Raw genomic sequence first — 44,491 nt, 5'->3', positions numbered from 1 at the left:
AAGGCGCCCGCCACCGCAAGGCCCCCTCGCGCCCGGGCTGCCCGGCGCCGTGCCCGGGACGCCGCCGCCGCGGGCCGGCCCGTGCCCCCGCCGCGGCCCCGCGTGGCGCCGACTGGCGTGCCCGAGTCTCTTAGGATCCTGCTCACGGACGTCCGGGACGGGGCCTGCCGCTACATCGCCGACGACCCCCGTGCCGGGCCGGCCACGTGCTGCGGGCACCCCACGATGCCCGGGTCGTCATGGTGCCCGGGGCACCGGGCCATCTGTAGCGCGCCGGCTCAGAGGCCGGTGTCGGTGTGGGTGTCGGGCCGGAGGAGGGTCGCATGATCCACCAAGAGGACTACGGCGACCCGGTCGAGCATGAGCCGACCTTCGCCGACGGCGGCGTCCTGCGCCGCCACATCGCCCGCCGGGCGGGCCGCTGCGACGAGTGCCCGATCGGCCGCGGCGTGCAGAAGGGCGAGCGCTACACGGTCTTCGTCGGCCTCGACGATGACCGCCAGTTCTTCAGTCATCGCAGCTGCGCCAGCCGGCCGGCCGAGTGCCAGGTCGCCGATCCCCCCATCGAGCGGCGCCGGGACCCCCAGGGCCCCTGCCTTCCGCACGATCCCGACAACTTGCCGTTCTGAGGAGCGCACGATGGGTGATTACAACGTCATCGAGCGGACGATCGACGACGACTGGCACGACCACTGTGGGTACGAGCAGGTTGATCGGGAGCTCACCTCCGCGATCGCGAATGTCGCCGCCCATGGCCTCGACCTAAGCGGCGTCAGGGACACCCCTCTCGGTGTGCAGGCGTTCGACCTCGCCAACGGCACGCCGTGGACCCAGTGCGAAATCGCTGGCTTGCAGTTCTATGACTACGCCATTTGGGACGAGGATCTCGGCCGGAAGGTAATCCCCCAGTCCGGCGATTATCTCAACCTCGTCCGAGCCCCGGACAACTATCACGACGAGAATGCCGTCGAGGTGTGGTGGAGGAACGGTGTCCGCATTGGACACCTCCCTCGTGCCGTCGCCAGCGTCGTCGCCGGCCCTATGGATCTGGGGCAGCACCTCAGCGCCTACGTCGCGGACGGCGGGACCGGCGAGGCCTGGAGTGCCAAGGCTGTCCTGATCGGCGAGCCCGTCCGGTCCCTCCACGAGAGGCGGTTCCAACGCGTCATCAGGCAGGCGATCGACGAGCACGTGAGCCGGGAGCGTTGGGCCGAGCGCAAGCGCCGTGAACTCGGCCGTGACCACGGCTGGGCGTTCGAGCGCGAGCAGGCCGACAGGCGCAGGGCGCGCCTCGTCCAGGCAGCCAAGACGTTGCTGGCGACGGTGCCGCTGGAAGTCGACATGCCTCCGGTCGGGCGGATGATCGAGCTCGCCACGATCGAGACGATCCTCGGTGTATCTCGATCGACCGCCCGTCGGGTCGCGGAGCGAGCCGGCTGCCGGATCGATGTCGACCGGCGCGGGTGGTTCGCGACTGGATCGCATGTCGAAGTCACGCCCCAGCTGCAGCAGGCGATCCAGGAGCAGGCGGCTCGTCCGCTGCGGATCCGCGCTGACGATGTCCGGCTCTCGTCGGGTACACTCCTCTCCCTGAGGCCTGCCCGCACCCTCGATGACGACATTCCATTCTGAGGAGGCAGCCATGGACTACGAGTTCCACGGCACTGATGTGCAGTGCAAGAACGGCGTCGCATTCAGCGTCCACGCCCCCGGCCCGACGGTGACGATCGTCACTGCACCCGACGATGCCATCACGGCATCGTCCGCGCTGGCGCCCTACCGCCGTGATGGGCATGCCGCGGATGGTTACGCTCACTACACCGGCATGCCCGTCGAGGCCGTCAGAGCTTACTGCGTCACGCACGGCGGCGTCGCCCGGATCGGAAGGACGGCCCAGTCGCTTCTGCAGGCCCTGCCGACAGAGGCCGACCTCGCCGCGGCGCGGGCCGTGGCCGCCGAGGCGCCCGCCACCGATTCGCCAACCCGGCCTTCGAGGACGAAGGCGCTGATGGATGCGGGGACGCACGATTTCCTCGGCAGGCCCCTGCCGCCCGGCCTGCCCGTGGACCACCTCACGCCCGTCGTCATCGAGGCGCGTCGGGTCGTCTCGGAGGTCGAGCGCCCCCTCAGGCCCGTGCTCGGCTACGGCGATGTATCGGCGCGCCAGGCCGCCCTCGAATGGCGGGTCGAGCAGGCCAGCTCGGCCGCGAATAGGCTCGCTCTCCTGGAGGGTGCGCAGTACGTCCGGCACCCCCTGCGAGCCGAGGCGATCGCCCTGCGGAAGCGGCTGGCCAAGGCGGAGGCGCAGGCCCTCGCGGAGATCGCCCGCGAAGCTTGAGATTTTCCATGTAGGTCCCCATAATGGGGACTATGCGGCGATGCCCGCATCAACCGGATTGATGGGAGACCACGATGCCGAAGGCCAAGATCGAGATCATCGCGCTGGACCGGCGCTTCAACAAGACTGAGGTCGACTGCATCACGGCTGTCCTCTTCTGGGTGCGCGACAGGGATGGACGCACGCGCGCGTACGATGAGAAGGAGGAGGCCATGGAAGCCGCCCAGACCTTCGAGGCGCTCGGCTACGTTCTGCTCGACGATCCCGAGCCAGCCGATCTCGACGCCGAAGAGCGGGCCGCGGATGCAATCCGACAGGAACACGATGAGGCCGTATCCGGGATCCTCGGCGACCTCATTGATGATGCAGAGGCCGAGACGGCACTCCTGCTCAGCGCCCAGTACCCCCACGACCAAGACGAGATCGCCGCGATCGGCCCGCTCTCGAAGGGGCGCATGGTCGTCCCGGCTGAGGACGGCCTCCACGTGACTGTGGACGCCGGCACCCCTGACGCCCGGTCGATGCTGATGATCCCGCGTGGGATCGCCCCCTGGATGGCGCGCGCGATCATCGATGCCTGGGACGCCGGCCACCGGCGCGGGTTCGGCGAGGGGCAGGCCGACATGGTGAGCGCTATGACCCGTCACGCGGTGCCGATGTCATGAGTCTGGACCGCGCGCTCCTCTGCGAAGTCGGGCAGCATCTCTACGGCGACGAGTGGCGCCGTCAGCTCGCCCGCGGCCTTGGACCCCTCCACCCGGACGGTGCCCGGGACAGCATCGATCACCGGCTGCCGGCGCGGTGGGCTGCCGGTACGCGCCCGATCCCCGCCTGGGTCGGACCCGCCCTCAAGAGCCTGCTCGCCGAGCGCGAGGCCAGCCTGCTCGCGCTCGCGCAGCGCCTCGGCATCGATGGGGAGGACGAGTAATGCCCCGCGAAATCTTCCCCGTCGGCACTGCCCCTGAGGTCCTCGCCGCTTGGATCGCCCGGGCGCAGGACGCCGCCTACAAGGGGCCGATCGAACTCCCGATCCTGCGGCAGCCGAAGGCCGAGCCGCCCCCGCCCGAGCCGGCCCTGTTCGACCGGCTCCCCATCCAGCGCAAGGGCGAGCGTCAGCGCCCGCCCCCCCCCCGCCGGCGGGCACGCCGCTGCATGTCATCGTGTCCCAGCTGTTCGAGGGGGCCATCTCGCCGCCGAGCCCGCTCGCGCTGAAGCGGAGGGAGCGCCGGGCGGAGCGGGAGGCCGCAGCGAAGGCGGAGGCGCAGGAAGCCAAGGCAGCTGCCAAGGCCGCTCGCAAGGCGAAGGCAGCGGCCCCACCCTCGGCCGAACCCGACGCGATGGAGCGCCTCGTCGCGTCCGGCATCGCGAACGAGTACATCGCCGGCCTCGGCGCGCTTCGGGATCCGGACGCCCCATGGTCCCCCCGCTCGATAGGCTTCCCGGTTACGCTCCACCGTGTCGGTGGCCAATTCCAGCCGCAGACGGCCCCGAGGATCTGGGAGCTTCATCTCAGCACCCCGGCATGCGGCGACCTTCCCTTCGTCCGCAAGATCGAAGGGATCACCGGGCTGAAAGCGATATGGGCACCGGACAGACACCGAGGGCTGTGTGGGCGCTGGGCTCACGCCGTCGACCTCTCCACCGATGCCGACTGGGAGCAGCTAGCCTCCTCGATGGAGCACACCACACCGGCACTCGTTGCCGATGCGGTCGGGCTGCACGTCGTCAACGGCAGCCTGAGCGTGGGAAATGCATGCCGGCTGCTCATGGCTGTCGGCGTCGAGGAACCAGAGCACCGGGTCTGCCCGAACCTCACGCCGAACCCCGACGGCAGCCTCGTGACGTCCCTCGGCGGATGGGAGGCGGTCTACGCGGTCGAGGACCGCCTCATCGTGCCAGGGATCCCGAAGCGGAACACGTTCGCCCGGGTCACGGACGCCGGGTGGCGCAGCGTCGGGAAGGTCCCCCCGACGCCGGATGAACTCAAGGCGGCCCGGAAGGCGGCGCGCTGCTAGACTTCCTCTGCCAGCACGCGCGTGATCGTGGCCCCGTCCGGGACGTCCCCGATCCGGGCGGGCCTGAACCTCGGGGACCAGCAGCACCGGAAATAGGCGAGCTCGATCGCGGGCTCGCCCGGCGCTAGCCCGGCATTCACGCGCTCGACGGCGGCCTCGGCCTCGGCACGGGTCATCCCGATCGAGACGCGGCCGCACGACAGGCAGCAGACCGCGCCGGGCGGGGGCTCGCTGAAGGGGTAGTCGCCCCGCATCACGCCGCCTCGGACATCTGGACGACGGCGGAGGCTCCGGCCTCCCGGGCCGCCACGTCGGCGAGGTATTCCTGGATCTCGGGGATCGTCACCGGCCGGAAAGCCCACGCCTCCACGTCGACGCCGACGTCACAGGACTGCGCGGTCGGCGCGATCGAGCCGTGGCTGTGCCCGAACAGGTGGATCCTGCCGCGATGTCGGCCCTCCCACGTGACGTGCGCGTAGTGGCTGAGCCACAGGTCGACCGGCTTCGGCATGCCGGCATCCTGCACGGTGATGCGGGCCACGTCCCGGACCGGTTCGGCCCACGGGAGGGCCTCCGACCGCGCGTCGTGGTTGCCCCGGATCAGGAGCTTCCGCCCGTTGAGGCGGTCGAAGATGGCACGGGCATGCGCACGGCTCGCCCCGTAGCTGAAGTCGCCGAGATGCCAGACCGTGTCGTTCCGCTTCACACGGTTATTCCATGCGGACACCAGGTGCTCGTCCATTGCCTCGACCGAGGCGAACGGACGGGGTCGGCCCATGCGCTCCGACATCATCGAGGCGTGCCCGAAGTGCGTGTCCGAGACCACGAAAGTTGTCATGGCATCCTCCAAAAAAAGCGGTCACGCACGTCCGGATTTCCGGACGAATTAGGCTGGCCTCAGGCCAACGGTGCGCGTTTCGCTAGGAGGACGGCGGTCTTCATGCGGGCAGGATGGCTCATGCCGGGGCGCCCCGCAAGGATAGGATCGCCCGATGCTTTCCGGATCCCTGGCCTCTGCTGTGGAGCCCAGGCGAAATAGGGGCCCGGGCGTTAACCGAGGACCGCTTTCGCCATTGCGCGGGGGAGTCCCGTGCGGGAGAATCCGTGCATGCCGAATTCGCGGACGACCTTCATCTTCGACGCCGGGCCCTTCGACTTCAGCGATGGGGCAGGGGCCCGTGCGAGCAGCGCGGGGCCTGACACGCTGCTGCCGCTCGACATCGCGATCTGGGCCCCGGAGCTTCGTGATCCCGACGGCTTCCCGACCTTCTCCCAAGCGCAGCTTAGGGCGGCGACGCGCGCCCCGGAACCGCATCGGCTCAAATCGATGCAGCCCGGACACGCGATCTACACGACCCGCCAAAACCTGACCGATTGGAGAAACTCGTGGCACGCCCCAAGCAACCCGCCCGCCTCAAGCTCGACACCGACCGAGGCGTCTGGGCGATCCACGACACGATCGGGGGCAAGCCGTTCAAGCGTCGAACACGATACGGCGCTGCGGATCGCGGAGCGGCTGAAAGCGAGTTCGCGGTCTACCTCGCGGAGCGCGCGCGGCTAGAGGCCGAGGCCAAGGCCGAGACGCCAGACCCCGAGGATCCCACGAACTCGAACCCCCGGCTCGTGACTATCGCCGCCTGCCTCTCCTTCTACGGGCTGCGGCAGGAGGGCACGAGCAACGCCGCGCTCGCCGGGCAGCACATCGGGCACCTGCTCCGCCACTGGCAAGGGATGACCCTCGCGCAGGTCCGCGGGCAGGCCTGCCGGAAGTACGTGAAGGACCGGTGCGCCGAGACCTACTCGGCCCCCGGCTCGTCGAAGCTGAAGTTCATCACCCCGTCCACCGCCCGGCGGGAGCTGCAGACGCTGAGCGCCGCCATCGGGGTCTGGCACAAGGAGTACACCCTCACCAGCCGCCCGGTCGTCACGCTGCCGGCGGCGGCCGAGGCGCACCCGGACTGGCTGACCGAGACGGAGCACAAGCGCCTGCTCAAGGCGGCGCAGGGGTTCACCTGGTTCTCGTCCGACATCGCCACCCGCGAGCCGTACTGGATGCCGGTCAACGGCCGGGGCGACGAGGAGGGGGAGCACCTCCCGCGCTTCATCGAGATCGGCTTCTACTCGGGCACCCGGTCCGGAGCGATCCTCGGCCTCGGCTGGACGCGGGCGCTGTACCATGGCTGGGTCGACATCCCGGCCGTGACGCTGCACCGGTCCGGCCCCCTGGAGCCGAAGACGCGCAAGCGGGAACCGCCGTGCCGGATCCACGATCGCCTGCTCCCGCTGTTCATCGAATGGCGCGAGGCCGACCTGGCGAAGGGGATCGACGTCGTCGTCCACGACAACGGACGATCGGTCCTCAGGGTCAGCAAGGGTTTCGCGCTGGCCGCGGCCCGGGCCGGGCTGGACAGGCGCGACATCGACGGCACTCTGCGGGTCGGCAACGCGAACCCGGAGCACGACATCGGCCTGCCGACGCCGCACGTCCTGCGGCACACCCGGGCGACGCTGATGCTGCGCGCCGGGATCCCGCCGCACGAGGTCGGCGAGTACCTTGGCATGACGGTGAAGATGGTCCTGGAGGTCTACGGGCACCACCACGTCGAGTACCAGCAGCGCGCGGCCGCGGCGTGACGGGCGGGTCGAAAATGGGTTGGAAACCCCGGGTCCCGGGTTGGATTGGCCGTGCACGGGATTGAACGGACCGTCACGGGGAGGGATGGTTTCCGCTCTGTGAAGGGGTGGTTGCGAGGGACGGATTGAGCCGGGCCCAAGCGTTGCCAAGGTTGGGGTCGAGGGTTCGAATCCCTTCGCCCGCTCCAGTTTTCCCAACCATACGATCGACTTACAAGGCCGCAGCTATGCGGCCTTTGTCGTTTCTGGACCTCGGCGAACTGCCGGTCGCGGGGTGGCGAACGGCGTCCGGGTGGACCGAGGCGCGGGATCGCGCCCGGTCAGCCCAGCTCAGGCGTCCTGTTCCTTCGCGAAGGCCCGCAGCGAGACCCGGGCGACCTCCCGCAGCGCCTCCCGGTCGGCGCCCGAGGAGGCCAGCACGCCCATGCCGGAGGCGACGGTGGACAGGAACCGCGCCAGCGCGACCGGGTCGGAATCCGCCGGCAGGTCACCGTCCTGCCGGGCCTGGATGAAGCGCTCGCGGAGCTCCATCTCGCCCTGCGCCCGCCGGGACGCCAGCTCGAACGGGATGTTCTCCGAGCCCGCGCCGCAGGCGAGGCCGCCCTGAACCAGGAGGCAGCCGGGCGGGTTCGCCGGATCCGTGTGGCTCTCGGCGATGCTGCTCAGGAAGCGCTCGGCCACGTCGCGCGCGGTCTCGCCCGCCAGGACGAAGCGCATGTGCTCGGAGCGCCGCTGCGCGTACCGGTCGAGGGCGGCCTTGAGCAGCCCCTCCTTGCTGCCGAAGGCCGCGTAGAGGCTCGGCGGCTTGATGCCCATCGCCTTCGTGAGCATCGCGAGGCTCGCGCCGTCGTAGCCGTGGCGCCAGAACACCTCCATCGCCTCGTCGAGGGCCTTGTCCGTGTCGAAGGACCGGGGGCGCCCCATCACCATTGCCTGCGGACTCCAACTTTTATATCGAGTGGTAGATAAGTCACTTGACGCCCCGCGTCCATGCCGACATGTGTAGCGACCTGTACAGATGTTGGAGTCGCTCGTGGAACCTCAGCGTCATCCCCCGCGCAATCCTCTCCGTGCCCGGCGCCTCGCGGCCGGAAGCCTCGCGGTCGCCCTTCTCGCAGGCGCCTCCTACACCTTCATACCCGGCTCCCTCGTCCGGGGAACCGTGGCCGTCGCCGCGACGCCTCCGACCGAGGTGGCGATGCCGGCCTCGGTCGCGACGGTCGAGCCGCGCGACGTCGTCCTCTGGGACGAGTTCTCGGGTCGCCTCGAAGCGGTCGACCGCATCGACGTTCGGGCGCGGGTGGGCGGCGCGATCCAAGCCACGCACTTCGCCGAGGGAGAGCTGGTCAGGGCCGGGGACCTGCTCGTGACCATCGATCCCGCGCCCTACGCGGCCGAGGTCCAGAGGCTGGAGGCCCAGGTCGCCGGCGCCGAGGCGCGGGTCGGCATGACGGCGAGCGACCTCGAGCGCGGGCGAAAGCTGTCGGATCAGCACATCGTCACGGCGCGCGACCTCGACGTCCGCGCCAACGCGTTCAAGGAGGCCAAGGCGAGCCTCGACGCGGCGAAGGCGACCCTGGAGGCGGCGCGCCTGAACCTCGGCTACACGCAGGTCCGGGCCGCCGTCGGCGGCCGCGTCGGCCGCCGCGAGATCACGCCGGGCAACCTCGTGGCCACGGGCGCGGGGGCCGCCGTGCTGACCACGCTCGTCTCGGTCGATCCGGTCTACGCCAGCTTCGATGCCGACGAGGGCGTGGTCCTGAAGGCGCTGGCCTCGGTCGCCGAGCCGGGCGGCCGGCGCGGCAAGCTCGACCGCATCCCCGTGGAGATGGCGACCGCCGACGGCGCGCGGGCCAGCGGGCATCTCCAGTTCATCGACAACAAGGTCGACGCGCGCAGCGGCACGGTCCGCGTGCGCGCGACCTTCTCTAACGGCGACGGCCGCCTGATCCCGGGCCAGTTCGCCCGGATGCGCCTCGGTCAGGCCGCCCCGGAACGTCTCGTCCTGGTCGACGAACGGGCCGTCGGAACCGATCAGGACAAGAAGTTCGTGCTCCTCGTGGGGTCGGACAACCGGGCGGAGTTCCGCGCCGTCACCCTCGGCCGGGCCGTCGACGGGCTGCGCGTCGTGACTTCCGGCCTGTCGGGCGGCGAGCGTATCGTGATCAACGGCCTGCAGCGCGTCCGTCCCGGGACCCTCCTGCGCCCCGAACCCGTGGCGATGGGCGCGCGCCCGCAGGACGCCGCCTCCGGGCCGCGCAAGCTGGCGCAGCGCTGACGGCCGGCGCGCCGCGCCCGTCCGCCCGATCCAGATCCCCGACGCCCCTGAGACGGCGGCCGCGAGCGGCCGCCCGGACGCCCCTGCCTCACGCCCTCGGAGGGCGGCATGAATCTCTCCAAGTTCTTCATCGACCGCCCGATCTTCGCGGGCGTGCTCTCGATGCTCATCTTCATCGGCGGTCTGCTCTCGCTCTTCGCGATGCCGATCTCCGAGTACCCGGACGTGGTGCCGCCCTCCGTCGTCGTCCGCGCGACCTTCCCGGGCGCCAACCCCAAGGTCATCGTCGAGACCGTGGCGACGCCGATCGAGGAGCAGATCAACGGCGTCGAGGGCATGCTCTACATGTCGAGCCAGGCCACGACGGACGGCATCATGACGCTGACCGTCACCTTCCGGCTGGGCACCGACCCCGACAAGGCGCAGCAGCTCGTCCAGAATCGGGTCTCGCAGGCCGAGCCGCGGCTGCCGGCGGTGGTGCGCCAGCTCGGCATCGTCACGGTGAAGAGCTCCCCCGACCTGACCATGGTCGTGCATCTCGTCTCGCCCAACGGGCGCTACGACATGACCTACCTGCGCAACTACGCGGTGCTGAACATCAAGGACCGCCTGGCGCGGCTCGACGGCGTCGGCCAGGTCCAGCTCTTCGGCTCCGGCGACTACGCGATGCGGATCTGGCTCGACCCGCAGAAGGTGGCCGAGCACGGCCTGTCCGCGGGCGACGTCGTGCGCGAGATCCAGGCCCAGAACGTCGAGGCCGCGGCCGGCGTGATCGGCGCGTCGCCGGCCGTGCCGGGCCTCGACCTGCAGCTCTCGCTCAACGCCGAGGGGCGCCTGAGCAGCGAGGAGCAGTTTGGCGACATCGTGGTCAAGACCGGCGCCGACGGCGCGATCACGCGCCTACGCGACGTCGCGCGCATCGAGCTCGGCGCTTCCGACTACGCCCTGCGCTCGCTCCTCGACAACAAGTCGGCGGTGGCGATCCCGATCTCGCAGTCGCCGGGCTCGAACGCGATCCAGATCTCCGACGAGGTCCGCCGCACCATGGCGGAGATCAAGCGGACCATGCCGGAGGGCGTCGACTACCAGATCGTCTACGACCCGACGCAGTTCGTGCGCGCCTCCATCGAGGCGGTGATCCACACGCTGCTGGAGGCCATCGCCCTCGTCGTGCTCGTGGTGATCCTGTTCCTGCAGACGTGGCGGGCCTCGATCATCCCGCTGCTCGCCGTGCCGGTCTCCATCGTCGGCACCTTCGCGGTGATGCACGTCTTCGGATTCTCGATCAACGCGCTGAGCCTGTTCGGCCTCGTGCTGGCGATCGGCATCGTCGTCGACGACGCGATCGTGGTCGTCGAGAACGTCGAGCGCAACATCGAGAGCGGCCTGTCCCCGCGGGACGCCAGCTACCAGGCCATGCGCGAGGTCTCGGGCCCGATCATCGCCATCGCCCTGGTGCTGGTCGCGGTCTTCGTGCCCCTGGCCTTCATCAGCGGCCTGACGGGCCAGTTCTACAAGCAGTTCGCGCTCACCATCGCGATCTCGACGGTGATCTCGGCGATCAACTCGCTGACCCTCTCGCCGGCCCTCTCGGCGCTGCTGCTGAAGGATCACCACGCGCCGAAGGATCGTCTCACCCGCATCCTCGACAGGCTGCTCGGCTGGTTCTTCCGCCGCTTCAACCGCGCCTTCGGGCGGGCCTCGAACGGCTACGGCCGCGGCGTCGGCTTCGCGGTGTCGCGCAAGGCCGCGATGATGACCCTCTACGTCCTGCTCGTCGGACTGACCGTCGGCCTGTTCCGCCAGATCCCGGGCGGCTTCGTCCCGGGCCAGGACAAGCAGTACCTCGTGGGCTTCGCGCAGCTGCCCGACGGCGCGACCCTCGACCGGACGGAGGAGGTCATCCGCCGCATGAGCGAGATCGCCCTCAAGGAGCCCGGCGTCGAGAGCGCCGTCGCCTTCCCGGGCCTCTCGATCAACGGCTTCACCAACAGCTCCAACTCGGGGATCGTGTTCTCGACGCTCAAGCCGTTCGACGAGCGCAGGGACCCGTCCCTCAACGGGGCGGCGATCGCGCAGTCGCTGAACAAGAAGTACGCCGCGATCCCCGAGGCCTTCATCGCGATGTTCCCGCCGCCGCCGGTGAACGGCCTCGGGACGATCGGCGGCTTCAAGCTGCAGATCGAGGACCGCGCCGGCCTCGGCTACGAGGCGCTGAACGACGCCACGAAGGCGTTCATGGCCAAGGCCGCCCAGGCGCCGGAACTCGTCGGGCTGTTCTCGAGCTTCCAGATGAACGTGCCGCAGCTCTTCGCGGACATCGACCGGACGAAGGCCCGTCAGCTCAACATCCCGGTGACGGACGTCTTCGACACGCTGCAGATCTATCTCGGCTCGCTCTACGTCAACGACTTCAACAAGTTCGGCCGCACCTACTCGGTGCGCGTCCAGGCCGACGCCCCGTTCCGGGCGCGGTCGGACGATGTCGGTCTGCTGAAGGTCCGGGCCGGCTCCGGCGAGATGGTCCCGCTCTCCGCCCTGCTGCGCGTCCGCCAGACCGCCGGACCGGAGCGGGCCATGCGCTACAACGGCTTCCTATCGGCCGACATAAACGCCGGCGCGGCGCCGGGCTACTCGTCGGGGCAGGCTCAGGCGGCGGCGACGCGGATCGCGGCCGAGACGCTGCCGCGGGGCTTCGCCTTCGAGTGGACGGACCTGACGTACCAGGAGTTCATCGCGGGCAATTCCGGGGTCTGGGTCTTTCCCCTCGCGCTGCTCCTGGTCTTCCTCGTGCTCGCCGCGCAGTACGAGAGCCTCGCCCTGCCGCTGGCGATCCTGCTGATCGTGCCGATGGGGCTGCTCGCCGCGATGTTCGGCGTCTGGCTGTCGGCCGGCGACAACAACGTCTTCACGCAGATCGGCCTGATCGTGCTCGTCGGGCTCTCGGCCAAGAACGCCATCCTGATCGTCGAATTCGCCCGTGAGCTCCAATTCGCCGGTCGGACCCCGCTCCAGGCGGCGATCGAGGCGAGCCGCCTCCGGCTGCGGCCGATCCTGATGACGTCGATGGCGTTCATCATGGGCGTGCTGCCGCTGGTGACGGCGACCGGCGCCGGATCGGAGATGCGCCGCGCGATGGGCGTCGCGGTGTTCTCGGGCATGATCGGCGTGACCGCCTTCGGCCTGTTCCTGACCCCGGTCTTCTACGTGCTGCTGCGTCGCCTGAGCGGCAACAGGCCCCTGAAGCATCACGGCGCCGCAGCGCCGGTCCAGGCGCCGGTCCAGGCGCCGGTGTCGGTGCCGGGCTCCGCGCCGGCCGACCACGGGATCCCGTCAGCCGCGCCGCTGCCACAGGCCTGACAGGGCGCGCCACGCCGGCGCCAGCACGACGTTCGTCAGCGGGATCAGCGCCCCACCGACGACCAGCCCGATGAGGCCCGACACGGCCGCGGTGACGAGCCACTCGACGAGGCCCGCGGCGAACGGCACGCGCGCCGCCGCGGCCTCCGCCATCGCGTGGGCGGCGTGCGCCGGTGCCGAGAACCCGTAGGTCTCGAGACCGTGCATCAGGATCCCGCCGCCGACCCAGATCATCGCCGCCGTCCCGATGACGGCCAGGATCTTGAGCAGGATCGGCATGCCCTTGACGACGCCGCGGCCGAGCCCGCGGATCAGGCTTCCGAGCGGCGGGCCCGCGGTGCTGCGGGCGAGGGCCAGACCGGCATCGTCGGCCTTCACGATCAGCGCGACCACGCCGTAGACGCCCGCGGTGATGCCGACCGCGACGATGGCCAGCACCGCCGCCCGCATCCAGAAGCTGCCCTCCGGCAGCGCCGCCAGCGTGATGGCCATGATCTCGGCCGAGAGGATGAAGTCCGTCTTGATGGCGCTCGCCACGCGCCGGTCTTCCCGGGCTTGGTCGCCGCCGGCGCCACCCTCCTGGTCCGCCTCGTCGCCGTGGCCGTGATGGGCGAAAACGGCTTCGTAGACCTTCTCGGCGCCCTCGAAGCACAGGTACGCACCGCCCAGCATGAGGAGCGGCGTGATCGCCCAGGGCGCGAAGGCGCTCAGCGCCAGGGCACCCGGCAGCAGGAAGAGGATCTTGTTGCGCAGCGATCCGAGGGCGATCCGGCCGACGATCGGCAATTCGCGTTCCGCGGCGAAGCCGACCACGTAGCGCGGCGTCACGGCCGCGTCGTCGATGACGACGCCGGCGGCCTTGGTGCCGGCGCGCGCCGCCTGGCCGGCCACGTCGTCGAGCGAGGCCGCCGCGGCCCTCACCATGAAGGCGACATCGTCCAGCAGGGCGATCAATCCGACGCTCACCCGTCCCCCCTCGTCCCTGACCGGTCCGCCAGACAGACGATCCGCAACAGGATTTGATCCCTGACCGGCGAAAAATCGGCGGACCCGGCCGTCGGCCGGGACTGGCTGCCCCCGCTCGCTCGCGCCTAACGCAGCGCCAGGGCGTCGAGCCATCCGTGCGCGGCGGCGTAGCGGATGATCTCCGCGCGCGTGCGCAGGCCCAGCTTCTCGGCGGCCCGCGCCTTGTAGGTCTCTATGGACTTCACGCTGAGATCGAAGCGCCGCGCGATCTCCTTGTTGCTGAAGCCCTGCGCGATCAGCCGGAGCACGTCGGTCTCGCGCGGGCTCAGCGCTTCGGCCGACGGCTCGGTCTCCGCGCCCTGCGTCGGGGCCCCGGGATGCGCCATGGCGTGGCTCGCCACCGAGGGGTCGAGGTAGATCCCGCCCGCCGCGACGGCGCGGACCGCGCGGAGCAGGTCCTCCGCGGCCGAGCGCTTGAGGAGGTAGCCCCGGGCGCCTGCCTTGAGCAGCGGCTGAACGTAGGCCGCGTCCTCGTGAACCGTCAGCACCAGCACGCGCGTCCGCGGGCACGACCCGGCGACGCGCTCGGTCAGCTCCAGGCCGTTGAGGCCCGGCATCGAGACGTCGACGACGGCGACGTCCGGGTCGGCGGCGTGGATCATCGGCAGCGCCTCGCTGCCGCTGGTGGCCTCGCCGACCAGCTCGATCTCCGGGTCGGCGTTCAGGAGCGTCCGGATCCCCGCGAGGACGATGGGATGGTCGTCGGCCAGGGCGACGCGGATGCGGTCCGTCATGCGCTTCTCCTCAGGTCTCGGGATGTTCCGGAATCGGGATGGTGACGAACAGCGTCGTACCGATGCCCGGGGACGATTCCAGCGTGAGAGTCCCGCTCAGGAGCGACAGCCGCTCCCGGATGCCCGACAGGCCGAGCCGCAGCTTGGCCGGCGCCTCGCCGCTGGCGCGCTCACGCTGCTCGTCGGCGTTGAAGCCGGTGCCGTCATCCTCGATGACGACCCGCATCTCGCCCGCGCGCTTCTCCACCGAGACGCTGACGCTCGCGGCCCGCGCGTGCTTGAGGACGTTGGTCAGGGCCTCCTGCACGATCCGGTAGACGGCCGTCTCGATCGCGGCCGGCAGCCGGGTCGCCTCGCTCAGGAACTCCAGGTCGGCGCGGATCCCGTGCCGCTGGCTCCAGTCGCGCAGCAGGGTGGCCAGGGCCTCGCGCAGGCCGAGATCGTCGAGGGCGGTCGGCCGCAGGTCGACCGCGGCCCGGTGGATGTCGCGGCCGATCTCCCCGGCGAGCGATTGCAGCCACTCCACCTGCCGGCCGGCCTCCACCGTCGCGCCGCGTGCCAGGAGCCGCTCCATGCTCTTGAGGCCCAGCGACAGACCGGTCACCGTCTGGCCGACCTGGTCGTGGAGTTCGCGGGCGATCCGGCGCTGCTCGTTCTCCTGGGCCTCGCCGAGGCGGCGCAGCAGCGCGAAGCGCTCGGCCTCCGCGCGCTTGCGCGGCTCGATGTCCGACACCACGCCGTAGATCAGCCCGGCCGGGGTATGCTCGTGGAGCTGCGGCACGCGGCCGGCGACCCGGACCCAGCGCGGCTCCCGACCGTCCTGGGTCACGCGGAACTCGACGTCGAGCGGCGTGCCCTCGGCGAGGCTCCGGCGCAGGGCCTCGCTCAGGCGCCCGCGATCCTCGGGATCGACCGCCTGCAGGACGGTGTCGGCGTCCACGGCGCTGTCGCGCCCCTCGGCGGCGGCCGGCCAGCCGAGAAGGTCGGCCGCGCGGGGCGAGCCGGTGACCCGGTGCGCGACGGTGTCCCAGCGCAGCGTGCCGAGTTCCGCGGCCTCGGCGGCGACGGCGCCCTGTTCCTCGCTGGAGCGGAGTGCGAGGGAGAACCGGGCCTGCTCGCCCGCCCGGCGCTGCGCCATGTCGCGGCCGACGAGACCGACCAGCGCCAGGGCGAGCCCGATGCTGACGAAGCTGCCGCCGCCCAGGACGGCGTAGGACCGCGAGACCGGCGCGTTGAGCGTCGCGACCGGCATCCCGAAATGCACCGACCAGCCGCCGGTATGCTGCAAGGTCCGGTAGACGACCTCGACATTGGCGCCTTCCAGCGTCGGTCCGGTGTAGAAGCCGTTCGGGGCGTTCCGGATCGCCGCCTGGAGCGCCGGGTTCGCCGGGTGGCCGAGCTCCTCCACCTCGGCCCGGGTCCGGGCGATCGTGTTGCCCTCCGCGTCCACGATGGTGCCGACCCAGCCCTCGGGGGCGCCGGCGTCGCGCAGGATCGAGCTCACCGCGTTCGTGGCGAGCCGGATCGAGAGGACGTAGCGCAGCGTGCCGTCCCGGATGACCGGCACGCGCAGCGCGACGAGGCGCTTGCCCGAGATCGAGCCAGCCGGGCCGATGCCGCCGATCACCGGCTGCCGCGTGCGCACCACCGCGTCGAAGCTCGTCCGGTCCGAGGTCGGTCCGAGTTCCTCCTCGAGGGAGCGGAGCAGGTTGACGATCTGGGCGCCGTCCGGTCGGGCGAGCTCCACCGTCTCCCAGAGCGGGTGCGCCTGCCGGAGGCGCACGGCCTCGGCGTAGAAGGCCGCGAGGTCCGGCCGGTCGAGGGTCGCGGAGGCGGCCTCGGCCTCGAGGACCGCGATCTGGGCGGCGATGTCCGAGGCGACGCGCTCGGCCACCCGGGTCGCGCTGGCGACGGCGGCGCTCCGGGCGAGGTCGCGCTGCTGCTGCGCCATCAGCGTCGCGACCCAGCCGCTGAGCAGCAGGACCGGGATCGCGGCCGCGAGGGCGAGGGCCACGAAGGTGCGGCGGCTGCCGCGGCTCAGCTGGAGCTCGGGCTTCCGGACAGCGGTGTCGCGGGCGCGAACATTCATGCGGCCGTGCGCGGACACGCTGCGCGCCGGCCCCGACCCGTCGCCCATCGCTCGGACGGACCGACGCCCCTGTCTCGCCGTCCCGCGCGCACCCTCGCCCGCCTCCCGTGTCCCCGCATCGGCCCGTAGGCTCACAGCTCTCCTACGGGAAAGTCGGGCCGTCGTCAGGCCGGGGAGGCGGGGTCGGACGCGGCACCGGCGTCGGAGAGGGCCGATCCGGGCAGCATCCGGGCGGGGTGGGGCATCCGCGTCGCGACCGCCCACGAGGAGCCGTCGTAGCCCTCGTACCAGGCCCGGCGCTCGCGCGACTCGCCGGGGTAGGGGCAGGCATCGCGGGGCCGACCGACGGCGCGCGCGCGGGCGCCCTGTTTGACGATGTCCATGAGCATGGGCGCTGATCTCTCCGGTCGCTCGGGAGCCTGTCCCGCCGGGTCAGAAGCGCCGAGTTCGAACGGCCAAGCAAGCTGTTTCGGGCCGGGATACCGCTCACACCGACGCCTGTCGGGAATATCCCGACAGGCCGTGCGCGCGATGAACGGTTGACCATTGCACGAGAGCGGCACTGGATCTTTCAAAGATCGCCACGATCCGCACGAATGATGCGCGGAGAGACACGAGATCCTCGCGTCATCGGGCGCGAGGATCACGAGCGCCCCGCCGAAGTGGGCGTGGCGTGGAAAGTCGACCGGGAGGCCGTGACGGCCCGGCCTCCCGGTCCGGGTGCGCCGCCTAGTAGGCGCAGCCGTAGCCGACCGGCGCGTAGCCGTACCCGTAGGGCCGCCCGTAGGCCGCGCCGTAAAGACCGGGCCGCGCGGCGGCCGCGAGGCCCAGGCCGGCGCCGGTCGCGAAGCCGACCCCGCGATAGCCGCCCCAGCCACCCGAGCGATACGCGTGGGGCCGGAAGCCGTAGCCGGCAGGGCGGAAGTGCACGCCGCGATATCCGCGGTAGCCCCGGTGCTGCCGGTAGTGCCGGTGGAGACGGTGATGGCGGTAGCGGTGGAGGCCGTGGCGCCGCCCCCTCCAGACGCCGTGGCCCAGATGGTGGGGCCCATGATGGAAGCCGCGGCCGTGGGGTCGCGCCTCGCTCGACGGGGCGAACAGGACGAGGCTCGACAGCGCCGTGAGGGCGATCGCGAGACGTTTCATGGGCTGAGCTCCAGAGACGGTGAAGGACGTCCGCACGGATCGGACCCGATGCCGGATCCGACCGCGCGGCGCGGTCTGTCGGGATGGCAGTGCCGGCCGCCATCGCGGGCCACCGCGCATTCCCCGGGACGCGCGGACGGCGGGAGACCGCCGACCGCTGTCCCGCAGGCTCATCTGTGTTGCCCGGCGCCGATCAGCAGTCGGAGAGATCGGCAATCGTGTCAGGGTCGGCCCGACATGCCCGGGCGACAGGCCTGGATTAGCTTGGCCGTGGACATTCGCGCGCGCTGCACAGGGGGACGGCATGCGGAAGGCGTTGGGACGGCCGGTGCAGAGGGCGCGATCCTGGTACCGGCGCTACGGGCGTCTCGGCGCGCCGCGGACGCCGCGACCGGTCAAGCGGGGCCCGCTCGCCGCCTCCGGACGCTCGCTGGAGGACTGGGCGCGGTTCGGCGGCGGTCTGCTCGGCCCGGAATCCGCCGATGCCCCGCGTCCTGAGGTCCACGCCGACCGAGTGGCCGCCCTCGGCATCCCGATCAGTCCGCCGGGCTGAAGACGTCGTCGCCCACGAAGATCATCTCGCGGTCGATCTCGGGGGGATCCTTCTGCGAGCCGTAGGCGAAGAACAGGCGCCGGGTCCGGCCATCCGCCGCGGTCAGCGTGAGCGTGTGGCGATCGAGGGCGTAGCGCCCGCCCTCCGGCGCGCGCCGACGGGCGATCGCCGTGCCGACGCCGGTGCTCGCCCCCGAATTCGTCGCGCCGACCGAGCCGCCGCGGCCGTAGCTCCCGTCCGCGCGGAAGTCGTAGCGGCTCTCGACGGCGATCGCGACGTCGCCGCCGAGGGCGGTGTTGCCGCCGCCCGAAAGCCGCCGGTACGCCCGCGCCACCCGCTCGCCGGAATCGGCCGGGAAGGCCCGGAAGAAGCTGCCGTCGCCGAGGGCGTAGTCGTTCGCGCGGCCGCGCGCGTCCGTCAGAACGAAGCCGGCGCCCTTGGCGGTCCACCGCCCGAACCGCTTGGGCCGTGCGGCCCGCTCGGCGGCGAGGTCCATGTCTTCGAGCGCGGTGTCGGCGATCTCGTAGTAGGTTCCGTCGCGCAGGAAGATCAGCGGCTCGAAATCGATCGTCATGAGACCGCCGACGCCGAACCCGGTGGTCGAACGGAAGTACACGCCCTCGACCGAATCCCAGTTGGCGGCGTGGCGCGGGGGACCGGCCGCGTCCGGGGCGGAGGGAGCCGGGGAGGGAGCCGGCCGCGCGTCCGGCACGGGCGGGCTCTCCGCGACCGGAGGCGGCTTCGGGGCCGCCCGTCCGGCCCGGCCCTTCGGCACCAGCCCGTCCTCGGTCAGCGCCAGATTCCGCAGCGTGGCGACCGGGATGAACTCGCTGGACAGGCCCGCCAGGAAACGCGGCAGCACGCCGAGCCGCTTGGCCGCCTGCCAGCCGGCATGATGGAGAACGGCGCGCAGCTTGACCTGCTCGGCGAAGGCGGCCCGCGTGGCCGGCTGGGACAGGGGCGGCCGTTCCGCCATCGGCGCCACGAACCGGGTCCGGATCGCCCGCAGGGCCGCCGCGCTCGGCTCGACCGTCGCGTCGTTGGCGACCATCCATTGCAGGGCGATGAAGGCGGTGAGCACGTCGCCCGCATCGTCCGGCCGCAGGGGCGTTCCGTCGAGGAAGCCGCGGAAGATGCTGTCGTAATCGTGCCGGGCCAGTTCCCGCGCCGTCTCGGCCGCGGCGATCGGGTTCGTGGCGCGCTGGTCGCGCACCGCCCGCGCGACCGTGGCGGCCCGCAGGTCGGGCGTCGAGGCGTAGGGCAGGGCCGGTCCCTCCACCTCGGTCGCCTGCGCCCGTGCCGGGGTCGCCGTCGTCGCGATCGCCAGGCCCGACAGCGGGACGGCTGCCACGCCGAGGCCGAGCAGCGCGGCCGCGCGCCGGAAGGTGAACCGCATCATCGCCGCAACCACGTTCGGAGGATCATCAGCAGGCCCTGCACGACGGTGAGCAGCAGTGTCAGGGCCATGAAGGGCAGGAACGGGATCAGCAGCCAGCCCGTCATCGTCAGCGTGTAGAGCAGGCCGCCGATATTGTGTCCGGCCACCGGGCAGGGGTGCGTCCCCGCCTCGTTGACGGTGCAGCCGGTCAGGTTCGTCAGCGCGAGGCCGAGCGCGAAGGGTACGACCGGCAGCCACGTGATCAGCAACAGGATGAGGATCACGCGCAGGCGTCGCCGGGACGGGCTCGGCCGCGCCATCGTGCGGATGGCCATCGGTCACAAGCCCCGCGCGGGGCCGGGGCGGCCGCGTCTCGCCGCGCCGCTCATGGCTGGCGGCGGTAGAGGCCGCGGAAAGTGACGTTGACGCCTCCGCAGGCGAGGTTGTCGTCGACGACCAGCCAGGGACCGACCCGCCGCAGCCAGACCTTGCAGTCGGACGCATCACCGGCCTCGACCGGCAGCGCCCCGTTCTCGCCGACGGCGAAGCTCGCCGCGGCGCCCTGCGGGGCGACCGTGCCGGCGAATTCGCCGATATGGACGCCGCCGCGGCGCGCCCGCTCCGGATCGCCGGCGCCCCAGGTCGCGTCGCCCCCGAAGGTGAGCATCCCCGGCTTGTCGGCCTGGGTGATGCGGATGCGCGCCTCCGCACGGGTCCAAGTGCCGAGCCAGTCCGCGGGCGCGACGGCACCGGGCGGCTCGGCGGCGACGGCCTCGCCCGGGAGCCAGCCGGTCCGGCCCATGTCGTCGCCCGCGCCCCGATAGTGGGCGCAGACATAGGCGCCACGACGCTCGCCGAGGATGACGGGATCGGCGGTCACGAGGTAGGCGCGCTCGCGGCAGGCGTCGCCCGGGTCCGGGCAACCGGCGCGGGCGAGCCCGTCCTTGACGAAGGCCGTGCGCCCCGGCGCGCTGATGCGCCCGAAGGCTGGGGCCGGGCCGGACGCGAGCGAGGGGGACCGCCGGCACTCGTTCTCCTCCGCGCGCGCCGGGCCGGCGAGCAGGGCGAGGGTGACGAGCAGGAGCAGCGGGGCGAGGAGCGGCGGGCGCATCGGGGAGGCTCTCGTTGCGGGTGCGGAGGTCTGTCAGCGCATCGCCACCGAGGCGGCGACGCGGTCGGCCCTGTCCAGGGCGTCGGGGCGACCGGCATCGGCGAAGCCCAGCACCCGCAGGTAGCGCTGGCCGTCGAACACCATCGTCTGCGTCACGCCGAGGGCACGGCCGCTCTTGGTGTCGGTCCCGGTGCCGCGCAGCCGCACGATGACAGACTCGCCGCGACTGGACCGCGCCTCGTCCGTGACGTTCACGTCGGCGAAGTCCTTCTGCGCCGCGAACAGCCGGCGGGCGACCGCGACCTCCGCGCCCGCCGGGACAGGCGCCTGACCGAGCGAGGGCGCGACGACGATCACCGGCTGCTCGCGCTCGGGATCGACGTCCTTGGGCCCCTCGGTGAGGAGGAGGCTGTTGCCCGCGAAGACCGCGGCCGGCCGGTAGCCCGCCATGTCGCCGACCGTGTAGGGCAGCGCCGCGACCTGATCGGTCAGGCTCGCCTTCGCCCGGAACGCGATCGTGCGGAGGGCCGCCTCGACGGTAGCGGCGGGCACCTGCCGGGCCGCCTTCTCGGGAACCTGCACGGTGACGAGCCCCGTCCCGGGGGCGCCGCGCACGACGGCGACCCATTTCGCGTAGGTGAGGCCGTTGGCCGGCTGGGTGCCGCGCAGGACGAAGCCCTCACCGCCCGCGACCGGCAGGGGCTCGGCCCCGCCCTTCACCCGGAAGCCCGTGGCGGCCAGCGCCTCGGGGGTGAACCGGCCGTTGATCTGGTCCCAGGCCTCCGGCGGCATCTCTACCAGGATGATCGACGCGCCGGCCGGATGCTCGAAGCCGGCGAAGCGCCGGCTCACGCTCATCCCGGCCGGCGGCGTCAGGCCGAGGGCGCCGGCGCCCGGAAAGACCGGGTCGGCCCGGGCCTCGCGGGCCGGGCCCGCGATCGCCAGGGGCGCGAAGACCAGTCCGGCCAGGATGACGCGCCGCGCCGGGCGTTGCGGGACGAGATGGGAGAGGGCGCCGCGCAGGCGCTCGCGAACCGACATGGTCAACCTTCAGGGAACGGTGGGACGACGAGGCGAGGAAGGCGAGGTTCGGCTACCGCGTCGCCACGCGGCTGATGACGAAGGTGTTGCCCGAGAACTGGACCTGGCCCGGCGCGCTCATGTGCTCCAGCATCAGGCGCAGGTTCCGGCCGAGCCGGGCTGAATCCGAGCGGGTCTCGTACCAGTACTCGGTGCTGGCCCCGCTGGCGCGCACCGGACGGTGGTGCTCGTAGCAGCGGAAGGCCGCCATGTACTCCTCGGCCGCCTGGACCTCCTGGGCCGAGAAGCCGCTCAGGCGGACGACGTAGGCGCTGGGCAAGCCCCCGCAGCCCTCGCCGCCGGGCGCCGCCGCCACGGCGCCGCCGACCGGCGCGGCGTCAGGGGGCGCAGCCCCGGCATCGGCACCGCGGCGGGGCGCGATCACGCCGTCGAGCTTCGCGGTGAGCGCGGCCGCGAGGTCGGCGGCCACCGTCTTCGCCTCGGCGCCGACCCGCTCGAGCAGGCACTCGCGGTCGCAGCCCTGGGGCAGGGGCGGAAGCTGGAGTCCGGCCACCTCGAACGACCCGAGCGACTGCCCGGTGCGGACGTTGAGGAGGCGGCCGGGGATACGGATCTCCGGCCGGACGATATCCGAGTAGGCGGATTTCGACGCCGACGCGTAGATCTGGAACACCGCCACCACGTCGAGGGGCGGATTCTGGACCGCGCGGGCGACCTCGATCAGCTCGGCGTCCCGCCGGCGCACCCGGTTGGCCTGGGTGAAGCCCATGGCGACGGCGGTCTCGTCGTAGACGTTGTAGCCGCGCAGGTTCATGGTCTCGGACAGCTCGTGGATCACCCGCTGGAAGATGCGGTTGCCGCGGGGCACCGCGTCCTCGTCGGCGTCCTCGCCCATCACGACGACGTTGGGCTTGGTCTGCGCCCGGGCCGGCGCCGCGTAGGCGGATCCGAGCGCCAGGACGGCGAGGCAGGCGGCGCGGAACGCGGTGGTGCGGAACGCGGTGGTGCGGACGAGGGGCATCGGGATCCTCCAGGACATCGCGGGTCTCTCCGTCTTCGGACCGTCGGTGAGGTGAGGTGGCGTCATTCGGCGCAGGGACGCGGGGTCGGCGCCGCGCGGAAATCGTCGAGGTCGAGATTCGTCCGCAGGCGCGGGTCGGCCAAGTCGGTGCAGGGGCCATCCGCGACCGGCAGGACGAAGCGGAGGGCACCGCTGCGAGCCGGCGCGATCAGGCTGACCTCCACCCTGCGGTTCACCCGTGACAGCGGTGCGTCGGGATCCTTCGGCCGCGCGGGTCCCCAGCCGTGGACGCGCAGGCGCTCCGGCGCGATGCCGTAGGTCTCGACGAGATGCGCCTTCACGGCCCGGGCCCGGGCCAGGGAGAGGCGGCGATTGTAGGCGCGGCCGCCGGCGGCGTCGGTGTGGCCGGCGATCAGGAAGCCGTGGCCCGCGAGCGGCTCGGCGCGCAGCGCCTCGCCGAGCGGTTCGAGCTGGATGCGCGCTTCGGGGGTCAGGCGCACGCTGTCGTAGGCGAAGAACACGGTGAGGTCGATCGACCGGGCGGGGACGACGCGGACCGCCGGGCCGCCGTCGTCGGGGCTGACCGCCAGCGGCCGCGCGGGCGCTCCCGGATTGCCGTCGGCGAAGGGCGCGAGCGACCGGATGATCGCGGTCGCACCCGGATTCGCGGCCCGCGCCTCCTCGGCCTCCGACCGCTCCGCGGCCGGGTCCCGCGGCGGGGGCGCTTCGTCCGGCTGCGCTGACCGGGCACCCGGCACCTCGGTGAGCGGGTTCGCCCGGGCGGGCGCGACCAGCGCGAGGGCGAGGCCGACGGCGAGCAACAGGCCGGAGCGGCCGAGGCGCGCCCGCGCGGCGCGCGGCAGATCGTGGGTCCGCATCGCTTCCCTCTCAGTGTCCCGGGCCTTGCTGCGGCCCCTCTCACCCCGTCCATGGGCGGCCCAGAGCGATTTTCGTCGCCCGGCCTCGCGATCTTCGCGACGGCGCTCAGCGTCCCCGCAGGATGGCGTTCATCCCGGCCGGATCGAGCGGTCCGTCGGTCGCCGGCTTGGGTTGGGGTGCCGGGCCGGGCGCGACCGGCCTGGTCCCCGGATCCGCGGCGGCGACCGGGCGCCCCTGGGCCGCCGCGATCCGCGCCAGGGTCGGGCTCCGGCCCAGGATCGCCGAGAGCCGGGTCGCGCTGTTGAAGCTCGTCGGATCCTTCGGATCGAGGCCGCCCTCCTTGTGGAGCGCGATGCCGGCCACGGAGGCGTCGAACATGAGCGACCCGGACGAGCCGCCGAGCGTGTCGCAGCGGTGGCGCAGGTCCGGGCCCTCCGCCTGGTCCTTCACGGCGAAGCAGCGGAAGCGGCTCATCACCTTCGGACGTCCGAGGGGATGGTGGATGACCAGCATCGAGCGGTTGGCCGTCACCGGCTCGCCGGAGAGCCGCGCGGCGCCGTAGGTCGCGGTCGGATTGCCCGCCACGCGGGCGAGGGCGAAGTCGAGGCGGGCGTCGAACTCGACGGGCTTCGGGTCGATCTCGAAGCGGCGGGAGCCTTTCCCGTCGAGGGTCAGGTAATCCATCAGGATCGACGCCTTGACCGGGCGCAGGTCGCCCGATTGCGGCAGGCAATGGTGGTTGGTCAGGACGTAGTCGCCGGGCAGGAGCGTCCCCGTGCAGGAGGCACCGACCTGCTGCCCGGTGCGGCCGTTCTGGAGCACGATGTCGACGCGGCCGATCGGCCGGGCGAGGGCCGCGAGGCCGTCTTTCGGATCGAGCTCGCTCACGGGCTCGAAGGCGCCCTTGTTCTGGTCGACGTAGGCGGCCGCGTCGCCGGTCGTCTGGCGCAGGGGCAGCTGCGCCCGGCCGTAATTGGCGGGATCGAAGCCGACGCTCTGCGCCCGCGCGGCGTCGCCGCGGCCGAGCACGATCAGCGCGCAGGCCGCTCCCAGAAGGCGTGGGCCTCTCCGGCGCATCGCGATCATCCTCTCCCTCCTCTCGGTCCGCGAATCGGGCCCGCGCTCGCGGGGTCGATCGACAGCATTCGGAACACGGCGGATTCTCATCAGCGCGCCAGGGTGTGGACCAGGCGGCCGGCGACCGCGCCGGATCCGGTCTCCGGAACGGCCTGGACCGTGTAGACGAGGTTCTGCCGCGCGCCCTCGCGCAGGAAATAGCCGAGCGCGCCGTCCGCCAGCCGGACGGCCGGGAGGGCAGCGTCGCGCAGTTCCGGCCCGACCTGCACGCGCAGGCCCGGCTCCGCTCCGATGGCGAGCCCGCACAGGTCCGGCGTGAGGCGGCTCGCGGCCAGGTGATCGCCCGACTCCGCCGGTACCGGGCGCCGCTCGGGCGGGTCGGCTCCGAAGGCGACGCGGCGGCAGGAGGAGCCCGCCGGGGCGCGCAGCTCGGAGACGTGGATCGGCGACGCGATCCGGACTTCGATGCTGGGGGGAGGGCTGGCGGGACCGGCCGGCGCGTCGGGGCGCGGCTCGCTGACGGGATCGGGCCGCGTGGCCCCGAGAGCGAGCACACCGGCGAGTCCGGCCGCCGCGACGGCGCCGGCCGGCAATGCGAGACGCCACCATCGCCGCGCCGGCGGCGTCTCGGTCCTCTCCTGAGGCCGCGACGCGGTCAATGCGGCCAGGGCTTCGGGCACGCTGTGCGACGGCAGGATCCGCACGTTTCGGTCCATGCCGCGGAGGACGGCCTCGGCTTGCGCGCGCTCCGGCCCGTCCGGCAGGAGGACCGCCAGCGCGGCGTTCGGAGCCTCGGCGATCGTCGCGGCGGAGCGCTCGATCTTGTCGAGGAGCGCGTAGTCGCCGGGCAGAACCGCGAGGTCGAGATCGACCGCGCCGGTCGCCCAGAGGATGAGGTCGGCCTCCTCCGGTGCCGCGGCGAGCGGGTGGCCGCCCTCGGCGAGGCCGTGCGCCAGGCAGACCGGAACCTCCCAGGAGCGTCCGGCATCGAAGGAGCCCGACAGCCGCAGCTCGTGCGGCTCGGGCGTCCGGCCCGTCCACCGGGCGAGCGGGCCGGCGGCCCCGCAGAGCCGGGCGTAATCGGCCGACCACGGCAGCGGGCGATAGTCGCCGTCCGCGAAGGCGGCCGGGGCCGGAAGGCCGGGGCGCGGCCTGAGCCCGCGCAGCACCAGCGGTCCGCGGGTCGTGGGCACCACGACGAGGATGGCCGGACGCGTCATGCGCGGGCCGGTCTCCCGGACCCGGACGGGCCGAGACCGGCCTGCCGGCTGGTCCGACGGCTCGTCCGACGGCTCCTCAAAGCAGGAACACCGCGCAGGCCGGGTCGCGGAGCATGCGGCTCATGAGGGCCGCGTCCGGCACGGCCGGGTCGAGGGCGAGCACCGCCGCGCCCTCGATCGCGGGACCGAGGTCGAGCCGGACCGTCTCGTCGCCGAGCCACGCCTCGATCACCCGCGGCATCTGTCCCGCCTCGCCGCGCAGGACGAGGAGCGGCGGCGCGCCGTCCGCGGCCTCGAGGATCTCCAGCGCGAAGGCGCCGACCCGGCGCCGGAGGATCGCGCCGTCCGAGGCGGCCGCGGCGAGCGGCGCGTGGGCGAGCGCCAGGGCGGCGAGCATCGTCCGGTAGCGCCGGGTCGTCGCCGGGTCGCCGCGGATCGCCCGCACCGTCGCGAGGTCGACCGGGCCGTCGGGCGCACGGGTCGCGTGGGCCCAGAGCCCCGCGTGGTCCGGCTGGGCACTCGTCGCCGCATCGCGCACGAGGGCGCGGGCCGCGTGGATCTCGGCGAGGAGCCGTGCCGCGTCGCTCACGCCGCGGTCTCCCCGGCATAGGCCGCCGCGAACGCGACCGCGAAGACGTCCCGATCCGCCGGGAACAGCGCGTCCAGCGGCCGGTTCCGGGCGAGGCCGTCGAGCGACCGCTCCAGGTCGGCCGCCGCCTCGGCGAGCCGCAGCAGCGCCGGTTCGGCGGCCGCGAACCCGGCCGAGAGGCCCTCCCGATCGTCGAATCCGGCGCGGCGGACGCGGCGCAGGTCGGCCTCGGCGGCCTCCAGCGCGGCCCGCACCGCCTCGGGCAGCGCGTCGCGATCGTCGATCCGGAGGGCCGCCGCGATGCGCAGCATCCGGCCGAGATGGGCCGCGAGCAGTCCCGCGCGCGTCCGGAGTTCGGCGTAGCTCTCGGCCTCCAGGCAGGTCGCCCGCTCGGCGATGTCGGCGCCGCCGCCGCCGCGGCGCAGGCGGTTGGCGATGCCCGACTGGACCCGGCCGAAGCTCACGGCCCGGAGCGTCGTCAGCGGGCGGGTCCGGTGGTAGGGCTCGAGGCGCAGGAAGTCGGCCAGGTCCTCGCGCTCGGCGCCGGTGAGGATCTTCGGGCCCTCCGGCCAGTCCGCCAGGACGGTCGCCAGCGCCGCGGCGGGTTCGGCGGCCGCGAGATCGCCCAGGGCCGCGTCCAGCCTCTCGTCCCAGCCCGCGTGGGCGTCGAGGGCGGCGGGCGCCGCGAGGGCGTCGAGGTCTTCGAGCAGGTGGCCGGCCGCCTCGAAGGTCACGAAATGCTCCGCGACGATCCGGAAGCCCGGCCGCTCGCCCGTCGCCATCTCGGCGCGCCAGAAATCGAGGATGTCGTCGTCCGCGACGGACCGGCGGCCGCCCAGGAAGGTCAGGAGCGCCCGGAAGCGCCGCTCCAGCGGCGCCAGCGGCAGGTGGGCGTTCCGGTAGGCGGCGAGATGCCGGGCCAGCCGCTTGGCCAGGATCGCCGCGCCTTCCGGATCGGGCGCGGCGGCGAGTTCGTCGAGCCAGCCCGCGACGGTCGCGAACTGGGCCAGGTCCTCGGCGGTGAGCACGAACTCGGCCAGCGCGAGGAGCCGCGCGAGCCCGGCCCAGCCGGTGGACCAGGCAGTGCCGAGGACGGGGCCGCGGTCGTCGACGGCCGGGCCGCCGCCGAAGCGCGCCGAGAGCGCGGCCGGTCGCGCGAGGCCCGGGTCCAGGGCGAGGGTGATGAGATCGCGCCCGTCGCGGGCCCCGGCCGCCTCGGCCAGCGCGGCGAGGGCGTGGGCGAGGTCCCACAGGGGCTTGTCGCGGTTCGGGCGCACCGCACCCGTGACCACGCGGGCGAGCCAGGCACGGTCGGCGCGGGAGAGATCGCGGCCGTCGCCGACGTTGGCGAGGTCGGCCGCGCAGCGCTCATCGTATCCGCCCGTCATGCGCCTCCCGGTCGCGGGCTGCCACGCAACCCCTTGTGATCGTTCGATTCGCCTTATGGTTACCTCGCGACCGGCCATCCGTCGACCTCCGGCGGCCACCCGGGCGCCACCCGTCCGCTCTGGGCGGTCCAGACGCGGTTCTGATCCCGTCGCGCTCCGGCTCAGCGGACCACGACGCGCGCGGCGGCCTCCGTGACCCCGGGCGTGGCCCGGATCCGGTCCAAGAGGTCCAGCACGTCCGGGGGCTGCAGGAGACGCGCCTCGCCGTCGGCGCCCGGCGCCGCCGCCAGCCACCGCGCGGCGAGTTCCGGCGGCAGGCCGCCCGGCACGCCGAAGCAGGCGAACAGGTTCTCGAAGGGTTCCCCCGCGACGATCTCGTCGAGGCCGTAGCCCCGCGGATAGCGCCGCGAGTCTCCCGGCTTGAGGGCCAGCTGAGAGGCCGGGTTGTCGCGCACCGGCAGGGCGACGTAGGCGGTCTCGTCGGCCGCGACCACCCAGCAGTACAGGTTCTGCGCGACGCGGGACTCGATGCGCATCTCCAGGCGCTGACCGGCCGCGAACGGCGTGGCGGCGGGCGCCCCCCCGGGGGGGGCGGGGGGGCGGCGGGCGGGGGGGGGGGGGGGGGGCGGCGGGGGACTCGCTGCCCACCCCCAGGCGCGGCCCGGCCGCGAGCGGCGGGGCGGCGCCCCCCACCGAGAGGCGGCCGGCATCCGTGCGCGCGGTGGCGGCGAGATGGTCCAGGAACGGCCGCGGGACGGGATCGCAGCCGAGCCCCTCCGTCGCGATCCGGCGCCGCCCCGTCGGGGCCAGGACGGCGCCGTCGCGCTGGAACTCGACCTCCATCCAGGATTGCCGGTCGTGGTCCGTGCGGAAGCGGCCGCGCGCGGTGACGGTGCCGGCGCAGGCGGTGCCGGGCGGCCGGCGGCGCACGTCGAGGCGCGCGCCGCGGAGCACCCGGTTGGCCGAGCGGGCCTCCGCGTCGAGGGCGATGACGAGGCGGTCCGTGAGGGCGCCGGCGCAGGTGGAATGGCCGCCCTCCGCCACGAACGGGCAGACCTCGACGGCGCCGGCGGTCGGTGCGGCCTGCGCGAACGCCTTCACCGCACCGTCCATGACGGCGTCGACGTCGGCGACGCCGGCGCCGACATGGATCGGGACGACCAGAGGGTCGCTCGTCGCCTTGCAGGCGGCGCTCTGCGTCACGGCCTGGAGCCGGACGGAGGCGGTCTCGCCGGCCCGACGGGGCTCGACCAGGAACACGGCCGCGTCCCCCGCGAAGGCGGACCGGATCTGCGCCTCGGCCTCCGCGCCCGAGAGGCCCGTCGTGCCCTCGCGCAGGGCCTTGATCCGCACGACGTCGGCCGCCGCCGCCAGCTTGACTCGGCCGGTCGCCTGGAGCCGCGTCTCGACGGCGAGGCGCACCTCCTCGGACTGCTCGCGCGACAGGGCCGTCTGGCCGGGCTCGACGCCGACGACCGCGAGCGTCAGGTCCGGCCGGCCGGCACAGGCCGCGACCGCGTCGAGGAACGGTGTCAGCGCCTGCGTCGCGGGATCGGCGCGCGCCGCCGCCGGGGCGAGCAGCAGCGCGGCGAGGAGGAGGCGCCTCATTCGGTCTCGTTCGCCCGGGCGTACTGATCGAGAGCGCGGACGAAGACCGGATTGAACCGCCCGTCCAGGGCGCCGGTGTAGTAATCCGCGTCCTTGATCGCGCGCTGCACCGAGCGGATCGTCTCGGGCTTGAGCTTCTGGGCGGCGGTGTCGGTCGCCGAGACGGAGGCGGCGCCGAGTTCCCCGTGCTTCAGCGCGCGCAGGACCATGTCGGCCGAGCGCACGCCGGGGAAATACCGCCCGAAGCCGTTGTCGATCAGCGTCGCCATCGTGGCCATGGCCACCGGGTCGCCCCGGTCCGCCGCCTGCCGGAAGAGGTCGAAGCCCTGGCGCAGGTCCTTCGGGAAGCCGTAGGCACCCGTCGCGTAGTGCGGCACGAGCTTGCTGATCGACGCGACGTCGCCCCCGGCCACGGCGCGACGGTACAGGGCGACCGCCTGCGCCTCATCCTTCGGGATGCCGTTGCCGTATTCCAGCATCCGGGCGGCGTTGGCCAGCGCGACCACGTTCCCGCCTTCGCCCGCCTGCCGGTAGAGGCGGAACGCCTCGGCCTGCTGGCGCTTCACGCCCTGGCCGTTCTCGTAGAGGGCGGCGAGGTTGTTCAGCGCCGAGATGCTCCCGGCCTTGGCGGCGCGGTCATAGGCGGCGAAGGCCTCCTTGTAGCGGTCGGCCCGGTCGTAGGCGCGGCCGAGCTGGTAGGACAGCCGGCGCAGGTCCGGATAGGCGGCCGCGGCCCCGCGGCAGGCGTCGATCGCGGCGGCCGGCTCGATCCGCCCGAGCTTCACGCCCGCGACCCCGCTCTGACGGTCGGGATCGTCCGTGCCGGCGGCGAGCTCGTCGCAGCGCTTGACGCGCGGATCGGCGCTCGGGTTCTTGCCGCCGAGATAGCCCTCGGCGAGGCTGCGATAGGCGCAGACCTCGCCGCAGGAGTCGAGATAGGCCTGATACTGCCGCTGGGTCCCGAACTTGGCCCAGTTCTCCTGGTCGATCGCCGCCGCGTCCCGGCGCCGCCCGGCCAGGAGCCTGTCCATGGCCTGAGGCCGGTACAGGCAGGTCTCGCCGCAGGCGCCGATATAGGCCTCGAAGCCCTCCCGGGTGCCGAGCGCTTCGGCCCGCCGCCAGGCCGCCTCGTCGCGGATGGCCTCGACCCCCTTCGCGACGGCCGCCACCGGCAGGGAGGCCTTGAGGACGATCGGGGCCTCGTCGATCTCGGGCACCTGCTCGCGGCCCGACGCGCGGCGGGCCGCGTCCTCCACCTCGCGGCGGAGGTAGCGCTTCAGCTCCGTCCACTGCACGAGCCCGTCGCCGTCGCCCTGATGGTCCCGCGCGTCGGCGAGGCCCGACACGCCCATCAGGAACCGGCTGGTCAGCAGGCCCAGCTTGTTCGCCTCGTCCCAGTTGGCCGGTGTCGCGCCCGATGTCGCCACCAGCCGGACGATGCCGCCCTCCGTCTTCGGCCGGGCGGGGGCGAAGCCGGGTGCGGACACCGCCAGCAGGCTCTCGCCCTTGCGGCCGGTCTCGCCGGTGAAGCAGGCATCGACCATCACGACGAGCTGGTGGTCGGCGCCGATCTTGCGCTTCACGAGCTCGAGGTTGCGGTACAGGGTCTCCAGCGCGTACCCGCTCTCGCCCTGGTTCGGGTTGCCGTCCTCGGGCAGCAGGAATGGCTGCTTGGTGGCGAGATCCGGGACCCCGTGGCCGGAATAGTACACGAAGACGTTCGAGCGGCCCTCGCGCACGCTGCGCCAGAGGCGGCCGGATTGCGGGTTGCGCTCGGTGCCAAAGACTTGGTTGAACTCGTTGAGGGTCGCGTCCTTCAGGAGGAAGACGTTGCTCTCGCGGTAGCCCAGGCGCTCGATCAGGTAGGCGCGGATCGCCTCGGCATCGTTGTGCGCGTAGTCGACAGGCACGGTCTGCTTGTAGCTGCGGTTTCCGATCACAACCGCCACGGCGTCGGCATTGTCGGCGAAGGCTGCCGGATCCGGGGCGGCCCTGGCCGGCGCGAGCGGGGCGAGGCAGGTCATCCCGAGCAGGATGAGTGCGGTGCGGGCGGCCCGCCGCAGCGCGGATACCGGGTTGGCTCTCGGCAAGCGCGTCCTCCTGTCCGGGTCGCGGCCCGGTTTCGTCGTCCTCGGAGCGGGGCGCGCCCGGTCGGCACGCGCGACAGGGTTATCCGCTGGAGGATCGGGAAACAATCTCACGGTGTGAGCGCGGCCGGTCGAGGCGGGCGCCGCGACGATGCGGATGACATCGGGCGCGCAGGTGCCGGTGCGGGGCGTGAGCATCTCAGCCCCAGCCGAGATACGCGACGATCAGGCTGAGGGCGGCGAGGTGGAGCGGCGAGAGGGCGGTCAGCATGGTCTCGCTCCTCACGGCAGGTAGAGACCGCGGCCGCAGCGGCGGGCGCGCCGCGCCTCGAAGTAGCCGGTGTAGCGATTGTAGACCTCGACCGTGCGGTAGACGCAGTAACGGCCAGAGTTGCGGCCGTTGTAGTAGACGCCGCCGTTGTCGAGATCGACGCCGAGGAACTCCTGGTTCCCGTGCTGGGACGCGGCCTCCTGGGCGAGGGCGGGAGCCGCGGCGCAGAGAAGGCTGGCGGCGAGCACGAGGATCTTGGTCTTGGTCATGTCGGGTCTCCCTGGTCCGGCGGTGGATCGTCCGCCTCGACAGGGGCATGGGCCGGCCAGACGAGGTTTCGCGCGGCCGGCGCGATGTGCCGCGAAAAATTTCTTCTGACAGGCGCGGCCGAGATTGCGTCGGTCGCCCGGCGACCGTCCGACGGCGGCGGTGCCCGTCACCATCGACGGCAGGGTCACCCCGAACAGCCTTCACCCTCAGGACCGTCGGCGCGCTCCGATCGAGAGCGACGCGGGCGCTGCGTTCGTTCCCGAACACGCGACGCGCTGACCGCGAATGCTCATCATCGACCGCAAGCCGTCCCGGCTTACTGAAGCGGTAACACTATTTCTCGCGATTCGTTGACCCGGGATCGGAGAGGGGTCAATACAGTGTCTGTTGATCGCTGAGAGTCTGCTCGATGGACGGCGAATACTGTCAGCGGCATCTCTTCATCCGAGACGTATTCATGAATTCTGTCGTCGTGGCGGGGGCTGAGCGGGTGGTGGACCGGATCCGGTCCACCATGCCTGCGCAACCGTGCGCGGGCTGAAGCGCTGTTCTCGACGCCGACGCGGATCGCCGCGCGGTGTCCACTCGGAAACGACATCTCCCGGGGCCGACATGTGCCAGGTGTTTCAGCTTCCTCCGGGCTCAGCTTGCCTGCCGATCCGTCCTCGGGCCCCTCACACCCGCTCGGTCTCGGCTCTCCTGAATGTCGGGTTCCTGAGCGCGGCCTTGCTCGGCCCGACGACTCCGGCGCGGGCCGACGATGGGCCGAGCTACGGCGACGACCGACGCGGCATCTTCCTGCCCTTCCTCAACGCGCCGCGACCCGGCGACGCCATCACGAAGTCGCCGCGCCTCGGCCTGTCGTTCGGCGGCGAGGCCCATCCGGTGCTCGTGGATACCGGTTCGACCGGCATCGTGGTCTCAGCTGCCCGGATTCCCGAGAACGAGAGCCTGCCGAGCGAGCCCGGACGGCTGACCTACTCGAGTTCCGGCCGGATCATGGTCGGACGCTGGGTGCGCGTTCCGGTGACCGTCGTCGGCCGCGATGGAGCGAGCGTGGTCACGCGGCCCATCCGGGTCCTCGCCGTCGACCGGATCGACTGCACCGCGCGCGCCCGGAGCTGCACGCCCGAGGTGGCGCCGGCCCACGTGGCGATGATGGGGATCGGTTTCGGCCGCGAGGACGACAGCCAGACGCAGAGCACGCCGGACACCAATCCGCTCCTCAACGCGGCGCCGCCGGGACCGGGTGGGGTGCACCGCGGCTACGTGCTGACCCGACGCGGCGTGCATGTCGGCTTGACGCGCGCCAACACGCGCGGCCGCTACCGCTTCGTGAAGCTCGACCCGCACCCGCACGTGCCGGGCGACTGGCTCGGCGTTCCCGTCTGCATCACCGTCGACGGCCGCGAGCCCGCCGCCTGCGGCCGGGGGCTCCTCGACACCGGCGTCACCGGCATGTTCCTGACGCTGCCGCCGTCCCAGGTCGCCGACAGCCTCCGGGCCGATGCGGGCGATCACGCCGTCCTCCGCCCGGGAACGCGACTCGGCTTCCAGTTCGGCGACGCGGCCGGCTACGCGATCGATGTCGGCGACCGAACCGCGCCGCTCGCTCCCGAACGCATCGTCCTCAACACGGTTCGCCCGCAGCCCTTCGTCAACACTGGGCTGCACGTCCTGAACGGCTTCGACGTGCTCTACGACGCCGACCGCGGCTATTACGGCTTCCGGGCCAGCGACGCGCTGTCGGCGTCCGACGACCCGTGATCTGCCCATCGGCCGCCGTGTCGTCCGCCCTTTCCCGCACCGAGTCCACCATGCTGCGCACCGCAATCTTCGCTGCCGTGATCCTCGTCCCGACCGCCGGATTCGCGGCGGAGGTCGATTGCGGCGCGTCCGCGAACCAGATGGACGCCAACATCTGCACCGCCCAGGAATTCGACCGGGCCGATGCGGAGCTGAACCGACGCTACGCGACTCTGCGCAGCAAGCTCGACGAGAACGGCCGACGCAATCTGGTCGCCGCCGAGCGCGCCTGGATCGCCTTCCGCGATTCCGAGTGCAACCTGCGGACCGGCTTCAACACGCTGACGCCCGACGACAACGGAAGCATCGCCCCGATGCTCCTGGGCGCGTGCAAGATCACGCTGACGCGCCAGCGGATCCAGGACCTGGCAGCCCAGATCAAGTGCCCGGGCGGCGACCTGTCGTGCTCGCCCTGACTGCCTCCCGTCTTTCCCGACCACCCGCCTGAGCGAGCCGCCATGATCATCGTCACCACCGAGAACATTCCGAACTACCACGTGCGCGAGGTCCGCGGGCCCTGCTTCGGCGCCGTGGTGCACAGCCGCGGTGCGGTGGGCAATTTCACCGCCGGGCTGCGCAGCATCATGGGCGGCGAGATCAGCGAGTACAGCCAGCTGATCGAGCAGGCGCGGTCGCAGGCGATCGACCGCATGGCGCAGAACGCCGCGCAACTCGGCGCCAACGCCGTCGTCATGATGCGCTTCGATACGGCGGACACCGACCAGTCGATGATGGGCGTCGTCGCCTACGGCACCGCCGTGATCGTCGAGGCACGCTGAGGTCGCGGCCCGGGCCGCGTACCGGTCCGACCCGCCGTCACCCGCCGCGCGCACGGCCCCCCTCAGCCGGGCCGATGCGCCGCGCGAACCGGATCCCAGAGCCATGAATCACAAGCGCCCACGCCTGCTGCAGGCCTCGGCCCCCGTCCTCGCCGGGCTGCTCGCCTGCCTCGCCGTGCCGACGACCGCCGGAGCCGACCAGCCGTCCGCGAAACTGTGCCTGACCGAGACCTCAACGCCGGGCACGACGGCCTGCATGACCCGCGCCCTGCAGGAGGCGGACGCGAAGCTCAACGCGGCCTACAGGACGGCGATGTCGGTGATCGATCACGATGACCGCACGCAGGACCCCGACGCCAGGGCGCTCTGGAAGACGCGACTCGAGCGGGCGCAGCGTGCCTGGATCGCCTTCCGGGACGCGGATTGCGGCGACCTGACCGACAGCGAGTGGGCCAACGGGAGCGGCGCGAGTGCGGCGCTGCCCGCCTGCCTCAACGACAAGACCGTCCAGAGGACGGCCGACCTGCTGAGCCGCTACCCGCTGCATTGAGAAGCGGCGCGGCACCGCCAGGGGCTCGTCGCGATCCGGTGAACACCTTGGTTCCGCCGGACGCTCCTCCGGCCCCGATGCATTCCTCGTCCGCCTGCGGGCGTCCGTCCGGCGCCCGATCTCAACCCGCTTCGATGGGACCGGGAGGACGCGGCGCCGGCGGCTCGGCCGGCGGGTCACCGTCGGGCGGTGCGAGCTCCGGCAGCGGATCGTCGATGGGTGGCAGCGGGTCGTCCCCGGGCCGGGGCGTGTCCGACGACATGGTGCGGTGTCCTGTCCGAATCTTCTGGCGGTCGGGGACGTAACGCGCGTCGGCCCGGTCGGATGCCGCCTCGTCAGCCGAAGGTCAGCGCCGACCGCTCCCGCAGCGCCCTGCGCAGGGCCCGGCTGAGGTCGGCCACCGAGTAGGGCTTGTGCAGGAGCTCGAAGCCGTCGGTGCCCTCCGACGCCAGCACGTGGCTGTAGCCGGAGGTGAGGACGACGGGCAGGTAGGGACGACGGCGCCTGATCTCCCGGGCCAGATCGACGCCGTTCATGCCTGGCATCACCACGTCGGAGAAGACGATCTCGATCTCGTGGCTGTTCGCCTCGATCGTGGCGATGGCCGCCTGCGCGTCCTTCACCCAGACAGCCCTGTAGCCGAGTTCCACGAGGGCTTGCCGGGCGAAGGTGCCGACCTCCTCGTTGTCCTCCACCACGAGGACGGGCGTGCCGTGACCCTCGGCGAGCGGCTCCGGCTCGTCCGGCACGCCCTCCTGGACCTCCGCCTGGTGGGACCGCGGCAGGAACAGCGTGAAGGTGGTCCCGACGCCGACGACGCTGTCGACCGCGACGTCACCGCCCGACTGCTTGGCGAAGCCGAACACCTGGCTGAGGCCGAGGCCGGTGCCGTGTCCGACGCCCTTCGTCGTGAAGAACGGCTCGAAGATGCGTTCGAGGAGGTCCGCTTCGATGCCCGCGCCGGTATCCGACACCGACACGGCCACGAAATCTCCGGGCACGGCCGGATGCGCCCGAAGCGCCGGGATGCGGTCCGCGCGCCGCACCTTGATCACGAGGCGGCCCTCGCCCTGCATGGCGTCGCGGGCGTTCACCACGAGGTTGACGAGGGCCGTGTCGAACTGGCTGGGGTCGGCATCGACGTGGCAGCGCAGCCTGCGGCCGTCCGCGTCCGTGCCGGCATCCGTGTCGGTCGCGACGTGGATGCGCGCGCCGGTCAATGTGCCGACCATGTCGGCGATGGCGGCCACCGACTGCACCACGTCGAAGATCGACGGCCGGAGCGCCTGCCGGCGCGCGAAGGCCAGCAACTGGCTGGTCAATCTGGCGGCGCGGTCGACCGTGTCGGCGATGGCGTCGACGTAGCGGCCCCGCCGATCCTCGCTGAGGCCCGGTCGCTTCAACAGATCGGTCGACGACTTGATGACGGTCAGCAGGTTGTTGAAGTCGTGCGCCACGCCGCCGGTGAGCTGCCCGACCGCCTCCATCTTCTGCGACTGACGCAGCTGCTCCTCGAGGGCGCGGCGCTCCGTGACGTCGCGCCCGGTCGCGTGGAACCGGTCCCCGCGCGCGATGGCGTTCCAGGCGATCCAGCGGTACGCGCCGTCGGCGGTCCGGAACCGGACGTCGAGGTCCGACAGCGTGTGGCCGGTCCGCAGCGTCTCGAACGCGCTGTCCGCGGTCTCGCCGTCGTCCGGATGGATCAGGGTATCGATGCGGATGCCGACCAAGCTGCCCGCCGGCCACCCGAGCAGCTCCGTCCAGGCCGGGTTCACCGCCTGGCAGGTTCCGTCGAGGGCACAGACGACGAGAAGGTCGCGGCTCGTCCGCCAGACCAGGTCGTGCTCGATCCTCCGGTCGCGCGTCCGGGCCTCCCGGCGCTCCTCGTCCGCCTGCCGGGCCGCCGGATCCTCGAGAAGGATCGCGACGCGGTTCCGCGTCCCGCTACCGGTCCGCATCGCGCGGACGTCGAGGATGGGTCCCGTTCGCGACAGGGCGCCCTTGAACCGGGCGCTGTGCCCGGATCGCGCCACGTCACCGAGGGTGTCGAGCCAGTGTCGGGCGTGGTCCGGCTCGAGCGCGCTCATCCAGCGTCCCGCCGCAGCGCCGAGGCCGGACTGGTCCTCGAAGGCGGCGTTGGTCTCCACGACGCGGTAATCCGCGGCCCTGCCATCCGCGTCGAAGCGCAGCTCGACGATGCAGAAGCCGACCGCGTCGTCCGCCCGCGCATGCCGCGGCGCGAGGGTCCACTCGGCAACCTGCGCCTCGCGCTGCCGGAAGCGCGTGAGGTCGAGCTGACTGCCGAAGAAGAACAGCAACTCGCCGAGCGGTCCGAAGACGGGGCTGATGTAGAGTTCGTTGACGAAGGTGCTGCCGTCGCGCCGGTAGTTCAGCAGCTCGACTACCACGTCGCGCCGCGCGGCGATGGCATCGCGAATGCGGGCGACGTCGGCCGGATCCGTCGCGGGCCCCTGGAGGAAGCGGCAGTTGCGCCCGATCAGCTCCCCCGCCGAGTAGCCGGAGAGTTCCAGGAAGGCGCGGTTGGCGAAGACGATCGGGTTGTCGGGCAGGTTCGGATCGGTGACGATCATCGCCATCCGGGTCTTGTCGGCGGCGGTGAACAGAAGATCGGAGCGGGCGGTGCCGACTCCGGCCAGGTTGGTTGTCGGGGCGGCGACCGGGGCCTGCGAGGCGCGCAGGCGCGCATTCTCCTCAACCAGCGCGCGCTCGCGCCGACGCAGCCGCTCGACCTCCCCCCGAAGATCCTCGATGCTCATGGCCCGGTCTTATCCGGAGCCGCCGCCGCGTCCAACCGCAACCGGCACGCGGATGCGCGAAGGGGGTGTGACCTCTGGTCCCGACAGTGCCGGCGTTGGCCACCGGGCGTTCGGATCCCACGATGCCGGACAGGGGCGGGTCCGCCGGCTCCTGGCCCGCGATGACCGGCGCTGCCTCCGAGCGGGGACAGCGGCGGGCTGCGGGCGGTCGTGCCCCCGGGACCGGTCTCTCGCGTTCCGGCCGGATCCGGCCTCCAGACCCCGCGAACGCGAATGGCCGGAGTTCGACTCCGGCCGCTCGGTCGACGCGGTGCGTGTCGCTTACCGCAGGAGCTGGAGGACGCCCTGCTGGGCGGAGTTGGCCAGCGACAGGGCCGAGATACCCATCGACTGGCGGGTCGACAGTGCCTGCGAGTTGGCCGCCTCCTGGTTCAGGTCGGCGTTCGTCAGGTTGGCCGAGCCCGTCTGCAGCACGTTGATCAGCTGCTTGGAGAAGTCCTGGCGGTTCTGAACCACCGACAGGTTCGAGCCCAGCGTGCTCGCCGCGGAGTTCAGGGCCGCACCGGCCGTGGTCAGGACCGCCAGGGTCTTGTTGACGTCGGCGTTCAGCAGGAAGTTGCCGAGGCCGTTCTGGCTGGTCGAGCTGTTCGAGCTGGTGATCGACGACAGGCCCAGGCCGCTGGAGGTCGCGTCGACCGAGGCGACGTTGAGGTTCGAGCTGCCGGTGTCGTTGAACTTGATATTCATGTCATTGCCCTTGCCGGCAATGAGGTTGACGCCGTTGTAGCTGGCGTCGCTGGCGAGCTGGGTGATCTGGTTGAGCAGGTTGTTGTACTGGTTGGCCAGCGAGGCGCGCTGCGTCACGCCCGAGATCGACAGGTCGCTGGAGACGACGGTGCTGGCGGCGGTGCCGTAGGTCGAGGCGGTGGTGGCCGAGGCGGTGAAGCCGAGCGCCGTCTGGCTGCCGGAGTTCTGGAATTCCACGTCCGCCTGAGCGTTCAGGACGATCTTGGTGCCGGTGCTGTCGACCGAGAAGATCGCGCCGGCGCCGAAGGCGCCGCTCGACGAGGTCGAGGCCGAACTGACCGCGGCGTTGAGGGCGGCGACCGTCGCGTTGACGCTCGAGGAGGCGGCGACCGTGGCCGAAACCGAGCTGCCGTTGATGGTCAGCAGCACGGTCTGGGAGGCGGTGCTGGCGCTGTAGGCGTTGGCGGCGGTGCCGGTGGTGGAGAGCTGGGTCGAGAGCGCCTGGTTGGCGATCGATTTGGCCTGATCCACGAGCTTCTGGATCGAGGTGATGCCCTGGTTGGCGGCCTGGATCGACTGGATGCCGTTGGAGATGCCGTCGAGGAGCGAGTTCAGGCTCGAGGAGCGTCCGTCGAGGGCCTGGGAGGTGAAGAAGTTGGTCGGGTTGTCGAGGGCGGAGTTGACGGTCTTGCCGGTCGCGAGCCGGTTCTGGGTGGTCGCCATCAGCTGGGCGGTGTCCTGCAGCGAGAGCAGGTTCTGGCGCGTCGCGGCCGACAGGGTGATGGAGGACATGGATCGCTATCTTTCCAACCGGAGCAACCCGATTCTCGGGGATGACTAAGAATACCGGTTAGGGTTAAGTCCGGATTAAGCGCGCGAGTATTTTCGCCGCTCCGGTAGCGTTACCGGGAAATTTACGGCCCGCGCGCGCAAGCCAGTCCCGGACGGCATCGATCAAAGGCGTGCCGACCGGAAGGTCATCGGAGACTTGAAGCGGCGGGAATCCATCCCGTCCGGCCCGGGCGGATCAGGCAATCCGGCCGCCGCGTCGCGCCGCGGGACGGATTCTCAGTCCAGCGCGTAGCCGAGCACCCCTTCGGACGCGTGTCCCTCACAGTCCGGGACGGTCGACACGAAATGGTCGCGGCCTCCGGCGATGCAACGGTAGATCGGGTGGCTCCCCGGCCTGTGCGCCTCATAGACGTAGCCGGTCTGCCCCAGCGGTGTCTGGCCCTCGCATCGCGAGTCCCGGCTGAGGAAGTGGTCCTGTCCCGCCGCGCAGCTCATCAGCATCGCGGTCCCGGGCGCCGGGAGCGTCAACACGGTGCCGAGGCTGCGCTCGATCGTGTAGCCCGGCCCGATATAGCCGGTCGTCACCCAGTGCCCGCCGGGCCCGAAGGCGCGCCGCAGGGGAAGGCGGTCGGCGCCCTTCGGCCGCCGCGCCTCGGCGATCCGCCACGTGCCGGGATAGGGGTCACCCCCTGAGAAGAAGACCGTGATGTCCGGCAGGAACGGCGTCAGGAACCCCGCCCCGTCGCGCTGGAAGCCGGGACTGTGGTTCAGGTAGAAGCCCGTGACGTCGGAGTTCAGGTAGCCCAGGGGTGTCCACGCCGCTGGCGCCCCGCTCAGCACAGCCTTCAGGGGCATCCTGAACAGCCCCATCTGGTAGGTTTCCCGGTCGGGATTGCGCCCCGGATCCTTGCAGGCCACCTGCTGGCACACGCGGCCCGGCAGCCCGGTGATGACGTAGACCTCGCCGGTCTTGGGATCGTACGCGAAATCCGAGTTCGGGTTGATGGTCGAGCCGTCGGTCGTGGTGTTGGGGACCCGCGCCGGCGCCCCGAAATGCACGCCGTCGGCCGTGTGCCGGACGTAGAGGTCCCCGAAGGCCGGCACGCCCTGCGGCCCGGTGAGATCCGTGGTGAAGACGAACAGGCCGGAACGGCCGTCCGAGAAGGTCGCCGGCTGGCCGGTGCCGTAATTGCCCTGCGCGACTTCCGGGTTGATCGGCTTGATGACCGGTTCCGGGTAATCGACCCACGTCACCTTGTCGTTCGAGAAGGCGAGGCCGGTCTGGTTGTTGTTTCCGGGCAGGTTGTCGGCGCCCGAATAGTACATCGCGTAGGCGTAGGTCTGCCCGTCCGCCGGGTTGACGAAGCGGCCCCGGATCACGCTGGGATCACAGACGTACTGCCGGTTCCAGGAGTTGGGCGTCGGCTGGAACACGATCCGCGCCGGCGAGAAGCCGGTCTGCGGCGTGTAGGAGCGATGGAAGATGACGTCGGTCTTGCCTTGGCCGCACCACCAGATGTCGGTGGTCCCGTTCTCGGTGATGACGCTCGGCGCGTAGTTGTAGCCGGCCGGATTGGCCTCGTTGACGAACAGCGGTTGCGCCTCCGGCCCCTTCCAGCCGGCCTCGCCCGCGACCGGGGCGCCGAGCACCGCCAGGAGCATCCCGACGAGAGCGCCCTTCCGCGCAACGAGAGCCGGCAGCATCCTCAATCCCATCGCTCCCACCGGTCCGCTCCTGACTCCGAGATGCCGAGACATTCCGGCGGCGTGCTGACGACCGGAATGTGGCCGTCTGATATCCGGCGGCTCGGACCGGCGGCTCGGATCGCGTCCCGACGCGTTTCCCGCGGACGCGATCACGCGCCCTGCGCGGGCGGGACGGCGCGGCGGCAGATCGGCCGCAGGGCGCGGTCGAGCAGCGATTGCCGCCCGAGGATCATCTCGAAGAAATCGTACTCCCCCGGCCTGAAATTGGCTTTCAGGAACTGGAAGTGCATGTGGAAAGGCTTGAGGCGCAGACGCTTGTAATCGTCCTCGGGTATCCTGTCCTTGACCCCGGCGGAACGGATGAGCGGGTTGCAGGCCAGGAAGGCGGGTCGTCCGAATCCGAGATCGAAGATCGGATTGAAGCCGTAGCAGTTGAGCCAGTCCTGGGGCGCTTGATAATCGCACCAGACGATGCGGTCGCTGAAGACGAGGGTCGCGATGTCGTCGCGCAGCGCGCGGGCCTCGTGCTGGAGCGCGACGAAGGGCAGCCCCGAGCCGAGCGTGACGAGCGACAGGCGCGGATGCCCGCGATCGTCGGGCCCGAGGCGCGCGAGGACCTGCGCGGCGACCTCGACCGCCATGGCTGCGCCGAGGGAATGGCCGACGATCATGACCTCGTCGGGCGCGTCCGCGGGGTTCGCGCGCCAGTGTGCCAGTTCGGCCAGGACACGGTCCCGGAAGGCCGCGACCCGGTCCGCGTAATCCGGCCGCCGACCGGTCGCGTGCTGCCAGAAGAAGATCCGGATGCTCAGGATGTGCCAGAAGAACAGGCGACCGAGCGCTTTCTTGGCGCCGTACAGGAGCGCGAGCGCCGCGGCGGCGAGAAGCAGCGCCACGCCGACCATTTCCGCCGGCGCCGACGGGCTCAACGTAGCGTAGATCGCGGTGCCGAACGCGATCAGGAGTGCGGGGGCCACGAAGGCGACGAAGAACGGGAAGGCGGTCAGCACCGTGTAGGGCCATCCGAACCGGGACGTCTTGAGGACCAGTCCCTGTGCCAGCCCCGCCGCCACGCTTTGCGCCAGCAGAGCCAGCTTGCGCGACACGGGACGTGCGAGATCCGCGTGGACGATATCGCTCCAGATCAGGGTCTCGCAGCGGACCGCCGCACCGTCGCCGTCGGCGGGTGCGTCGACCGTCCAGCTCCGGCTCAGACCGTCCGGATCGGTCCGGATCTCCGAGACCGCGCGCGGCATCGCCCCGAACCGGGTCGCGTGACGGTGAAGCTCCCGCTTGAAGAAGGCGGGGAAGCGGATGCCGCTGCGGGCGTCGAATCCGTGGATGAAGAAGACATGTCGCCGCGCCACCGGTGCCGGATGAAGGTCTCTCAACGTGAAGGGCGTGAACGATAAGTAGCCGCGGACCATGTGATCGATCGAGGACGAGAGCACGAGAGGGATTCGTGGCGGTCGACGGCGCCCGCAGGGGCGGCTCCATTGCACCATCGCGGAGGGCTCCACAACAGCGCACCGGCGGATCTGGTTCCGCCACCGGCCAGCATTCATGATCCGGGCGGCATTCCCGGCACTGTCGCCCGGCAACACCGGCGGCGCCGAAAATCGGATTCGCGCTCGGGAGGGACTGGACTTGGGAAAACTGAGCCTCCTACGGTGCGGGACGCGGGGGCGGTGTTCAAGATTCGTATGGGTTTGTCAGAGGCCGTGAGGGCGCTCCGCAGCGGCGCCCTCCGCCGTCACAAGATCGGCCATATCCAGGCCGTCTTCGACGCTGCGCCGAGCGGCTGCGTCGTGCTCGCCGGCGACTCGCACGCAGTTCACATGCCGCGGCCGGTCGTTTCCCGTCCCGTGCTGAATGCCGGGCTCGCGGGCGCGACGGCGCGCTCCTACCGCCGGGCCCTCGACCTGCTGCGTGCGCCCCTGCCGGCCTTCCTGGCGGTCCTGTTCGTCGGGACCAACGACATCCGCTCGCCGTCGGCGCTCGGGCGATCGGCGACCGCCGATTTCTCCGACCACGCGGATCGCATCGTCGACCGCTTCCAGGCCTTCGCCCTCGACACGCTGGTCTCGGCGCTGCCGCCCACGCCGGCCTCGATGGTCTCCGAGCGCGATCCCGCCGCGGTCGAGGTCTATTCCGATCTCCTCCGCGCCATCTGCGCGCGCCGGGGGGTCTCGTTCTTCGACCCGTTCGCGACGCTGCGCGGAGCGCGCTTCGGTCTCGCCGAGGACGAGGCCTTCGTGGAAGGGACGCATCTGCGGGATTACGCTTCCGTCGCCGCGCGCGTCGCCGGCCAGATCCGTGACCGGTACGGTCTCGATCATTATCTGGAGAGCCCGCTCCCGGGCTTCGATGAGGCCTATTACAGGAGCTGGTACGCCGACACGTGCCAGTATCCCCACGGTCCGGCGCGACACTACCTCGATCTCGGCTGGCGCGAGGGCCGTGACCCGAGCGGGCATTTCAGCACCGACGGGTATCTCGACGCGAACCCGGATGTTCGCGTGGCCGGCGTCAACCCGCTCGTCCACTTCCTGGAGGTCGGCCTCGCGCAGGGGCGGACCGGCTGGCAGAAGGCGCGCACGCATCCGACGCGCTATCGCGGCGTCGACCCGGACACCTGAGGGGAGCGTTGCCAGCCGGCGGCGCGCACGCCATCGTGACCGCCGCCGCCGCGAAGCTGACGCAGGACGGTGTACGCATGCGATCATGCGCCTCCTCCTCGCCGTCCCACTCCTCGTCCTCGTCGCCACCGGAGCGTCGGCCGGAGAGCCGCTCCTCGACGGACCCGTCGTCGCCGGCGGCTTCGGCATGGGCGGGTCGGACTATTACGGCGATGTCCGCAGCCGGATGCCGTTCACCGGCGAGGCTCCGCCGCGGCCGGTCGGGATGGCCGACATCGTGCGCGTCCGGGCAGCCCGCGCGCGCGCCGCGACCGCCTCCCGGCGACAGGCGCCGCACCGGCCGGCGCATCGCGGCTGAGGGTCCACGGCCTCCGCCGATCCGGACCAGCCGGACGACGCGAGCGCGGTCCGACCGATCGGGCGGTCGTTGGAGGAGGACGGTCGGAGCGGCGGATCAGTGCCGGTACCGTTCGGCCAGGGCCATGAGGGCCTGGGCGAGCTCGGTGAGGTTGGCGGAGGCGGCCTCGACCTGCCGCGTGCCGGCCGCGGTCTGCTGGCTGGCCTGGCGGATGTTCTGCAGC

General features: G+C 72.0%; 43 protein-coding genes. 18 read left to right on the top strand and 25 right to left on the bottom strand.

The features are described from left to right. The 7 genes from ACLBYE_RS11295 to ACLBYE_RS11265 all read left to right on the top strand — a co-directional run. The coding region (locus tag ACLBYE_RS11295; protein ID WP_447694265.1) for a GcrA family cell cycle regulator at positions 1 to 327 on the top strand (327 nt) is incomplete at its 5' end. After that, the gene (locus ACLBYE_RS11290; RefSeq protein ID WP_447694264.1) at positions 324 to 629 is read left to right on the top strand and encodes a hypothetical protein; all 306 of its coding nucleotides are present in this window, start codon (positions 324 to 326) and stop codon (positions 627 to 629) included. The genes ACLBYE_RS11295 and ACLBYE_RS11290, both read left to right, overlap by 4 nt. A gap of 10 nt (positions 630 to 639) precedes the next feature. Further along, positions 640 to 1,632, top strand: a complete 993-nt coding sequence (locus ACLBYE_RS11285; RefSeq protein ID WP_447694263.1) for an HIRAN domain-containing protein — start codon at positions 640 to 642, stop codon at positions 1,630 to 1,632. Positions 1,633 to 1,642: 10 nt separating this feature from the next. After that, a complete protein-coding gene (locus ACLBYE_RS11280; RefSeq protein ID WP_447694262.1) occupies positions 1,643 to 2,338 on the top strand; it encodes a hypothetical protein in 696 nt (231 codons plus the stop codon). A 74-nt stretch (positions 2,339 to 2,412) separates the two neighbouring features. After that, a complete protein-coding gene (locus tag ACLBYE_RS11275) occupies positions 2,413 to 3,003 on the top strand; it encodes a hypothetical protein (protein WP_447694261.1) in 591 nt (196 codons plus the stop codon). Beyond that, positions 3,000 to 3,266: a hypothetical protein gene (locus ACLBYE_RS11270; protein WP_447694260.1), complete on the top strand. Its 267-nt coding sequence runs from the start codon at positions 3,000 to 3,002 to the stop codon at positions 3,264 to 3,266. Before ACLBYE_RS11275 ends, ACLBYE_RS11270 begins: the two co-directional genes overlap by 4 nt. 232 nt (positions 3,267 to 3,498) lie before the next feature. Next, positions 3,499 to 4,353 (top strand): hypothetical protein, encoded by an 855-nt coding sequence (locus ACLBYE_RS11265; protein WP_447694259.1) that lies wholly within the window; start codon positions 3,499 to 3,501, stop codon positions 4,351 to 4,353. Here ACLBYE_RS11265 and ACLBYE_RS11260 read toward each other — a convergent pair. After that, on the bottom strand, positions 4,350 to 4,607 hold the full coding sequence (locus tag ACLBYE_RS11260) for a hypothetical protein (protein WP_447694258.1): 258 nt from the start codon (positions 4,605 to 4,607) through the stop codon (positions 4,350 to 4,352). The two genes, ACLBYE_RS11265 and ACLBYE_RS11260, sit on opposite strands and share 4 nt — an antisense overlap. After that, the gene (locus ACLBYE_RS11255; RefSeq protein ID WP_447694257.1) at positions 4,607 to 5,191 is read right to left on the bottom strand and encodes a metallophosphoesterase; all 585 of its coding nucleotides are present in this window, start codon (positions 5,189 to 5,191) and stop codon (positions 4,607 to 4,609) included. Before ACLBYE_RS11255 ends, ACLBYE_RS11260 begins: the two co-directional genes overlap by 1 nt. Positions 5,192 to 5,739: 548 nt before the next feature. On the opposite strand from ACLBYE_RS11255, the gene ACLBYE_RS11250 reads away from it, so the two are divergent. Further along, positions 5,740 to 6,987 (top strand): tyrosine-type recombinase/integrase, encoded by a 1,248-nt coding sequence (locus tag ACLBYE_RS11250; protein WP_447694256.1) that lies wholly within the window; start codon positions 5,740 to 5,742, stop codon positions 6,985 to 6,987. Positions 6,988 to 7,317: 330 nt separating this feature from the next. On the opposite strand, the gene ACLBYE_RS11245 is transcribed toward ACLBYE_RS11250, so the two are convergent. Next, complete coding sequence (locus ACLBYE_RS11245) at positions 7,318 to 7,917, bottom strand: TetR/AcrR family transcriptional regulator (protein ID WP_132366495.1); 600 nt, start codon at positions 7,915 to 7,917, stop codon at positions 7,318 to 7,320. 88 nt (positions 7,918 to 8,005) lie between these two features. On the opposite strand from ACLBYE_RS11245, the gene ACLBYE_RS11240 reads away from it, so the two are divergent. Together ACLBYE_RS11240 and ACLBYE_RS11235 are read left to right on the top strand one after the other, a co-directional pair. Beyond that, entirely contained in the window at positions 8,006 to 9,265 is a 1,260-nt protein-coding gene (locus ACLBYE_RS11240) for an efflux RND transporter periplasmic adaptor subunit (protein ID WP_447694255.1), read from the top strand. 108 nt (positions 9,266 to 9,373) lie between these two features. Further along, positions 9,374 to 12,625 (top strand): efflux RND transporter permease subunit, encoded by a 3,252-nt coding sequence (locus ACLBYE_RS11235; RefSeq protein ID WP_447694254.1) that lies wholly within the window; start codon positions 9,374 to 9,376, stop codon positions 12,623 to 12,625. Here ACLBYE_RS11235 and ACLBYE_RS11230 read toward each other — a convergent pair. The 5 genes from ACLBYE_RS11230 to ACLBYE_RS11210 form a co-directional block, all read right to left on the bottom strand. Beyond that, positions 12,599 to 13,591: a DUF808 domain-containing protein gene (locus ACLBYE_RS11230; protein ID WP_447694253.1), complete on the bottom strand. Its 993-nt coding sequence runs from the start codon at positions 13,589 to 13,591 to the stop codon at positions 12,599 to 12,601. The two genes, ACLBYE_RS11235 and ACLBYE_RS11230, sit on opposite strands and share 27 nt — an antisense overlap. A gap of 125 nt (positions 13,592 to 13,716) precedes the next feature. Further along, positions 13,717 to 14,385, bottom strand: a complete 669-nt coding sequence (locus tag ACLBYE_RS11225; RefSeq protein ID WP_447694252.1) for a response regulator transcription factor — start codon at positions 14,383 to 14,385, stop codon at positions 13,717 to 13,719. Between the two features lie 10 nt (positions 14,386 to 14,395). Beyond that, positions 14,396 to 16,474, bottom strand: a complete 2,079-nt coding sequence (locus ACLBYE_RS11220; RefSeq protein ID WP_447694251.1) for an ATP-binding protein — start codon at positions 16,472 to 16,474, stop codon at positions 14,396 to 14,398. Positions 16,475 to 16,638: 164 nt separating this feature from the next. Further along, entirely contained in the window at positions 16,639 to 16,863 is a 225-nt protein-coding gene (locus ACLBYE_RS11215) for a ribosome modulation factor (protein ID WP_020094563.1), read from the bottom strand. A gap of 340 nt (positions 16,864 to 17,203) precedes the next feature. After that, positions 17,204 to 17,620 carry a hypothetical protein gene (locus tag ACLBYE_RS11210; protein ID WP_447694250.1) on the bottom strand — a complete coding sequence of 139 codons (417 nt, stop codon included), beginning with the start codon at positions 17,618 to 17,620 and terminating at the stop codon, positions 17,204 to 17,206. 304 nt (positions 17,621 to 17,924) lie between these two features. Here ACLBYE_RS11210 and ACLBYE_RS11205 point away from each other — a divergent pair, with 304 nt between their 5' ends. After that, a complete protein-coding gene (locus ACLBYE_RS11205) occupies positions 17,925 to 18,173 on the top strand; it encodes a hypothetical protein (protein WP_447694249.1) in 249 nt (82 codons plus the stop codon). Here the strand turns inward: ACLBYE_RS11205 and ACLBYE_RS11200 are convergent. The 11 genes from ACLBYE_RS11200 to ACLBYE_RS11150 all read right to left on the bottom strand — a co-directional run bounded on the left by ACLBYE_RS11200 (position 18,157) and on the right by ACLBYE_RS11150 (position 28,413). Beyond that, the gene (locus tag ACLBYE_RS11200) at positions 18,157 to 19,572 is read right to left on the bottom strand and encodes a hypothetical protein (protein ID WP_447694248.1); all 1,416 of its coding nucleotides are present in this window, start codon (positions 19,570 to 19,572) and stop codon (positions 18,157 to 18,159) included. The genes ACLBYE_RS11205 and ACLBYE_RS11200 overlap by 17 nt on opposite strands. After that, positions 19,569 to 19,886, bottom strand: coding sequence for a hypothetical protein (locus ACLBYE_RS11195; protein ID WP_447694247.1), 318 nt, complete (start codon positions 19,884 to 19,886; stop codon positions 19,569 to 19,571). The genes ACLBYE_RS11200 and ACLBYE_RS11195 overlap by 4 nt, the downstream gene beginning before the upstream one ends. 50 nt (positions 19,887 to 19,936) lie before the next feature. Continuing rightward, positions 19,937 to 20,662: a hypothetical protein gene (locus ACLBYE_RS11190; RefSeq protein ID WP_447694246.1), complete on the bottom strand. Its 726-nt coding sequence runs from the start codon at positions 20,660 to 20,662 to the stop codon at positions 19,937 to 19,939. A gap of 33 nt (positions 20,663 to 20,695) precedes the next feature. Then, entirely contained in the window at positions 20,696 to 21,703 is a 1,008-nt protein-coding gene (locus tag ACLBYE_RS11185) for a hypothetical protein (protein ID WP_447694245.1), read from the bottom strand. A 52-nt stretch (positions 21,704 to 21,755) separates the two neighbouring features. Further along, complete coding sequence (locus ACLBYE_RS11180) at positions 21,756 to 22,742, bottom strand: hypothetical protein (RefSeq protein WP_234082334.1); 987 nt, start codon at positions 22,740 to 22,742, stop codon at positions 21,756 to 21,758. A 44-nt stretch (positions 22,743 to 22,786) separates the two neighbouring features. After that, the gene (locus ACLBYE_RS11175; RefSeq protein ID WP_447694244.1) at positions 22,787 to 23,602 is read right to left on the bottom strand and encodes an OmpA family protein; all 816 of its coding nucleotides are present in this window, start codon (positions 23,600 to 23,602) and stop codon (positions 22,787 to 22,789) included. A 106-nt stretch (positions 23,603 to 23,708) separates the two neighbouring features. Further along, complete coding sequence (locus ACLBYE_RS11170; protein WP_447694243.1) at positions 23,709 to 24,689, bottom strand: trypsin-like serine peptidase; 981 nt, start codon at positions 24,687 to 24,689, stop codon at positions 23,709 to 23,711. Between the two features lie 80 nt (positions 24,690 to 24,769). Continuing rightward, complete coding sequence (locus tag ACLBYE_RS11165) at positions 24,770 to 25,900, bottom strand: hypothetical protein (protein WP_447694242.1); 1,131 nt, start codon at positions 25,898 to 25,900, stop codon at positions 24,770 to 24,772. 76 nt (positions 25,901 to 25,976) lie between these two features. After that, positions 25,977 to 26,489 (bottom strand): hypothetical protein, encoded by a 513-nt coding sequence (locus ACLBYE_RS11160; RefSeq protein WP_447694241.1) that lies wholly within the window; start codon positions 26,487 to 26,489, stop codon positions 25,977 to 25,979. Further along, a complete protein-coding gene (locus ACLBYE_RS11155; protein WP_447694240.1) occupies positions 26,486 to 27,877 on the bottom strand; it encodes a hypothetical protein in 1,392 nt (463 codons plus the stop codon). The genes ACLBYE_RS11160 and ACLBYE_RS11155 overlap by 4 nt, the downstream gene beginning before the upstream one ends. 161 nt (positions 27,878 to 28,038) lie before the next feature. Continuing rightward, positions 28,039 to 28,413 carry a hypothetical protein gene (locus ACLBYE_RS11150; RefSeq protein WP_447694239.1) on the bottom strand — a complete coding sequence of 125 codons (375 nt, stop codon included), beginning with the start codon at positions 28,411 to 28,413 and terminating at the stop codon, positions 28,039 to 28,041. Positions 28,414 to 28,903: 490 nt separating this feature from the next. Between ACLBYE_RS11150 and ACLBYE_RS11145 the strand changes: the two genes are divergently transcribed. Continuing rightward, complete coding sequence (locus tag ACLBYE_RS11145) at positions 28,904 to 29,512, top strand: hypothetical protein (protein ID WP_447694238.1); 609 nt, start codon at positions 28,904 to 28,906, stop codon at positions 29,510 to 29,512. Here the strand turns inward: ACLBYE_RS11145 and ACLBYE_RS11140 are convergent. Beyond that, the gene (locus ACLBYE_RS11140; protein ID WP_447694237.1) at positions 29,482 to 31,575 is read right to left on the bottom strand and encodes a caspase family protein; all 2,094 of its coding nucleotides are present in this window, start codon (positions 31,573 to 31,575) and stop codon (positions 29,482 to 29,484) included. The genes ACLBYE_RS11145 and ACLBYE_RS11140 overlap by 31 nt on opposite strands. A gap of 279 nt (positions 31,576 to 31,854) precedes the next feature. After that, on the bottom strand, positions 31,855 to 32,112 hold the full coding sequence (locus ACLBYE_RS11135) for a hypothetical protein (protein WP_447694236.1): 258 nt from the start codon (positions 32,110 to 32,112) through the stop codon (positions 31,855 to 31,857). Between the two features lie 727 nt (positions 32,113 to 32,839). On the opposite strand from ACLBYE_RS11135, the gene ACLBYE_RS11130 reads away from it, so the two are divergent. The 4 genes from ACLBYE_RS11130 to ACLBYE_RS11115 all read left to right on the top strand — a co-directional run bounded on the left by ACLBYE_RS11130 (position 32,840) and on the right by ACLBYE_RS11115 (position 35,248). After that, positions 32,840 to 33,880: a hypothetical protein gene (locus tag ACLBYE_RS11130; protein ID WP_447694235.1), complete on the top strand. Its 1,041-nt coding sequence runs from the start codon at positions 32,840 to 32,842 to the stop codon at positions 33,878 to 33,880. Between the two features lie 50 nt (positions 33,881 to 33,930). After that, positions 33,931 to 34,335 carry a lysozyme inhibitor LprI family protein gene (locus ACLBYE_RS11125; RefSeq protein ID WP_447694234.1) on the top strand — a complete coding sequence of 135 codons (405 nt, stop codon included), beginning with the start codon at positions 33,931 to 33,933 and terminating at the stop codon, positions 34,333 to 34,335. Positions 34,336 to 34,377: 42 nt separating this feature from the next. Then, entirely contained in the window at positions 34,378 to 34,698 is a 321-nt protein-coding gene (locus ACLBYE_RS11120) for a YbjQ family protein (protein ID WP_103985768.1), read from the top strand. 103 nt (positions 34,699 to 34,801) lie between these two features. After that, positions 34,802 to 35,248: a lysozyme inhibitor LprI family protein gene (locus ACLBYE_RS11115; protein ID WP_447694233.1), complete on the top strand. Its 447-nt coding sequence runs from the start codon at positions 34,802 to 34,804 to the stop codon at positions 35,246 to 35,248. A 335-nt stretch (positions 35,249 to 35,583) separates the two neighbouring features. Here the strand turns inward: ACLBYE_RS11115 and ACLBYE_RS11110 are convergent, their stop codons facing one another. The 4 genes from ACLBYE_RS11110 to ACLBYE_RS11095 form a co-directional block, all read right to left on the bottom strand. After that, entirely contained in the window at positions 35,584 to 38,025 is a 2,442-nt protein-coding gene (locus ACLBYE_RS11110) for a PAS domain S-box protein (RefSeq protein WP_447694232.1), read from the bottom strand. 321 nt (positions 38,026 to 38,346) lie between these two features. Then, entirely contained in the window at positions 38,347 to 39,564 is a 1,218-nt protein-coding gene (locus ACLBYE_RS11105; protein ID WP_447694231.1) for a flagellin N-terminal helical domain-containing protein, read from the bottom strand. Between the two features lie 276 nt (positions 39,565 to 39,840). Further along, a complete protein-coding gene (locus ACLBYE_RS11100; RefSeq protein WP_447694230.1) occupies positions 39,841 to 41,268 on the bottom strand; it encodes a hypothetical protein in 1,428 nt (475 codons plus the stop codon). Positions 41,269 to 41,420: 152 nt separating this feature from the next. Beyond that, the gene (locus ACLBYE_RS11095) at positions 41,421 to 42,722 is read right to left on the bottom strand and encodes a lipase family protein (RefSeq protein ID WP_447694229.1); all 1,302 of its coding nucleotides are present in this window, start codon (positions 42,720 to 42,722) and stop codon (positions 41,421 to 41,423) included. Between the two features lie 270 nt (positions 42,723 to 42,992). On the opposite strand from ACLBYE_RS11095, the gene ACLBYE_RS11090 reads away from it, so the two are divergent. Beyond that, entirely contained in the window at positions 42,993 to 43,910 is a 918-nt protein-coding gene (locus tag ACLBYE_RS11090; protein WP_447694228.1) for an SGNH/GDSL hydrolase family protein, read from the top strand. 85 nt (positions 43,911 to 43,995) lie between these two features. Continuing rightward, the gene (locus tag ACLBYE_RS11085) at positions 43,996 to 44,268 is read left to right on the top strand and encodes a hypothetical protein (protein WP_447694227.1); all 273 of its coding nucleotides are present in this window, start codon (positions 43,996 to 43,998) and stop codon (positions 44,266 to 44,268) included. The last annotated feature ends 223 nt before the right edge of the window (positions 44,269 to 44,491 follow it).

This window comes from Methylobacterium sp. A52T (genome assembly GCF_053346095.1).
The sequence above is the reverse complement of the archived record's forward strand: the minus strand, read 5'-3'. Positions and strand labels throughout refer to the sequence as shown.

Coding starts and splice junctions, on each gene's coding strand:
- ACLBYE_RS11105 (WP_447694231.1), bottom strand. CDS start 39,564: ATGTCCTCCATCACCCTGTCGGCCGCGACGCGCCAGAACCTGCTCTCG.
- ACLBYE_RS11150 (WP_447694239.1), bottom strand. CDS start 28,413: ATGCGCATCGAGTCCCGCGTCGCGCAGAACCTGTACTGCTGGGTGGTC.
- ACLBYE_RS11290 (WP_447694264.1), top strand. CDS start 324: ATGATCCACCAAGAGGACTACGGCGACCCGGTCGAGCATGAGCCGACC.
- ACLBYE_RS11220 (WP_447694251.1), bottom strand. CDS start 16,474: ATGAATGTTCGCGCCCGCGACACCGCTGTCCGGAAGCCCGAGCTCCAG.
- ACLBYE_RS11175 (WP_447694244.1), bottom strand. CDS start 23,602: ATGCGGACCCACGATCTGCCGCGCGCCGCGCGGGCGCGCCTCGGCCGC.
- ACLBYE_RS11115 (WP_447694233.1), top strand. CDS start 34,802: ATGAATCACAAGCGCCCACGCCTGCTGCAGGCCTCGGCCCCCGTCCTC.
- ACLBYE_RS11260 (WP_447694258.1), bottom strand. CDS start 4,607: ATGCGGGGCGACTACCCCTTCAGCGAGCCCCCGCCCGGCGCGGTCTGC.
- ACLBYE_RS11280 (WP_447694262.1), top strand. CDS start 1,643: ATGGACTACGAGTTCCACGGCACTGATGTGCAGTGCAAGAACGGCGTC.
- ACLBYE_RS11255 (WP_447694257.1), bottom strand. CDS start 5,191: ATGACAACTTTCGTGGTCTCGGACACGCACTTCGGGCACGCCTCGATG.
- ACLBYE_RS11180 (WP_234082334.1), bottom strand. CDS start 22,742: ATGTCCTGGAGGATCCCGATGCCCCTCGTCCGCACCACCGCGTTCCGC.
- ACLBYE_RS11190 (WP_447694246.1), bottom strand. CDS start 20,662: ATGCGCCCGCCGCTCCTCGCCCCGCTGCTCCTGCTCGTCACCCTCGCC.
- ACLBYE_RS11125 (WP_447694234.1), top strand. CDS start 33,931: ATGCTGCGCACCGCAATCTTCGCTGCCGTGATCCTCGTCCCGACCGCC.
- ACLBYE_RS11195 (WP_447694247.1), bottom strand. CDS start 19,886: ATGGCCATCCGCACGATGGCGCGGCCGAGCCCGTCCCGGCGACGCCTG.
- ACLBYE_RS11170 (WP_447694243.1), bottom strand. CDS start 24,689: ATGATCGCGATGCGCCGGAGAGGCCCACGCCTTCTGGGAGCGGCCTGC.
- ACLBYE_RS11210 (WP_447694250.1), bottom strand. CDS start 17,620: ATGAAACGTCTCGCGATCGCCCTCACGGCGCTGTCGAGCCTCGTCCTG.
- ACLBYE_RS11135 (WP_447694236.1), bottom strand. CDS start 32,112: ATGACCAAGACCAAGATCCTCGTGCTCGCCGCCAGCCTTCTCTGCGCC.
- ACLBYE_RS11155 (WP_447694240.1), bottom strand. CDS start 27,877: ATGACGGGCGGATACGATGAGCGCTGCGCGGCCGACCTCGCCAACGTC.
- ACLBYE_RS11245 (WP_132366495.1), bottom strand. CDS start 7,917: ATGGTGATGGGGCGCCCCCGGTCCTTCGACACGGACAAGGCCCTCGAC.
- ACLBYE_RS11110 (WP_447694232.1), bottom strand. CDS start 38,025: ATGAGCATCGAGGATCTTCGGGGGGAGGTCGAGCGGCTGCGTCGGCGC.
- ACLBYE_RS11185 (WP_447694245.1), bottom strand. CDS start 21,703: ATGTCGGTTCGCGAGCGCCTGCGCGGCGCCCTCTCCCATCTCGTCCCG.
- ACLBYE_RS11240 (WP_447694255.1), top strand. CDS start 8,006: ATGTTGGAGTCGCTCGTGGAACCTCAGCGTCATCCCCCGCGCAATCCT.
- ACLBYE_RS11235 (WP_447694254.1), top strand. CDS start 9,374: ATGAATCTCTCCAAGTTCTTCATCGACCGCCCGATCTTCGCGGGCGTG.
- ACLBYE_RS11285 (WP_447694263.1), top strand. CDS start 640: ATGGGTGATTACAACGTCATCGAGCGGACGATCGACGACGACTGGCAC.
- ACLBYE_RS11100 (WP_447694230.1), bottom strand. CDS start 41,268: ATGCTGCCGGCTCTCGTTGCGCGGAAGGGCGCTCTCGTCGGGATGCTC.
- ACLBYE_RS11225 (WP_447694252.1), bottom strand. CDS start 14,385: ATGACGGACCGCATCCGCGTCGCCCTGGCCGACGACCATCCCATCGTC.
- ACLBYE_RS11270 (WP_447694260.1), top strand. CDS start 3,000: ATGAGTCTGGACCGCGCGCTCCTCTGCGAAGTCGGGCAGCATCTCTAC.
- ACLBYE_RS11215 (WP_020094563.1), bottom strand. CDS start 16,863: ATGCTCATGGACATCGTCAAACAGGGCGCCCGCGCGCGCGCCGTCGGT.
- ACLBYE_RS11205 (WP_447694249.1), top strand. CDS start 17,925: ATGCGGAAGGCGTTGGGACGGCCGGTGCAGAGGGCGCGATCCTGGTAC.
- ACLBYE_RS11165 (WP_447694242.1), bottom strand. CDS start 25,900: ATGACGCGTCCGGCCATCCTCGTCGTGGTGCCCACGACCCGCGGACCG.
- ACLBYE_RS11120 (WP_103985768.1), top strand. CDS start 34,378: ATGATCATCGTCACCACCGAGAACATTCCGAACTACCACGTGCGCGAG.
- ACLBYE_RS11145 (WP_447694238.1), top strand. CDS start 28,904: ATGGCCGCCCTCCGCCACGAACGGGCAGACCTCGACGGCGCCGGCGGT.
- ACLBYE_RS11275 (WP_447694261.1), top strand. CDS start 2,413: ATGCCGAAGGCCAAGATCGAGATCATCGCGCTGGACCGGCGCTTCAAC.
- ACLBYE_RS11085 (WP_447694227.1), top strand. CDS start 43,996: ATGCGCCTCCTCCTCGCCGTCCCACTCCTCGTCCTCGTCGCCACCGGA.
- ACLBYE_RS11200 (WP_447694248.1), bottom strand. CDS start 19,572: ATGATGCGGTTCACCTTCCGGCGCGCGGCCGCGCTGCTCGGCCTCGGC.